At 65.2% G+C, this 57,433-nt stretch carries 52 protein-coding genes (2 of these 52 cut by a window edge); 15 read left to right on the top strand and 37 right to left on the bottom strand.

Going from position 1 to position 57,433, the window contains the following annotated elements:
- The 3 genes from JQ603_RS02175 to JQ603_RS02165 form a co-directional block, all read right to left on the bottom strand.
- Positions 1 to 1,528: the 5' portion of an SPOR domain-containing protein gene (locus JQ603_RS02175; protein WP_212338122.1), read on the bottom strand. 29 nt of this gene lie to the left of the window's left edge; the window shows 1,528 of its 1,557 coding nt (coding positions 1–1,528); it begins with the start codon at positions 1,526 to 1,528; its stop codon lies off the left edge, out of view.
- A gap of 140 nt (positions 1,529 to 1,668) precedes the next feature.
- Positions 1,669 to 3,459: an arginine--tRNA ligase gene (argS, locus tag JQ603_RS02170; protein ID WP_212336108.1), complete on the bottom strand. Its 1,791-nt coding sequence runs from the start codon at positions 3,457 to 3,459 to the stop codon at positions 1,669 to 1,671.
- A gap of 9 nt (positions 3,460 to 3,468) precedes the next feature.
- On the bottom strand, positions 3,469 to 4,677 hold the full coding sequence (locus JQ603_RS02165; protein WP_212336107.1) for a deoxyguanosinetriphosphate triphosphohydrolase: 1,209 nt from the start codon (positions 4,675 to 4,677) through the stop codon (positions 3,469 to 3,471).
- Positions 4,678 to 4,786: 109 nt separating this feature from the next.
- Between JQ603_RS02165 and erpA the strand changes: the two genes are divergently transcribed.
- Entirely contained in the window at positions 4,787 to 5,116 is a 330-nt protein-coding gene (gene erpA / locus JQ603_RS02160; protein ID WP_024342679.1) for an iron-sulfur cluster insertion protein ErpA, read from the top strand.
- A gap of 4 nt (positions 5,117 to 5,120) precedes the next feature.
- Here erpA and JQ603_RS02155 read toward each other — a convergent pair whose 3' ends face one another.
- On the bottom strand, positions 5,121 to 7,451 hold the full coding sequence (locus tag JQ603_RS02155) for a hybrid sensor histidine kinase/response regulator (protein WP_212336106.1): 2,331 nt from the start codon (positions 7,449 to 7,451) through the stop codon (positions 5,121 to 5,123).
- A gap of 137 nt (positions 7,452 to 7,588) precedes the next feature.
- Between JQ603_RS02155 and xth the strand changes: the two genes are divergently transcribed.
- Positions 7,589 to 8,386, top strand: a complete 798-nt coding sequence (xth, locus tag JQ603_RS02150) for an exodeoxyribonuclease III (protein WP_212336105.1) — start codon at positions 7,589 to 7,591, stop codon at positions 8,384 to 8,386.
- A gap of 60 nt (positions 8,387 to 8,446) precedes the next feature.
- Here xth and JQ603_RS02145 read toward each other — a convergent pair whose 3' ends face one another.
- The 7 genes from JQ603_RS02145 to JQ603_RS02115 form a co-directional block, all read right to left on the bottom strand.
- Positions 8,447 to 9,268 carry a tetratricopeptide repeat protein gene (locus tag JQ603_RS02145; RefSeq protein ID WP_212336104.1) on the bottom strand — a complete coding sequence of 274 codons (822 nt, stop codon included), beginning with the start codon at positions 9,266 to 9,268 and terminating at the stop codon, positions 8,447 to 8,449.
- Complete coding sequence (gene ilvD, locus JQ603_RS02140) at positions 9,255 to 10,979, bottom strand: dihydroxy-acid dehydratase (protein WP_212336103.1); 1,725 nt, start codon at positions 10,977 to 10,979, stop codon at positions 9,255 to 9,257. Before ilvD ends, JQ603_RS02145 begins: the two co-directional genes overlap by 14 nt.
- A 1,382-nt stretch (positions 10,980 to 12,361) precedes the next feature.
- A complete protein-coding gene (locus JQ603_RS02135; RefSeq protein ID WP_433996617.1) occupies positions 12,362 to 12,946 on the bottom strand; it encodes a hypothetical protein in 585 nt (194 codons plus the stop codon).
- Positions 12,947 to 13,025: 79 nt separating this feature from the next.
- A complete protein-coding gene (locus JQ603_RS02130; RefSeq protein ID WP_212336101.1) occupies positions 13,026 to 13,247 on the bottom strand; it encodes a hypothetical protein in 222 nt (73 codons plus the stop codon).
- Positions 13,248 to 13,747: 500 nt separating this feature from the next.
- Positions 13,748 to 13,960: a hypothetical protein gene (locus tag JQ603_RS02125; RefSeq protein WP_212336100.1), complete on the bottom strand. Its 213-nt coding sequence runs from the start codon at positions 13,958 to 13,960 to the stop codon at positions 13,748 to 13,750.
- Positions 13,961 to 14,212: 252 nt separating this feature from the next.
- Positions 14,213 to 14,389 (bottom strand): hypothetical protein, encoded by a 177-nt coding sequence (locus JQ603_RS02120; RefSeq protein ID WP_212336099.1) that lies wholly within the window; start codon positions 14,387 to 14,389, stop codon positions 14,213 to 14,215.
- 124 nt (positions 14,390 to 14,513) lie between these two features.
- Positions 14,514 to 16,250, bottom strand: a complete 1,737-nt coding sequence (locus tag JQ603_RS02115; protein WP_212336098.1) for an adenylate/guanylate cyclase domain-containing protein — start codon at positions 16,248 to 16,250, stop codon at positions 14,514 to 14,516.
- Positions 16,251 to 16,569: 319 nt separating this feature from the next.
- On the opposite strand from JQ603_RS02115, the gene JQ603_RS02110 reads away from it, so the two are divergent.
- Entirely contained in the window at positions 16,570 to 18,768 is a 2,199-nt protein-coding gene (locus tag JQ603_RS02110) for a lytic transglycosylase domain-containing protein (RefSeq protein WP_212336097.1), read from the top strand.
- A gap of 83 nt (positions 18,769 to 18,851) precedes the next feature.
- Here JQ603_RS02110 and JQ603_RS02105 read toward each other — a convergent pair whose 3' ends face one another.
- Genes JQ603_RS02105 through JQ603_RS02095 form a run of 3 tightly spaced genes read right to left on the bottom strand, consistent with a single transcriptional unit; the run spans position 18,852 to position 19,777 of the window.
- A complete protein-coding gene (locus JQ603_RS02105; RefSeq protein ID WP_245003350.1) occupies positions 18,852 to 19,163 on the bottom strand; it encodes a hypothetical protein in 312 nt (103 codons plus the stop codon).
- 58 nt (positions 19,164 to 19,221) lie between these two features.
- The gene (locus tag JQ603_RS02100; RefSeq protein ID WP_212338276.1) at positions 19,222 to 19,410 is read right to left on the bottom strand and encodes a hypothetical protein; all 189 of its coding nucleotides are present in this window, start codon (positions 19,408 to 19,410) and stop codon (positions 19,222 to 19,224) included.
- 37 nt (positions 19,411 to 19,447) lie between these two features.
- Positions 19,448 to 19,777, bottom strand: coding sequence for a hypothetical protein (locus tag JQ603_RS02095; RefSeq protein ID WP_245003349.1), 330 nt, complete (start codon positions 19,775 to 19,777; stop codon positions 19,448 to 19,450).
- Between the two features lie 735 nt (positions 19,778 to 20,512).
- Here JQ603_RS02095 and JQ603_RS02090 point away from each other — a divergent pair.
- From JQ603_RS02090 to JQ603_RS02080, 3 genes are all read left to right on the top strand, one after another.
- Positions 20,513 to 22,939 carry a PAS domain S-box protein gene (locus JQ603_RS02090; protein WP_212336096.1) on the top strand — a complete coding sequence of 809 codons (2,427 nt, stop codon included), beginning with the start codon at positions 20,513 to 20,515 and terminating at the stop codon, positions 22,937 to 22,939.
- Entirely contained in the window at positions 22,936 to 23,601 is a 666-nt protein-coding gene (locus tag JQ603_RS02085; protein ID WP_212336095.1) for a response regulator transcription factor, read from the top strand. The genes JQ603_RS02090 and JQ603_RS02085 overlap by 4 nt, the downstream gene beginning before the upstream one ends.
- Before the next feature lie 87 nt (positions 23,602 to 23,688).
- The gene (locus tag JQ603_RS02080; RefSeq protein ID WP_212336094.1) at positions 23,689 to 24,075 is read left to right on the top strand and encodes a response regulator transcription factor; all 387 of its coding nucleotides are present in this window, start codon (positions 23,689 to 23,691) and stop codon (positions 24,073 to 24,075) included.
- 66 nt (positions 24,076 to 24,141) lie between these two features.
- Here the strand turns inward: JQ603_RS02080 and JQ603_RS02075 are convergent, their stop codons facing one another.
- The 16 genes from JQ603_RS02075 to eno form a co-directional block, all read right to left on the bottom strand.
- On the bottom strand, positions 24,142 to 25,113 hold the full coding sequence (locus JQ603_RS02075) for a tripartite tricarboxylate transporter substrate binding protein BugD (protein WP_212336093.1): 972 nt from the start codon (positions 25,111 to 25,113) through the stop codon (positions 24,142 to 24,144).
- 127 nt (positions 25,114 to 25,240) lie between these two features.
- Positions 25,241 to 26,482 (bottom strand): threonine synthase, encoded by a 1,242-nt coding sequence (locus JQ603_RS02070; RefSeq protein WP_212336092.1) that lies wholly within the window; start codon positions 26,480 to 26,482, stop codon positions 25,241 to 25,243.
- Positions 26,483 to 26,711: 229 nt separating this feature from the next.
- Positions 26,712 to 28,133, bottom strand: coding sequence for a dihydrolipoyl dehydrogenase (lpdA, locus tag JQ603_RS02065; protein WP_212336091.1), 1,422 nt, complete (start codon positions 28,131 to 28,133; stop codon positions 26,712 to 26,714).
- A 17-nt stretch (positions 28,134 to 28,150) separates the two neighbouring features.
- Positions 28,151 to 28,384 carry a hypothetical protein gene (locus JQ603_RS02060; RefSeq protein WP_212336090.1) on the bottom strand — a complete coding sequence of 78 codons (234 nt, stop codon included), beginning with the start codon at positions 28,382 to 28,384 and terminating at the stop codon, positions 28,151 to 28,153.
- Positions 28,385 to 28,406: 22 nt separating this feature from the next.
- Positions 28,407 to 29,756, bottom strand: a complete 1,350-nt coding sequence (locus JQ603_RS02055) for a pyruvate dehydrogenase complex dihydrolipoamide acetyltransferase (protein ID WP_212336089.1) — start codon at positions 29,754 to 29,756, stop codon at positions 28,407 to 28,409.
- 62 nt (positions 29,757 to 29,818) lie between these two features.
- Entirely contained in the window at positions 29,819 to 30,271 is a 453-nt protein-coding gene (locus JQ603_RS02050) for a nucleoside deaminase (RefSeq protein WP_194393784.1), read from the bottom strand.
- Positions 30,272 to 30,273: 2 nt separating this feature from the next.
- Entirely contained in the window at positions 30,274 to 30,576 is a 303-nt protein-coding gene (locus tag JQ603_RS02045; RefSeq protein ID WP_008547332.1) for a DUF5076 domain-containing protein, read from the bottom strand.
- 3 nt (positions 30,577 to 30,579) lie between these two features.
- Complete coding sequence (locus JQ603_RS02040; protein ID WP_212336088.1) at positions 30,580 to 31,962, bottom strand: pyruvate dehydrogenase complex E1 component subunit beta; 1,383 nt, start codon at positions 31,960 to 31,962, stop codon at positions 30,580 to 30,582.
- Positions 31,963 to 31,991: 29 nt separating this feature from the next.
- Positions 31,992 to 33,014: a pyruvate dehydrogenase (acetyl-transferring) E1 component subunit alpha gene (pdhA, locus tag JQ603_RS02035; RefSeq protein WP_212336087.1), complete on the bottom strand. Its 1,023-nt coding sequence runs from the start codon at positions 33,012 to 33,014 to the stop codon at positions 31,992 to 31,994.
- Between the two features lie 279 nt (positions 33,015 to 33,293).
- The gene (adh, locus tag JQ603_RS02030) at positions 33,294 to 34,811 is read right to left on the bottom strand and encodes an aldehyde dehydrogenase (RefSeq protein ID WP_212336086.1); all 1,518 of its coding nucleotides are present in this window, start codon (positions 34,809 to 34,811) and stop codon (positions 33,294 to 33,296) included.
- Between the two features lie 278 nt (positions 34,812 to 35,089).
- Positions 35,090 to 36,061 (bottom strand): GAF domain-containing protein, encoded by a 972-nt coding sequence (locus tag JQ603_RS02025; RefSeq protein ID WP_212336085.1) that lies wholly within the window; start codon positions 36,059 to 36,061, stop codon positions 35,090 to 35,092.
- A 186-nt stretch (positions 36,062 to 36,247) separates the two neighbouring features.
- A complete protein-coding gene (locus tag JQ603_RS02020; RefSeq protein ID WP_212336084.1) occupies positions 36,248 to 36,565 on the bottom strand; it encodes an FtsB family cell division protein in 318 nt (105 codons plus the stop codon).
- Between the two features lie 104 nt (positions 36,566 to 36,669).
- Positions 36,670 to 37,221, bottom strand: coding sequence for an NADPH-dependent FMN reductase (locus tag JQ603_RS02015; RefSeq protein WP_212336083.1), 552 nt, complete (start codon positions 37,219 to 37,221; stop codon positions 36,670 to 36,672).
- Positions 37,222 to 37,417: 196 nt separating this feature from the next.
- The gene (locus JQ603_RS02010; RefSeq protein ID WP_212336082.1) at positions 37,418 to 38,416 is read right to left on the bottom strand and encodes an MBL fold metallo-hydrolase; all 999 of its coding nucleotides are present in this window, start codon (positions 38,414 to 38,416) and stop codon (positions 37,418 to 37,420) included.
- Between the two features lie 116 nt (positions 38,417 to 38,532).
- Positions 38,533 to 39,672, bottom strand: coding sequence for a zinc-binding dehydrogenase (locus tag JQ603_RS02005; protein ID WP_212336081.1), 1,140 nt, complete (start codon positions 39,670 to 39,672; stop codon positions 38,533 to 38,535).
- Between the two features lie 51 nt (positions 39,673 to 39,723).
- On the bottom strand, positions 39,724 to 41,007 hold the full coding sequence (gene eno, locus JQ603_RS02000) for a phosphopyruvate hydratase (protein WP_212336080.1): 1,284 nt from the start codon (positions 41,005 to 41,007) through the stop codon (positions 39,724 to 39,726).
- Between the two features lie 174 nt (positions 41,008 to 41,181).
- On the opposite strand from eno, the gene JQ603_RS01995 reads away from it, so the two are divergent.
- From JQ603_RS01995 to JQ603_RS01985, 3 genes are read left to right on the top strand one after another with little or no spacing between them, the layout of a single operon-like run.
- Positions 41,182 to 42,159 (top strand): Vgb family protein, encoded by a 978-nt coding sequence (locus tag JQ603_RS01995; RefSeq protein WP_212336079.1) that lies wholly within the window; start codon positions 41,182 to 41,184, stop codon positions 42,157 to 42,159.
- A gap of 51 nt (positions 42,160 to 42,210) precedes the next feature.
- Positions 42,211 to 42,663, top strand: a complete 453-nt coding sequence (gene queF / locus JQ603_RS01990) for a preQ(1) synthase (protein ID WP_212336078.1) — start codon at positions 42,211 to 42,213, stop codon at positions 42,661 to 42,663.
- Between the two features lie 16 nt (positions 42,664 to 42,679).
- Positions 42,680 to 43,477 (top strand): substrate-binding domain-containing protein, encoded by a 798-nt coding sequence (locus tag JQ603_RS01985; protein WP_212336077.1) that lies wholly within the window; start codon positions 42,680 to 42,682, stop codon positions 43,475 to 43,477.
- Positions 43,478 to 43,495: 18 nt separating this feature from the next.
- Here the strand turns inward: JQ603_RS01985 and glsA are convergent, their stop codons facing one another.
- The 4 genes from glsA to JQ603_RS01965 all read right to left on the bottom strand — a co-directional run bounded on the left by glsA (position 43,496) and on the right by JQ603_RS01965 (position 48,016).
- A complete protein-coding gene (gene glsA / locus JQ603_RS01980; RefSeq protein WP_212336076.1) occupies positions 43,496 to 45,370 on the bottom strand; it encodes a glutaminase A in 1,875 nt (624 codons plus the stop codon).
- A 109-nt stretch (positions 45,371 to 45,479) separates the two neighbouring features.
- The gene (locus JQ603_RS01975) at positions 45,480 to 46,688 is read right to left on the bottom strand and encodes an MFS transporter (RefSeq protein WP_212336075.1); all 1,209 of its coding nucleotides are present in this window, start codon (positions 46,686 to 46,688) and stop codon (positions 45,480 to 45,482) included.
- Positions 46,688 to 47,563, bottom strand: a complete 876-nt coding sequence (kdsA, locus tag JQ603_RS01970; RefSeq protein ID WP_212336074.1) for a 3-deoxy-8-phosphooctulonate synthase — start codon at positions 47,561 to 47,563, stop codon at positions 46,688 to 46,690. The genes JQ603_RS01975 and kdsA overlap by 1 nt, the downstream gene beginning before the upstream one ends.
- A 126-nt stretch (positions 47,564 to 47,689) precedes the next feature.
- Complete coding sequence (locus tag JQ603_RS01965; RefSeq protein WP_212336073.1) at positions 47,690 to 48,016, bottom strand: NIPSNAP family protein; 327 nt, start codon at positions 48,014 to 48,016, stop codon at positions 47,690 to 47,692.
- Positions 48,017 to 48,204: 188 nt separating this feature from the next.
- Between JQ603_RS01965 and JQ603_RS01960 the strand changes: the two genes are divergently transcribed.
- From JQ603_RS01960 to JQ603_RS01950, 3 genes are all read left to right on the top strand, one after another.
- A complete protein-coding gene (locus JQ603_RS01960) occupies positions 48,205 to 48,882 on the top strand; it encodes a response regulator (RefSeq protein WP_212336072.1) in 678 nt (225 codons plus the stop codon).
- Between the two features lie 9 nt (positions 48,883 to 48,891).
- Positions 48,892 to 50,268 (top strand): sensor histidine kinase, encoded by a 1,377-nt coding sequence (locus JQ603_RS01955; RefSeq protein ID WP_212336071.1) that lies wholly within the window; start codon positions 48,892 to 48,894, stop codon positions 50,266 to 50,268.
- A gap of 107 nt (positions 50,269 to 50,375) precedes the next feature.
- Entirely contained in the window at positions 50,376 to 51,038 is a 663-nt protein-coding gene (locus tag JQ603_RS01950) for a class I SAM-dependent methyltransferase (protein ID WP_212336070.1), read from the top strand.
- 4 nt (positions 51,039 to 51,042) lie between these two features.
- Here JQ603_RS01950 and JQ603_RS01945 read toward each other — a convergent pair whose 3' ends face one another.
- The 3 genes from JQ603_RS01945 to tpiA form a co-directional block, all read right to left on the bottom strand.
- Entirely contained in the window at positions 51,043 to 52,674 is a 1,632-nt protein-coding gene (locus JQ603_RS01945; protein ID WP_212336069.1) for a CTP synthase, read from the bottom strand.
- Positions 52,675 to 52,840: 166 nt separating this feature from the next.
- On the bottom strand, positions 52,841 to 53,227 hold the full coding sequence (secG, locus tag JQ603_RS01940; RefSeq protein WP_028136194.1) for a preprotein translocase subunit SecG: 387 nt from the start codon (positions 53,225 to 53,227) through the stop codon (positions 52,841 to 52,843).
- Positions 53,228 to 53,381: 154 nt separating this feature from the next.
- Entirely contained in the window at positions 53,382 to 54,137 is a 756-nt protein-coding gene (gene tpiA / locus JQ603_RS01935; protein WP_212336068.1) for a triose-phosphate isomerase, read from the bottom strand.
- Positions 54,138 to 54,394: 257 nt separating this feature from the next.
- Here tpiA and JQ603_RS01930 point away from each other — a divergent pair, with 257 nt between their 5' ends.
- The 3 genes in view from JQ603_RS01930 to trpC are tightly spaced (at most 14 nt apart) and all read left to right on the top strand, a layout consistent with a single transcriptional unit that may run on beyond the window.
- Complete coding sequence (locus JQ603_RS01930; RefSeq protein ID WP_212336067.1) at positions 54,395 to 56,293, top strand: SurA N-terminal domain-containing protein; 1,899 nt, start codon at positions 54,395 to 54,397, stop codon at positions 56,291 to 56,293.
- Between the two features lie 14 nt (positions 56,294 to 56,307).
- Complete coding sequence (trpD, locus tag JQ603_RS01925) at positions 56,308 to 57,321, top strand: anthranilate phosphoribosyltransferase (protein ID WP_212336066.1); 1,014 nt, start codon at positions 56,308 to 56,310, stop codon at positions 57,319 to 57,321.
- Between the two features lie 7 nt (positions 57,322 to 57,328).
- Positions 57,329 to 57,433, top strand: the 5' portion of a protein-coding gene (gene trpC / locus JQ603_RS01920) for an indole-3-glycerol phosphate synthase TrpC (protein ID WP_212336065.1). The gene runs 717 nt beyond the window's last position; the window shows 105 of its 822 coding nt (coding positions 1–105); it begins with the start codon at positions 57,329 to 57,331; its stop codon lies beyond the right edge, outside the window.

Below are 57,433 nucleotides of genomic sequence, written 5' to 3'. Positions count from 1 at the left end.
AGCCGGCAGCCTTCAGGCTGTTGCAGGCCTGCGTCGCTTCCTCGGCCGACGCATAGGGACCAGCGAACGCGCGGTAGACGATCCCCTTGCCCTTGTCGGAGAGATCGACCCGCTTGATCACCGGTGAGCGCGATCCAAGCACGCTGCCGTACTTGCTCTGAAGCACCCGGTAGGAGGCGTGTGCGCTGTCCTCGCTCTGCTGCGAGGAGACCTGCACGATGAACCCACTACCGCCACTGCTGGCGGGCGCGATCTGCGTCGGATTGGTCGCAGCCATCCGCTGCGGCGGCTCGGCCGCAGGCGTTGATTGCGGCGCGAGCGAGAGCGGCTGGTTGGCGCTGGCATTGGCCGAGGTCGGTGGATTGCGCGGCGCGGCCGGTGCAGCGGGCGCGGCAACAGGCTTTGGCGCAGCTGCTGCCGACTTGGCAGCGGCCGATTGCGGCAACCCGCTGTCGGTCTGATCGCCCTTCACGGCCACGGTCCTGATCGGGCGCGGTGAATTGTTCGGCATCGTGCCGTTGCTCGGGGTCGGCCCCGCGGTCGGCGGCGGCACCGCAGACGGCGACACGCTCGCCACCGATGGCGGATTCGCATTCTGATTCAGTGGGGGGAACACCACGCGGGGACCGCTTGCCCTGGCGTTGACGTCGACAGGCGCCTCCTCGCGCGGCACGATCTTCTCGGTGCCGTCACCGGTGACCATGCGATCGGGCACCTTGGCCGAGGAATCCGTCGGCGCCGGCACGATCTTGGTCGGGGTGTTGTCGGCCTTGATGATCGGCGGCTCGCCGCTGCGGGGCGAGCCCACATAGGTCTTGTAGGCGAAGGCCCCACCGGTGCCGACCACCGCAAGCGCAAGGATCGCCGCGACCGTCATCATGCCGCCGCGCTGCTTCTTCGGCTCGTCGAGGTCGGCCTCGGGATAGTCGCTCTGGAACGCGTAAGGATCGTCCGGATAAGCCGGATCGCGCTGAAAGTCCTGCTCACCCGTCTCCAGGCGGCCATAGAGCGCATCGTCGTAGCGCGACGGATCGGGTTGCTGATACGGCTCCTGGTAGGCCTGGTCCTGCTGATAGGCTTGAGCCTGATAGGCCTGATCCTGGTGCGCGTGATCCTGGTAGGCCTGCGGCTGATGAAAATCAGGCTCGGGCGCGGCCGGCTGGGCGGAATAGCGATGCAACGGATGAACCGGGCTGACAGACACGGGATAGTCGGGCTCCGGCGCGGGGGCCGGCTGCGGCTGCACATTGGCGCGGCGCATCCATGACGGCGGGCCGGACGGAGGCGGCGGGGCCGGCTCGGCATAATCCTGCTGATAATCGTCCTGACGGTAGTCGTCGTCCTGGTGGCTCTGCGCGGGTGCTGCCGGCTGGCGCGCGGCAGGCTGGCCCTGCGCGGCGAACGGATCGGTCTGTCCGATCAGGCGGGCGAGCTCGGCCAACGGATCGTTCTCCACTTTCCCATGCTGATCGGCGCCGCGACCATAGTCATCGGAAGGAAACGGTCTGTCGTGATATCGTTCGGCCATCGTGATGATGCGTCCCTTCGGGAAAGCCGCGCGCCCCTCGACCAAGGCACGGCTTCCGACCCACAAGGCTTTCAACCAAGTCTAAGCGATCCGGCTTCTGCCGGTTACCCCCGAATTCCCATTAAGTAGTTCGCCCCAAACTACCGCATCTCGTCCGGAGCATGGACGCCGAGGATGGCGAGGCCCGATGCCAGGACAGAGACGACGCCCTGGACCATGGCCAGTCGCGCCTTTGTAAGATCTGCATCATTATTGATAATGAAGCGTAAATAGGGCAAATCGCGCCCCTTCGTCCAAAGTGCGTGAAATTCGCTCGCTAAGTCATAGAGATAAAAGGCAATTCGGTGCGGCTCATGGGCCGCGGCGGCGGCTTCCAGCATGCGCGGATAAATTGCGAGGCGCTTAAGAAGATCGAGTTCCACGGGGTCCGACAGCCGTTCCACGGCCGACTCGCTGAGCCAGGCGATGCGCTCGCCGGCATCTTCGGGGAGATTCGGGAACACCTCGGCCCGGGCGTTGCGGAAGATTGAGTGGCCGCGGGCATGGCCATACTGGACGTAGAACACCGGGTTGTCGCGCGACTGCTCGATGACCTTGGCGAGGTCGAAGTCCAGCACCGCGTCGTTCTTGCGGTACAGCATCATGAAACGAACGGCGTCCTGGCCGACTTCATCCACCACATCACGAAGCGTGACAAAGTTGCCGGCTCGCTTGCCCATTTTCACGGGCTCGCCGCTACGCAACAACTTCACGAGCTGGACGATCTTGACGTCGAGCGACCCCTTGCCCGAGGTCGTCGCCTTCACCGCCGCCTGCATGCGCTTGATGTAGCCGCCGTGATCGGCGCCCCAGACGTCGATCATCTCCGCAAAACCACGGTCGAACTTGTTCTTGTGGTAGGCGATGTCGGAGGCGAAGTAGGTGTAGGAATTGTCCGACTTGATCAGCGGCCGATCGACGTCGTCGCCGTAGGCGGTCGCCTTGAACAGCAACTGCTCGCGGTCTTCCCAATCCTCGACCGGCGCGCCTTTCGGCGGCGGCAGGCGGCCTTCGTAGATGTCGCCCTTGGCCTTCAGGAAATCGATGGTCTCGGCGACCTTGTTGTTGCCGGTCTCGATCAGCGAGCGCTCCGAGAAGAACACGTCGTGGCGGATGTTGAGGGCGGCGAGATCGTCCCTGATCTCGTCCATCATCATCGCGATCGCCTTGGCTCGCACGGTCGGCAGCCATTCGGCTTCGCTCTTGGCGAGCAGCATGTCGCTATATTCTTTCGCCAGCGCCTGTCCGACCGGCTTCAGATAGTCACCGGGATAGAAGCCTTCCGGGATCGCACCGATGTCCTCGCCGAGCGCCTCGCGATACCGCAGGAAGGCGGAGCGCGCGAGCACGTCGACCTGGGCGCCGGCATCGTTGATGTAATATTCGCGGGTGACGTCGTGGCCTGCAAACTGGAGCAGGCTCGCCAGCGCGTCGCCGAACACGGCGCCGCGGCAATGGCCGACATGCATCGGCCCGGTCGGATTGGCCGAGACGTATTCGACATTGACCTTGGAGCCGCCGTGGACGCGGCCGTAATCGGCGCCCTCGCGCAGCACGGTGCGCAGCGCCTCGGCCCAGGCGGCCGGCTTCAGCGTCAGGTTGATGAAGCCGGGACCGGCGACATCGACCTTGGCGATCAGCGCGTCAGCACGCAACCGCTCGGCGATCTGCTCGGCGAGATCGCGTGGCTTTGCCTTTGCCTCTTTCGCAAGCACCATCGCGGCGTTGGTCGCCATGTCGCCATGGGTGGCGTCGCGGGGCGGCTCGACCACCACGCGGGAGAAATCGATACCCTCGGGCCAGTTGGCTTCCGTCGCAAGCGTACGGCAGGCGGCGTGCACGCGTGCGAGCACATCGGCGAACAGATGCAGGGATGAGGATGTCTGGGGCATGGGCGCCGCCTAACGCAAATCCGGGGTCGAGTCAAAAAGCCGCTGGTGCTCGGTCAGGGCGAAACGGTCGGTCATTCCGGCAATGAAATTGCCGATCCGGCGGGCCCGGTCGCCCTCGTCGTCCGCCTCCGCCCCGACCAGCCATTCCGGCGGCAGCTCCGCCGGCGATTTCAGGTATTTGGCGAACAGGTCGAACAGGATCTGCTCGGCCTCCCCCATCACCCGCATCACCCGCTTGTGGCGGTACATGTGCTGGTACAGGAAGCCCTTGATGGCGGCCTCCTCCTCGGCGACCTCCGCGGGGAACGCGATCAGCGCCCGGCTCTGCTGACGGACGTCCTGGGCCGATTGCGGCTTGGTGGCCGCGAGATTCTTCTGCGCCTCGGCAAACACCGCGCCGATCAGGTGCGAGATCAGCTCGCGCACGAGCTCGGCGCCGCGCCTGACGTCTTCGAGATCGGGATAGTGGGCGGCGATGCCGGCGATGATCTCCGCAGTCAGCGGCATGACCTTGAGATCGTCGAGATCGAACAGGCCGGCGCGCAGGCCGTCGTCGATGTCGTGGGCGTCATAGGCGATGTCGTCGGCGATCGCGGCGACCTGGGCCTCGAGCGAAGCAAAACTCCACAATTCGAGATCATAGACCTTGATGTAGTCGGCGATCCCGACGGGAATGCCGTGCTCGCGATAGCGCCCGACCGGCGCGCCGCTGCGATCGGTCAGCGGGCCGTTGTGCTTGACGATGCCCTCCAGCGACTCCCAGGTCAGGTTGAGCCCATCGAACTCAGGGTAACGGTGCTCCAGCGAGCCGACAACGCGCAAGGCCTGGGCATTATGGTCGAAGCCGGCGAACTCCTTCAGGCAGGCGTCCAGTGCCCGCTCGCCGGCATGGCCGAACGGCGGATGGCCGAGGTCATGGGCGAGCGCCAGGGTTTCGGTGAGGTCCTCGTCCAGTCCGAGCTGACGGGCCAGGGCGCGGGCGATCTGCGCCACCTCCAGCGAATGGGTCAGCCGGGTGCGGTAATGGTCGCCCTCATGGAACACGAACACCTGGGTCTTGTACTTGAGGCGGCGGAACGCTGTGGAATGGATCACCCGGTCGCAATCCCGCCGGAACGGGCTGCGGGTCCGGCTCGGGGGCTCGACGACCAGCCGGCCACGGCTGCGATCGGGGTCGCAGGCATAGGGCGCGCGGGGGGCTGCCATTCCGACGGACACGGCGAATTTAGTCCCTATCCATTTGATTCTGCGTATGGTGGCACTTAACTATGTCAGGCGCGGGATACCAAATGAATTGGGTATGACGCGGGACTATCGGAGACCAGCAATGACGACTGCCGTGACCATCAGTGACCGGGCCGCACGCCGGATTGGGGAGATCCTCAAGGGCGAAGGATCGGGCGCGATGCTGCGCATCTCGGTCGAGGGCGGCGGCTGCTCCGGCTTCCAGTACAAGTTCGACATCGATCGCGCACGCACCGACGACGATCTCGTGATCGAGCAGGACAACGCGGTGGTGCTGGTCGATTCCGCCTCCCAGCCATTCCTTGCGGGTTCGCAGGTCGATTTCGTCGACGATCTGATCGGCGCCTCGTTCCGCGTCAACAATCCGAACGCGACGGCGTCCTGCGGCTGCGGCACCAGCTTCTCGGTCTGACCGGTCAGACGCCGGTCATCTGCCTTTCCTCGTCCGTCCACTCGACGTCGCCCGGCAATAGCGCGGGTTGAAGCGGTGCGTCCTCCGACACCATGTGGCCGTCCAGCGCACGCAGCAAGGCTGCGACCAGCGCCGGCTTGCGCAGCGGCTTGGCCAGGAAATCCGACATCCCGGCCTCGCGGCAGATCCTGACGTCTTCGGGGAAGGCGTTGGCCGTGAGCGCAGTGATCGGCAGGACCTCGAAGCGGCCGCCCTGCGCACGGATCGCGCGGGTCGCGGCCAGGCCGTCCATGTCGGGCATGCGCACGTCCATCAGCACCACGTCGTAGTCGGCTTCGGAGACTGCCGCGACGGCTTCGACGCCGTCGGTGACGACGCGCAATTCGACCTCGAAGGCCCCCAGCATCTTGCTCACGACCATACGGTTGACGGCGTCGTCCTCCGCGACCAGCACCTTGAGCGGCCGATCGAGGCCGGCGATACGGGCTTTCAGCTCCTCTGCCTCATCGCGCTCGGCCGTCGCATCGGAAGCCTGTGCCTGGCTCCAGGGCAGCACCAGCGTGAAGCGGAAGGTCGAGCCCTCGCCCGGCGCCGAGGTGACTCCGATGGTTCCACCCATCTGCTCGATGATGCGCCGGGAGATCGCAAGGCCGAGGCCCGTGCCGCCGAAGCGGCGGCTGATCGAGGCGTCGGCCTGGGCGAAGTCGCTGAACAGCAGGCCGAGCTTCTCGGGCGCGATACCGATGCCGCTATCGGTGACGGTCCACTCCACGGTCGCCAGCAGATCGCGGCGCGACTGGCAGGTCGCCGATATCGTCACCTCGCCTTCGTCGGTGAACTTCACCGCGTTGGAGGCGAGATTGAGCAGCACCTGGCGGATGCGGGCGACGTCGCCGCGCAGCGTTGGCGGCAGGTTCGGATCGAGCTCGACCTTGACTGTGAGCCCCTTGCTCTTGGCGCTCACGCGCACCACCGTCGCAACCGTGTCGACCAGTGCCTGCGGCGCGAAGTCGATCGCCTCGAACTGGAAGCGACCGGCCTCCAGCTTGGACAGGTCGAGAATGTCGTTGAGGATGCGCTGGAGATTGTCGCCGGACTCGCGGATCGTGGTGACGGCCTCGCGCTGCTCCGGATCGAGCTTCGTTTCCAGCAGCATGCTGGCAAGCCCCAGCACGCCGTTCATGGGCGTGCGGATCTCGTGGCTCATCACGGCGAGGAAGTCGGACTTGGCGCGGCTCTCGGCCTCGGCCTTTTCGGCGCGCCAGCGCTCGGTGACGTCGCGACCGAAGCCGCGATAGCCCAAAAATTGCCCGTCGCGGTCATAGGCCGGTTTCGCCGTCAGCGACCACAGCCGCGCCTCGCCGCCGGCGACGACCTTGAGGTTCATCTCGTGCAGCGGTTCGGCATGCTCCATCAGGCCGACGACGTTGTAGGCCGCCGCCTTGTCCTCGGGGCAGAGCATGTCGAGCACGTCGGCGAAATGCGAGCCCTTCAGCAGCGGAAGCGGCAACTGCGCGACATCGGCGAAGCGCTGAGGCACGTCGACCAGATGCCCCTCGGCATCGGTCTGCCAAAGCCAGTCGCTGGCGTTCTCCTGGAAATCCTTCAGCAGCAGCGAGATGATCTCGGTCTGCCGCTCGAGCTCGAGCTGGGCCTTGAGATTGCCGAGGAACAGATTGCCCTGCGAGACGATGTTGCGCGCCATGAAGAATGCGAACAGCAGCAGGAACACCGCGGTCACCAGATATGGCCCGGTGCCGCACAGCAGCAGTGCGCCGGCGCAGCCGACCGTCATGGTGGCGAGATAGACGAGCCCGGCACGCGGGAAGGTCGACAGCGTGAAGGCGCCGCCCGACATCATTCCGACCATCAGGCAGGCCAGGAGGAGCTGGCTGGTCGGCTCGATGCGGCTGAACAGCGCCAGCGGCAGCGTGGCCCAGATCGCGGCGAGGAAGAACGCCTGCCGCATCATCTGCCGCGCGGCGCGGGGCGAGGCTTCCTGCGGTGGATTCTGATGCGACCGGCGCCAGGCCCGCACCGCAAGCGAAGCGGTCACGGCAAGGGTCATGCCCCAGATCGCGAGGAAGTCGTTCCAGCCCCGTCCCCAGAACAGGATCAGCACGATGGCGACGTTGAGCATGGTGACGGCCATCGTCACCGGGATCAGCCGTGTCACCGCGTCGATCTGCTTGGCGCGGATGCGGCGCATCTGCCGTTCGCTGAGATCGGCGGTCAGGCCGTCCTCGATCTCGAAGCCGCCGAGCCAATACAGGAACGCGCCGACGAGGCCGTCGCGCGGCTCAGTGCGTTGTGAAGTCTTGACCGGCCATCCCATTCCAGCGGAACCTTTTCCGTATCAATGGCCTGCGGCGCGCTTAAGCCGGGTTAATTTTGTGGGAGATTTTGCGGCGTCCTTGACGGGCACGTTTGCATTTTGTTCTAACCAAGGCCCCTGCCTGGAGCCCTCCCCCAATGCCCATCAGAGTTGCCACCTGGAACGTGAATTCGGTCCGGCAGCGGATCGATCTCCTCCTGACCTGGCTCAGGGAGTGCCAACCGGACATCGTCTGCCTCCAGGAGATCAAATGCATCGACGAGGCCTTCCCGCGGCTGGAGATCGAGGCGCTGGGCTACAACGTCGTCACGCATGGACAGAAGACGTTCAACGGCGTCGCCCTGCTCTCGAAGCTGCGCTTCGACGAGACCAAGTCGGGGCTCGCCGGCGACGATGAGGATGCCCATGCCCGTTTCCTCGAAGGCGTGGTGACGCTCAAGTCCGGCGTGATGCGGATCGCCTGCCTCTATCTGCCCAACGGCAATCCGGTCGGGACCGACAAATATCCCTACAAGCTCAAATGGATGTCCCGGCTTCTCGAGTATTCGAAGGAGCGCCTCAAGACCGAGGAGCCGCTGATCCTCGCAGGCGACTTCAACGTCATCCCGCATGCCCGCGACGTCTCCAATCCTGCCGCCTGGACCGAGGACGCCCTGTTCAAGGCCGAGACGCGCGAGAGTTTCCAGTCCCTGCTCGGCCTCGGCCTCACCGATGCCCTGCGGGCGGTGACCGACGAGCCGGGGCTCTACACCTTCTGGGATTACCAGGCCGGCGCCTGGCAGAAGAATCAGGGCCTGCGCATCGATCATCTGCTGCTGTCGCCGCAGGCCAGCGACAAGCTCGCCAATGTCGGAATCGACAGCTATGTGCGCGGCTGGGAGAAGCCGTCGGACCACGTGCCGGTGTGGGCGGATCTGGATCTCGAGGCGGCGTAAGCGCCGATCAGGTGGTGGGCACGGCGCCAAGGCGCCTTTGCCCACCCTACGGGACCTAGCCTACTCGCGGCGGCCCTGCACCCATTGTTCCAGCATTTGCAGGCACATGGCGCGGTCGTCGTCGGAGGCCTTGGCGAAGGCGCGGTTGTAGCTTTCCTTGATCCAGGTCTCGTCGCTACCTGCGCTGTCGCGCGCCAGCGTCAGCCACATCAGGCCGCGTGCGGCCTGCCGCGGCAGGCGGTCGCCGTTGAACAGCATCTGACCGAGCAGCGCCTGGGCCTCGTGCTGGCCCTTCTGCGCGGCAAGGCCGAGCCAGCGGGCGCCATAGCGGAAGTCCTCGCGCGAGGCGTCCGGCGTCTTCAGGTACAGCCGGGCGAGATCGTACTGGGCATCCGCGTTGCCGAAATAGGAGGCCGCATAGGAGAACATCTCCCGCGCCCGCTCCGGATCCGCCTTGATCTTCGAGTTCGGGATGCCGCTGAGGTAGTAGCGGCCGAGCGCGACGAAGGCGTTGGCCACGACCTGCGCCTGCGGCGCCGAGGGGCTGTCCTCGGCGTGTGCGTTCGCGATCCGGCTGAAATATTCGAAGGCCCGCATGTCGTCCTGGGCGACGCCGTCGCCATTGGCGTACATGCGGCCGAGCTTCCACTGCGCGATGGGATGACCGCCCTCGGCGGCATATTGCAGGGCGCTGAGCGAGGTTTCCTGGGTCGCCGGCGGCACCTTGCCGCGCACCGCGCCCGCGGCGCCCGGCAGCGTGGTCACGACGGGGATGGTCGCGTCCTTCTGGTTGACCGGCGCGCCGTCAAAGGCGAGCGCGGGCGCGACCAGCGCACTGGCCCCCAACACAAACGCAACTATGGCACGCCTAGATGTCCGCATAGCACTGTTTCTCGTGCGCGCCGCCCGGATGGGTCACAGCCCCCCCGACCGCTGGTCCAACCTGCTGAGCATATTTCCAGAGCGCGCCCGTCGTGTGGTTAGTCGCGCGAGCGGTCCATTTGGTCTTGCGCTGGGCAAGCTCCTGGTCGCTCAATTTTACGTTAAGGGTACCGGCGTCCGCATCGATCTCGATGATGTCGCCGTCCTCGAGCAGCCCGATCGGGCCGCCGACGGCGGCCTCGGGCCCGACATGGCCGATGCAGAAGCCGCGGGTGGCGCCGGAGAAGCGGCCGTCGGTGATGAGCGCGATCTTGCCGCCCATGCCCTGGCCGGTCAGCGCCGCGGTGGTCTGGAGCATTTCCCGCATGCCGGGGCCGCCCTTGGGGCCCTCGTAGCGGATGACGATGACTTCGCCTTCCTTGTAGGTGCGGTTCTGGACCGCCTCGAACGCGTCCTCCTCCCGGTCAAAGCACCTGGCCGGACCGGTAAACTTGAGGTTGGACATTCCCGCGACTTTCACGATCGCACCTTCTGGCGCCAAATTGCCCTTCAGACCGACCACACCGCCCGTGACGGTGATGGGTTTGTCTGCCGGGTGCACCACGTCCTGGTGCGGATTCCACTTCACGCTTTTGAGGTTTTCGGCGATCGTTCGACCGGTGACCGTAATGCAGTCGCCGTGGAGAAATCCGTTGTCGAGCAGCGTCTTCATCAGAAGCGGTATGCCACCTACTTCAAACATGTCTTTGGCGACATAACGGCCGCCCGGCTTCAAATCCGCGACATACGGTGTCTTTTTGAAGATTTCGGCGACGTCGAATAAGTCAAACTTAATGCCCGCCTCATGGGCGATCGCCGGCAGGTGCAGCGCAGCATTGGTCGAACCGCCGGAGGCCGCGACGACGGCGGCGGCATTCTCCAGCGCCTTGCGGGTGACGATGTCGCGTGGCCGGAGGTTTTGGGCGATCAGGTCCATCACCTTCTCGCCCGCGGTCATGCAGAAAGCGTCGCGGATCTCATAGGGTGCCGGAGCACCGGCCGAGTACGGCAGCGCGAGGCCGATCGCCTCGGAGACGGTCGCCATGGTGTTGGCGGTGAACTGCGCGCCGCAGGCGCCCGCGGAGGGGCACGCCACGCGCTCGATCTCGTCGAGGTCCTCGTCCGACATGGCGCCGACCGAGTGCTTGCCGACGGCCTCGAACATGTCCTGCACGGTGACCTGCTGCCCGCGGAAATTGCCGGGCAGGATCGAGCCGCCGTAGATGAAGATCGAGGGCACGTTGAGGCGGACCATCGCCATCATCATGCCGGGCAGCGATTTGTCGCAGCCGGCAAGGCCCACCAGCGCGTCGTAGGCGTGGCCGCGCACGGTCAGCTCGACGGAGTCGGCGATGCATTCGCGCGACGGCAGCGAGGAGCGCATGCCGTCATGGCCCATGGCGATGCCGTCGGTCACGGTGATGGTGCAGAACTCGCGCGGCGTGCCGCCGGCGGACGCGACGCCCTTCTTCACCGCCTGTGCCTGCCGCATCAGGGCGATGTTGCAGGGAGCGGCTTCATTCCAGCAAGAGGCGACGCCGACGAAGGGCTGGTGGATCTGCTCTGTGGTCAGACCCATGGCGTAGAAGTAGGACCGGTGCGGCGCGCGCGCAGGGCCTTCCGTCACGTGACGGCTCGGCAGCCTCTGCTTGATGTTAGTCTTCGCGTCCATCGCAACCAGTTTCCCCGGTCAACCCTTTCAGACCCGAAAAATCAGAGCCAAGATTTGAATCGACCTTGGGATTTCCCGTCGCCTTCGCGGACCGCCGCTCCCGCTGAAAAACTTAGAGCGATTTTATTCATGTTCGGGTGTGGCCAAAAAGCGGCGGTGATGCGAACTACTGGCGATGAGGGCTTAATCCGGAATGGGTGTTGCGCAGACAGCACAATCGTTACCGGGAAGACACGGAGACAGCTACTCCGGTACCACCGCGAAGATGACAGTCCACAGCTTGAGATTTTGCGACAAAGACAACGCACGCGGTTTGGTCCGACGGGCGGGCACACCCACGGAGTGAGTCGCGGGCCGCCCCTCGCGGAACGAGCGGCATCGCTCGCGTCCCCGGCTCGGCAGCACACCGTCGAAGGGACGCCGCGCTGCGTCCGGGGCACGAGTGCGGAGTGTGGCGCACGCTCTCTCCAAGTCGTCATTGCGAGCGCAGCGAAGCAATCCAGTGGCTTTCCGCGGAGGGATTCTGGATTGCTTCGCTGCGCTCGCAATGACGGAGCATGGGGCAGCAGCGTCGCTCGTTCGGCTTGCATTTCGACTTGCAGACATGCCTTCGCATCCTCGCGGCTGATTTCGCCCGAGCTTTGTTTCGTCACTCCACCCTCTTATCCAAGAGGGCGCAGGGAAGGACGGGTGCCGGCGGCACCCGCGGTCCGCTGCGCGAAGATGTAGCGCAAAGAGACCGCACAGCAGCATACAGGTGAAGCCCAACACACGGCCTTCCCTGCGCGATGGTCGGACGGCTTATGCCGTGCTCTCCCGGGAGCCGAATTCCCTCTGGCCTCCCTCACCTCGCGAATTGACGATGCCGTCTGCCCGGTTGGGCTCGCGCGCATCTTCGCGAAAGGCTTGACCGTAGCAACGACGGCCAGGACCACACGGTTTTGCCGTACGCGCGTTCGTTGACGCCACAGGGTTCGACGGCCTTGTGCACGTTGCCATCGAAATGTTGGCGCGACGAACTCACCGCGCCGCTCATCCGCACGCGGTTACGAGCTCACAGGGACTACCCGCCCTGCCCGCCACCTGTTCGTGCCGACGCTGCCGCGTCCACCGCAAGCCCGGCTCACGTATCGTGACGACAACATGATCGCCCCTCAAGGATGAACCGGGATGGGCGATTCATACGATAAATCCGAATTTCGGTAAAGTGGAATATTTTCATGAAAAGGCGTTGACAGCCGGCGACACAGCCCGGTCCCGGAGCCCGGATGAGCCCACGGGTCGGCGCGAAGCGCCGCCCGATGACAGGCTCCGCGACATCCGGGATCTCCACGAGTGACTTCCCGGGTATCGCGGCGCTCATCCGAGCTATGAGTGGCCGCTCAGGCCGACATCGCTCCCTTGCGCCCGAACGGAGCAACCAGGCGGGCGATCTCGCAGACAGCGACGAGGCCGGCGAGCCAGACGGCGCCGAGAAGCCCAAGCCGCGTCACGATGGCGGCGGAGAAGGCGCCCTCTCCGCCCAAAAACGGCGTCGCGGCGAGCAACACGAATTCATAGGTCGCGTAGGCCGCGACAAGCGTGACGGCCAGGATCAGTGGCGTGCGCCCCTGCGGTAGCGCACGAAGCAGCGCGGACGACGCCGCGGTCGCCATCAGCGCAGCGGCACCGATCACAAAGCCCCAGGCGAGCGTGCTGCCATCGACCGGATAACGCAGCACGCCGAACCCGATGCTCTGGTTCACCAGCCAGGCCCCGGTGACGACGAGCAGCGCGGAGCGCAGCGGCAGCATCGCGGCTGCGACGACGGCGAAGGCTGCGAACGGTGTTGCGCAGGCGAGCGCGAGGCTTGCCAGCGCGCATGACGCGGTCAGCAAGGCAAGACAGAACATCGGCGCAAAGCGCGATGCGACGGGGTGAAGGCGGAAACGATGGGCGTCGGGCGAAAGCATCTCGGCAGGCATCATGGATCTCCGTCGGCGATCCTAGCACATGTGCCGAGGGGCCTCGATAGGGCACGAACGCGAGCCGCGGCCGCAGCCGGACCTAGGCGGGCTCTTTCTCCGGAGGCGTCCGGATCACCGCCCGCTCGCCGGCGTCGACGAGCTGACTGATGCCGGTCCGGCCTGCGAGCGCACAGCGGATGATGTTTTCGGCGACCGATCTGCGGAAGCCGTGGTCCTCGCCGCGCGGACGACTGCGGCAGACCCGATCCAGCGCCAGCTTCATGTTGATCCGGGTGCGGGTGTCGAAATGCTCGCTGATCATTCCCAGAACCTCGATCGCGTTGATGTCGGTGGCGGAAACGCTTCAGCGATCGGCCGGGTTCCAAAAACGGAAACGAGCCGTGCCCAGCCCGCTACGTCCGGCCTCTCGGACGCTGGGCCTGCGCCCACGCCACGGCAACGTCGCGCGGCGGAACATCAATACGCCGGATCGGGGTCAATTCGCCAGAAGCGGAGATGATCGCGGTTTCCTCGCGGCGGCAGCGCGGGCACACGAAGCGAACCTCATGCGGGGACGCCGACCAGCTCGATCGCTTCACATTGGCCGCCATCGGCCAAGTCTTGCATTTCGAGCACGACACCAGAAACCGGCCGGGATCAAGCATACCCATTCCATCGGACTCCGAGTCCTGCCCGCCCCTTCAATGATTAACCCATGTGAATCGTTCCGGTGCCTTGGCACCGTCAGCCTTTGGCGGCGGCTCACCGGGACGATGGCCACAAGAGATGACGCCGTTGCGACCCTTGCAAACCGCCGGCCGGTCAGTGCGCGCCCTTGAGGGTGCAGGAGGTCGAGCAGGTGACCGTATTGCCGCGGTCGCACGCCTTGCAGGCGGCCACGCACTGGTTCATGTCGCGGGGGTTATAGGAGCTGTAGTTGCGCATCGGGCAGATCGAGGTCGAGCCCGTGATGTCCTGCTCCTGGTTGCAGGCCGTCATTGTGAACGCGAGGACAAGTAACGCAAGAACACGCATGGGATCGCCTGCAGAAGGACCATCAAAGCGACGACCACGAGGCACACTGCGCCGCAACGGGCCCCGGCACTCCCATTGCGAGGAAGCCGCACGGCATCCCTTCGCATCAGCATCAAGCATGCGCGAGAAACGTTAAGAACGGCTTTCAGCCGCGGACCCGCGGTGTCGCGAGAGTTCCGCACATCAAGCGCGGCGCGAAGGTCCGCGCCTTGCCGCAAGCCCTTGCCTCAAGCTTGTGCCCCAACCGTCGCCTCAGGCCGCAGCCCTGGTCGCGACCGCACGGCGCGTCTCGTTCGCGAGCTGGTAATAGTGCTCGGCGAGCTTGAGATAGAATTCGCGCTTGGTGCTGTCGGTGGCGAGCTTGGCGATCAGCTCGCATTCGGCGGTGAGCGTCTCGAACCGTTCCAGCCTGTCCTCAAGTTCTGTCATCGGCGTGTCCCCATCAAACGCCTCAAGGACAATCAATCTAAGCCCGGGAAATAGGTCACGGCGAACATCGTTATGGGGTAGCATCAATTTTCGTCGGCGCAGGCTGCGACGACGCTGCGGCGGCTCATTTCTGCTCCAGCCGCCAGGCGCCGTCCCAGCCCGCCTCCGGCGGACTGGCCTCGAACTGCGCGATGCGATCGAGCAGCACGCGCGAGGGACCATCGCCAGGGACGGCTTCGAGCGCCGCGTTGAAGGCGGCACGAGCTTCGGTGAAGCGGCAGGCGCGATAGGCGGCGAGACCTTCGGCATAATGCCGTCGCAGGCTCGCTTGCGCTTCGGTCAGCGCGCCTGCCCTGCCCAACACCTCGAAGATCGGCTGCGGCGCGCTCTGGCCGGCGACCGCGAGACGATCGATCTCACGCAGCTCAAGCTGCGGGCCGATCGCATCAGCAGTCGCCTGCGAGATCAGGATGCGGGTGCCGTAGACCTTGTTGACGGCCTCGAGTCGCGAGGCGAGGTTCACGGCATCGCCCATCACAGTGAAGCTCATCATCAGCTCGGAGCCGATGCTGCCGGTCAGGACCTCGCCGGTGGCAATGCCGATCCGCAGGTCGCAGGGACCCGGCATGGCGCGGATGCCGAGCAGATCTGGCAGCTGCTTCTGCAGCGCGGGCACCTGGTCGGCCATCTCGATGGCGGCGAGGCCGGCGAGCAGCGCCGGCTCGTCCTCCTCGATGAAGGGCGGGCCCCAATAGGCCATGATGGCGTCGCCGATATATTTGTCGATGACGCCGCGATTGCTCCTGATCGGGCCTGACATGACCGTGAAGTAGTGGTTCATCACCTTGACGAGGCCGCGCGGGGTCATGCCCTCGCTCATCGAGGTGAAGCCGCTCATGTCGCAGAACATGATCGTCATCACCCGACGCTGACCGTCGATGGCGACCTCCGGCCGGTCGATCAGGCCCTGCACCACCTTGGGATCGATGTAGCGGCCGAAGGTCTCGCGGATGCGCTCGTTGTGCCTGAGCTGCTCGATCATGCGGTTGAAGGCGGCGGCGAGCTCGCCGATCTCGTCCTGCGTCGAGACCGTGATGGGCTTGTCGAACCGACCCGCCTCGACCTCGCGGGTGCCGGCGAGCAGGAGCCGCACCGGACGCGTGATGCCGCTGGAGACCAGCAACGCAAAGACAAAGCCCACAATGGCGGCGAGGGCGGTGACGAGGCCAGAGATGATCATCGCCTGATGCTGATGACCGATCACCGTCGCCGTGGAGGCAAACACCTGCTTCAGCATGTCGGCGCGAATGGCGTCGATCTTCTGGTTGAACTGGTCGCGTAACAGGTCGATGTGCTCGAGCGTGTTGCGGGCCTCCACCATCTGCTTGGCATCGATCTGCTTGAGCAGCTTTGCGTGATCCTCGTCCTGGTCGCGCCGCAGCTCGCTGACGGCGGTCTCGATGCGGATATCGATCCGCGCCAGGGCGGCATTGTCGGACGGCGTCCTGGTATCGTTGATGATCGCGTTGATCAGCTTGCGCGCGCTTTCGGCCTCTTCCTCGATCTTGCGGTCCGCTGCCTCGAACTCGCGCAGGCGCGCTGCATAGGCCTCCTCGTCCGTCGGCGACTGCATCCTCATCATGACCATGCGCCGCAGCGCCACCGCCCGCTCCAGCGAGCGGATATTGGCGCGCGCCAGATCGCCATAGGCCGGGATGTAGCGGTTCGTCAGCTCGTCCAGCAGGACTCCGACCTGGCTCGACATCACCATCGACAGGATCGAGGTGACCAGCATCAGGACGATCAATCCGAGGGCGATGCCGACGATCTTGCGCCGGATCGACTGGTTGAAAATCGGCATAGGTGCGGGGCAAAGGCTAAAGGACGGATTGAGGAACTCAATATACCGGATTTCGGCTGGGGAACACGCGCAATCTGGCTGCTGCGACGCTGCAGACCGCGCACAACCGGCGCGCGAGCCCAAATCGTTAACAAAGGTTAAAGCGCCTGCCCTTTTCTCATTTGCGGAAGTTCCCTTGCGTCATCCGTATTTTGCCGCATTGTTGCGACAGCGTGACAAATGCGAGACGATGCCGTGGCACCGTTCTCGGTGTCTTGATTCTCAAGCCGCATACGATCGCGGACCTTGGTTTGTAGTGGTTTCGCAGGGGGACCATCCAATGAACCAGTGCCTACGCTCGCTCGCGTGTGTCGTTGCCGTGGCCGCTTTGGCCCTCCTTCCGTCGGAGCTGGCAGCGAAGAGCAGTCATAAATCGTCTGCGTCGAAGAAGACGCATGAGGCGAAAGCCACTGGCAAGGCCGGCAAGCCGCGCCATGCCGCGGCGAAATCCCGTCACGGCAAGCATGCCGAGGCCAAACGCAAGTCGAAGCAGCAGGACGACGCGCCCGCGGACAAGCCCGCCGCGCCGCCGCTCACCGGCGATCTCGCCGCGCTGAAGGACGCGATCGATCTTACGCGCAAGGGCAAGACCGACGACGCGAGCGCGGCGCGGGACCGCATCGCCGATCCCGCCGGGCAGAAGCTCGCCGACTGGTTCATGCTGCGCCATTCCGAGAGCACCGCGAATTTCAAGCGCTACGCCGGCTTCCTCGCCGCCAACCCGGACTGGCCGAGCAGCGCGCTGTTGCGCCGCCGCGCCGAGGCGCGGCTGTGGCAGGAGAAGGCCGACGCCGCCACCGTGCACAAATTCACGATGGACCGGCCGACCAGCGCCAAGGGCAAGTTCGCGCTTGCCCGCGTGCTGCTCACCGAAGGCGAGAGCGACAGGGCCGCGCGGCTGGTGCGCGAGGCCTGGCGTACGGACGAATTGTCCGAGCGCAGCGAGGAAGACTCCTACGAGACGTTCCGCGATCTGCTGAACGCCGACGATCATCGCGCCCGCATGGACAAGCGGCTCGGCGCCAAGGACTATGCCGGCGCAAGACGCGCGGCCAAACGGCTCGGCGAGGATGAGCTCGCGATCGTCAAGGCGTGCGCCGCGGTCACGAGCAAGGCGAACAAGGCCAAGGACTATCTCGACGATATCGCGAGCGATGCGCGCCGCGATCTCGGCTATGTGCTGTGCCGCGCGCAATGGCATCTGCAGAAGGACCGTATCGACGATGCGGCCGAGGTGATCCTCGCCGCCGCGCCCGACACGATGGCCGCGCAGGACACCGATGCCTGGTGGCGCGAGCGCCGCCTGCTGGCGCGCAAGCTGCTCGACCAGGGCAAGTTCAAGACCGCCTACGACGTGGTGCGCATGGCGGCGGTTCCCGAGAAGGAAGTCTACCGCGTAGACTATCATTTCATGTGCGGCTGGATCGCGCTGCGCTACCTCGATGACCCCAGGACGGCGATGGTGCATTTCGCCGCGATCGACGAAGGCTCGGCCAATCCGATCGCGCTGTCGCGCGCACATTACTGGCGCGGCCGCACGGCGGAAGCCATGGGTGCGACCGCCGATGCGCGCATGAGCTACAAGGCGGCGGCGCGCTATTCGACCGCCTATTACGGGCAGCTCGCCCGCGCCAAGCTCGGGCTCGACCGCATCGAGCTGCGTGCGCCCTCGCCCGTTCTCGCCTCCGCCGACACACCTCCTGCCGACGAGCGCGTGCGCGCCGCCGACATGCTCTACGGGATCGGCGAGCGTGACATGGTGTTCTACTACGCCGAGGATTTCGCCAAGGAGAGCACCGACGTCGCAGCGCTCGAAGCGCTCGGCGAGCTCGCCGGCCGGCGCAACGATGCGCGCGTCATGCTGGAGGTCGGCAAGACGGCGCTGGCGCGCGGGCTCGCGCTCGACCATTACGCCTTCCCGACCATCGGCATCCCCGAGCACAAGCAGCTCGCCCCGCCGATCGAGACCAGCATGATCTATTCGGTGGCGCGCACCGAGAGCTCGTTCGACCAGCGCGACAAGTCGCCCGCCAATGCGGTCGGACTGATGCAGGTGACGCCGGAAGCCGGCCGCGACACTGCAAAGCGCTTCGGCCTGACCTATGACTGGGACAGGATGGTCTCCGATCCCGTCTACAACACGCAGATGGGCGCAGCCGAGCTGAGCGCGCTGCTGTCGGAATATCGCGGCAACCAGATCATGACCTTCGCCGGCTACAATGCCGGCCGTGGCCGGGTGCGCGAATGGGTGCAGGCGCGCGGCGACCCCAGGGATCCGAATGTCGATCCGGTCGACTGGGTCGAGCGCATCCCGCTGTCGGAGACGCGCAATTACGTGCAGCGCGTGATGGAGAACGTGCTGGTCTACCGCGCCCGGTTCGAGAGCAGCGGCATGGTCGCGTCGAAATCCGAGCACCGCGTCACGACGCAGGAAGTGAGCGCGGAGCCAACGGCATCGGCCGCAGCCCCATCGCCCTAGCCTCGCGACCGCCGGGGCTGGACGCGGCGCGGGCTGGACGAGGTGACTGCGGCCGACTTCTCTGCGCGGCCGGCATCGAGCAGCTAGCGGTCACCTCCTTCCGGGGTCAGAAGGTCGTAGTCGCGCAGATAGGCTTCGGCCAGTGAGCGCGACAGCGCGCCCATCTGAAATACCCAGCTCCAGCCCGCAACTGCGGTCAGCACCGCGATCGCCTCGAACGGGCCGCGGCGGGGCCACAGCATGTCGATGACCGTCTGCTGGCTGTAGCAATCGTAGTCGCAATACCGCTCTTGCTTGGACACGTGCCGGACGTAACTCGAACCCAGCGGCCGGTCGCATGCGCTGCAGACCGTGCCGTGGCAGGGATGTTCCTGATTGACGAGCATGAATCTCAATGCCGTGTCCTTTCCTGCCGATGGAATATCCGCCGATACGTCCCGCCGGCCTCTCTGCTCAGGATGCCGCGCGCGCACGCCCCTCGATCAACGGCGCCTTCTCCTGGTGAATCGCGTAGCATTCGTAGCCGCAGTAGCGCAGCAGCGTCCTGGCGTCGCGCAGATAGCCAGCCTCGATCTCCTCGCAGCACCACAAGCACGAGGTCTTGCGAAACGGGGTCCTGCCGTTCACCAGTATGAATCTCACGTGGCACCTCCCAGCGCGAAGCAGTAGACCGTGTCGATCAGAGAGGCGGACGGCGGCGGCGCGCAGATATGGTTGCGGCCGTCGGGTTGTCGCGGTTGCGCTCCACCTTCTGGGACGGAATCAGGATGTATTTCCCGTCCTCCCGGCGCCGCGCGTAGATCCTGCCGTCGACGTAGCGTATCTCGGTCGGGTAGCAATCCGCATTGTTGCAGCAACTCAGAACCGGGTTGTCCGGCATGCGCCAGCCCGAATAGAATTTCTCGTGCAGCAGCTGATCCTGAGGCGGATGGTGACGATGCGAACCATCCCGTACGATTTCCTCGGCCTTCACGCCCGTCACCAGCGGAAGCGGCAGCGCGATCGCCAACAGGAGCTTGCAGCCACGGTTCAACTCACAGCCTCCGGACGAAGAAATGGCCTGACGGGCTAGGTGCGGCAGCCGATCTTCATGCCGCCTGACATCGGAACAGCCACAGGCGGTCGCGCTCGCGACGCGCCCTGAACCGGTCGAGACATTTCCGCGAGCAGAGCGGCGTACGCCAGGAGTAGTATCGGATCAGGCCGAACTTGCCGGCACAGACGGCACAGCCTTTGGAATCGAAACGGCGCTCTGAGTACTCGGGGCTATCGCACATCGTCCTCTCCTCTTGACCTCTTTGGGTCCTGGCTTCCTCGTGCGCAAATGCAGGAGGCGCCATGGTCGTCACGGAAAATGCGGCTTCTCAATCGTGACCGCCTGATTCATCCGGCAAGTCAGGGCGGCGGACGCAGAGCCAGGCTCTTTGGAGGCAACACGCCGAGCTTTTCGGCAATTTGTGCTCCGCAATCGTCTTCTCGATTGGCCGCAAGACTAGGCTCCCTGCAACGCACCGCTCAATTGTACGGAGGTAAATGCGCGCTAGAACTAGGATTGTGCGAGCTATACGTAGGTTTGTGCCGTAGTATTCCGGACACCGTCCACCCGCAACGAGACGGCGCAACGCGCGCAAGCTGCACGGCAATCGGGAATTCTGCCGCGAATCCGACTTTAGTCGGAGGGAATTGCCCCTGTTATTGCAAAGTGCTCTACTCGCCTTGACGCTGGCGAGCCGGGACGCTTGCGATGATGCCTGGCCAGATCATGAAAATCGGGAATTCGGCTGCACAATTCCTGCTCGGCGGCCTCGCGGCGCTTCGATCATTCGGCAACGGCGAGAAGGACGGGCCTGCGGTCGCAGACGCCGCACGGCAGAACACCGATCTGCGTGACGCCATGAAGCAATGGCGCGAGGTGTTCGAGCACAATCCGGTCATGTACTTCATGGTCGATCCGGCCGGAACGGTGCTCAACGTCAATACGTTCGGTGCCGCACAATTGGGCTACGCGACGGACGAGCTGATCGGCCAATCCGTGCTGAACGTCTTCTTCGAGGAGGACCACGACTTCGTTCGTCAATGCGTCGATTTGTGCCTCACGACCTTGGACCAGTCGCACACCTGGGAGATTCGCAAGTTCCGCAAGGACGGGTCGGTGCTCTGGGTCCGCGAAAACGCCAAGGCGATGCTGCGCAGCGACGGCACGCCGATCCTGCTGATCGCCTGTGAGAACATCACCGAGCGCAAGGAGACGGAGGATGCGCTGCGGCAGAGCGAGGCCTATCTCGCCCAGGCTCAGGAATTGAGCCACACCGGCAGCTTCGGCTTGAACCTTGTGACCGGCGAGGCGGTCTGGTCGAGGGAGACCTTCCGCATCTTCCAATGTGATCCGGCGACGAAGCCGACCCTGAGCTTCGTCTTTCAGCGCATCCATCCGGAGGATCGCGATACGGTCCGCGGCACCCTTGATCGGGCCTACCGCCTGGCGGAGAATTACGACCACGAATACCGCCTGCTGATGCCGGACGGATCGATAAAATATCTCCATTCCGTGGCACGCGCGGTGCGACACACATCCGGCCGCATCGAGTTTGCCGGAGCGGTGACCGATGTCACGAGCGCCAAGGAAGCGGAACAGAGGCTGCGCCGCAGTGAAGCCTATCTGGCTGAAGCCCAGCGCCTCAGCCAGACGAGCAGCTGGGCCTGGGACGTCCATCGTCAGGAGTTCGCCTACCGATCGACTGAACTCTATCGTCTGTTTGGGTTTGAGCCGGACCAGATCGATGTCCCGGCCAAGGCTTTCCAGCAACGTATCCTGCCGGAGGACTTTCAGCGGATCATCGAGATGGAGCGCGAAGCTATCAGGCAGAAGCAGCCCTTCCAGATCGACTTCCGGATTGTGCGCCCCGACGGTTCGATCAGACGCGTTCACAGCGAAGGGCATCCCGTGATAGGCCGCGACGGCGAGGTGATGGAAATCATCGGCACGCATGTCGACGTCACCGAGCAGTACGCGGCCAAGGATGCCCTGCATAAGGCGTTCGACGAGCTCAAGGCGTCCGAGCAGCGCTTCCGCGACTATGCCGAAACCGCATCGGACTGGTTCTGGGAGACCGGGCCTGACCACCGCATCACGCGGATATCCGAACATGCCGATACCTCCACCGCGCCGCCGACGGGCTTGATCGGCCTGACCCGCTGGGACATCCCACCCGACGCCGAGCTCGAGCCGGACAAATGGGAGCAGCATCGCGCGGCGCTCGATGCCCACGTTCCGTTCCGCGATCTGATCTACCGCAGCAGGGATCGTAACGGCTCGCCGATCTACGTGCGCACCAGCGGCAAGCCCTTCCATGATGCGCAAGGCAATTTTCTCGGCTATCGCGGCGTCAGCAGCGACGTCACGGCGGCGATCCGCGTCGAGCAGGCGGAAGAGGCGCTGCGCAAGGCGCAAAGCGAACTCGCCCATGTCACGCGCGTCACGACGCTCGGCGAGCTGACCACCTCGATTGCGCACGAAATCACCCAGCCTCTTGCCGCAGTGATCTCCAATGCGGACGCCTGCATCGCCTGGCTCGACCGCGAACCGGCCGATCTGAAGGCCGCGCGCCGTTCGGCCGAATGGATCGTCGAGGACGCCAATCGGGCAACCGAGGTGATCCGCCGGATCAGGGCGCTCGCGAAGAAGACCGAGATCGAGGTCGTTCCACTCGACGTCAACCAGGTCGTCAGGGAGGCTGTGGCGCTCGTTCGGCGCGAGCTCGCGACCCACGCGGTATCGGTGCGCATGGAGCTGGCGTCCGAGCTGCCCCGGATCTGCGGCGACCGGATCCAGCTCCAGCAGGTGCTGATCAACCTGGTGATGAACGGCATCGAAGCCATGCAGGGCAATGTGGACCTCCCGCGCGAACTGGCGATCCGCTCGCGCCGGGCCGACGATGACGACCGCCTCCTCCTCACCGTGACGGACCGCGGTGTCGGCCTCGGCAAAGACGTCAAGGAGCGCATCTTCACTCCCTTCTTCACGACGAAATCGAGCGGTCTGGGAATGGGACTGTCGATCTGCCGATCGATCATCGAGGCTCACGCGGGCCGGCTTTCGGCCTTTCAAAATGAGGGGCGCGGTGCAACATTCCAGATCGCCCTGCCCTTGCCGCACAAGGACTCGTCGTGACTGACCATGAAAAGCAGCCCCAGGCGAGCGCCGGTGATCCGGTCGTCCTGATCGTCGATGATGATCCGTCGATGCGCCGCGCGCTGACCAATCTCTTTCAATCGGTCGGTCTCAAGGTCGAAGCCTTCAGTTCGGCGGCTGAGATCATGGAGGCCAAACCGCCCGCGGTCCCCAGTTGCCTCGTGCTCGACATCCGCCTGCCTGGCTTGAGCGGCCTCGACCTCCAGGCCGACCTCGCCAAGGCCAATATTCACACGCCCATTATCTTCATCACCGGTCACGGCGATATCCCCATGACGGTGAGAGCCATGAAGAGCGGTGCCGTCGATTTTCTGACCAAGCCGGTGCGCGACCAGGACATGCTGGACGCGGTGCAAGCGGCGATCGAACGAGATCGCAAGCGGCGCGATGCCGAGAAGTCGATCTCGGGCGTGCGATCCCGTTTCGAGGGGCTGACACCACGCGAGCGCGACGTCCTCTCCCTGGTTGCATCCGGCCTGATGAACAAGCAGGTCGCCGCCGAGCTCGGATTAGCCGAAATCACCGTGAAGATCTATCGCGGGCAGATCATGCGGAAAATGGGGGCGAAGTCGTTGGCCGATCTCGTCAGGATGACCGACGCGCTCGGAATCCCGCGCAATAGGGGTCACCTGCAAACCTAAGTATGCTTTCCAAGCGCGCTCCGGTGGCCCACTTTCCCTGAAGCGGCTGAACCGCGGCCGGCGGCTCCCCGTTCAGGAGCGATCATCTTGTCAGTGCCTTCGATCATTTCCGTCATTGATGATGATGCCTCGGTTCGCCTTGCGACCAACAACCTCCTGACGTCGCGCGGATACACGGTCTACACCTTTGGCTCCGCTCACGAATTTCTCCAATCCGCCGAACTGGAGGCGACCTCCTGCGTGATCGCGGATGTGCAGATGGCGGCCATGAGCGGCGTCGAGTTGTTGACGCATATGCGCGGCCTCGGGCGCATCACCCCCTTCATTTTCATGACGGCCTTTCCGGACGAGGCCGTGCGCGACCGCGCGCTGAAGGCCGGCGCGATCGGCTTTCTCGCCAAGCCGTTTTCAACACGAGCCCTGATCGAGTGCCTGGAGACGGCACTTTCGGACGCCGGTGGCGCCACGATGTGATGCGGCGGCGCCGCGCCCCGCCGGTCCTCAGGGCAAGCCCTGCGCGCTGCGGCCAAAGCGAAGCGCTCAATCCACCTTGATGTTGGCGGCCTTGATGATCGGCCACCACTTTGCGATCTCGGCCTTTTGCCGCGCACCAAGCGCCTGCGGGGTGAGTTGATCCTGCGGCGTCATCTCCAGGCCCTGGTTTTCGAGCTGCTTCTTCACGGCGGGATCGTTCAGCGCCTCCACGGCCGCGGCATTGAGTTTGATCACGATCTCCTTCGGCGTGCCCTTCGGCACCCACATTCCCGACCACAGCGTCATGTTGAAGCCTTTCAGGCCGGCCTCCTCCGCGGTCGGGATATCCGGCGCGGACGCGAGGCGCTTGCTGTCGGTGATGGCATAGGCGCGGATGGTGCCGGCGCGGACCTGGTTGATGGAATTGGAGGTCTGGTCGACGATGATATCGATCTGGCCGGCGATCAGATCGTTCAGCGCAGGCGCGGTGCCGCGGTACGGAACGTATTGCAGCTTGATGCCGGAAACGCTCTCGAAATAGACGCCGGCGATGTGGCTGCCGGAGCCTGCACCGGCGGTGCCGGCGGTCGGCGGCGACGGCCGCGCCTTCAGCCATTCGATCAGTTCTTTCAACGAGGTCGCGGGCACCGCGTTCTTGCTGACCACGATCATCGGATTGCTCGGCAGCAGCACCACGGGTTCGAGGTCGGTGACGAGATCGTAGCTGAGCTTGTAGACGGCGCCGTTGGCGACGTGAGTGCCGAGATGACCGAAGGAGATGGTGTAGCCATCCGGCGGCGATTGTGCGGCGCGCCCGACGCCGATCGAGCCGCCCGCGCCGGTGACGTTCTCGATCACCAGGGGCTGGCCGAGCGAGGCCCGCATCCGCTCCGCGAGCACGCGCGCCATCGCGTCCGAGGGACCGCCGGCTGCGAAGGGAACGATGATCGTGATAGGGCGCGAAGGATAGTCGTCGGCGCGCGCTGCGCCTGCAAGAGCGAGAATACCGATCAGCCCGGCCCAGACGGCCTTCTTCATTGTCTTCTCCCCAGCGATGTCTTTGTTCTTTTTTGTCCCTTCCCGCGTACGGGAAGAGGGATCGGTCGTGAAGAGACGAAATGACGCGCCGGAGCGCGATGATCGCGCTCCGGCGGTCTGGTCGTACTTAGAACTGCGAGTAGTCGATCGGCTTGTGGCGGTCGAGCGTGCGGGTGACCGGCGGCAGCGGATATTTCAGGCCGGTCGCGCAGTTGAACAGCATCACGCGATCGGTCTTGCTGACGCGGCCGTCGGCAAGGCTCTCCTTGTAGGCGGCGTAGGTGGCCGCGCCCTCCGGGCACAGCAGCAGCCCCTCCTCGCGCGCGACCTCGTTCAGGGCCGACGAGATCTTGTCGTCGTCGACCGCGATGGCAAAGCCCTTGCTCTCCCGCACGGCGCGTAGGATGAGAAAATCGCCGATCGCCTGCGGCACGCGGATCCCTGACGCAATGGTGTGGGCGTCCTCCCAGCGCGTCGCATGCTCGGTGCCGGCCTCGTAAGCGCGCACCATCGGCGCGCAGCCCGAGGCCTGCACTGCGACCATGCGCGGGCGCTTGCTTCCGATGAAGCCGATCTTCTCGAGCTCGTCGAACGCCTTCCACATGCCGATCAGGCCGGTGCCGCCGCCGGTCGGATAGAAGATCACGTCGGGCACGTCCCAGCCGAGCTGCTCGGCGAGCTCGAGGCCCATCGTCTTCTTGCCTTCGATGCGGTAGGGCTCCTTCAGCGTCGAGGTGTCGAACCAGCCGACTTTCGCTTTCCCCTCGCCGACGATCTTGCCGCAATCGTCGATATAGCCGTTGACGCGGTAGACGGTCGCGCCCTGGAGCTCGATCTCGCTGACATTCACCTCGGGCGTATCGGCCGGGCAGAAGATCGTGGTCTTGATGCCGCAGGACGTCGCATAGGCCGCCAGCGCCGCGCCGGCATTGCCGTTGGTCGGCATCGCCATGTGCTTGATGCCGAGCGCCTTGCCCATCGACACCGCCATGACGAGGCCGCGCGCCTTGAACGAGCCGGTCGGCAGGCGTCCCTCGTCCTTGACGATGATCTCGCCGCCGCCGAGCTTCTTGCCGAGCTTCGGCAGCCGGATCAGCGGCGTCGTGACCTCGCCGAGCGAGACGATGTCCTTGCATTTGCGCACCGGCAGCAGCTCGCGGTAGCGCCACATGTCGCCGGGCCGGTTGCTGAGCGCGTCCTTGGTCAGCGCCTTCTTCACGCCGGCGAGGTCGTAGCGCACCAGAAGCGGCTTGCCGGCCTTGGAGAGATTGTGGACCTGGTCGGCCGCGTAGTGGTCGCCCTCCATCGCGCATTCGAGATGGGTGACAAAGGTCGGGCGCTCGATGGTGAGGTTGTCGTTGTCGTGCATGGGTTCATTCCCTCGCTCTTGTTCTGCTTGATTGCTACTGAACTCGTCACCCTGAGGCGCTCTTCATGCGGCGCAACGCGCCGTATGAAGAGCCTCGAAGGGCGACGAGCCCTACTGCTGCGTCTCGGCCGTGCATCCTTCGAGGCTCGGCCAACGGTGCCTTGCACCGCTGACCTCGCACCTCAGGATGACGGAATTGGCAGCGGCGCGCGGCGCAGCCGCCCGATCATCAAATATTCAACACCCGTCCATACGCATCCAGCACGGCTTCCTTCATCATCTCCGACAGGGTCGGATGCGGGAACACCGTGTGCATCAGCTCTTCTTCCGTGGTCTCCAAATTCATGGCGACGACGTAGCCCTGGATCAGCTCGGTCACTTCCGCGCCGACCATGTGGGCGCCAAGCAGCTGACCGGTCTTCTTGTCGAAGATGACCTTGACGAGACCCTGGTCCTCGCCGAGGGCGATCGCCTTGCCGTTGCCGACGAAGGGAAAGCGCCCAACGCGGATCTCGCGGCCGCTCTCTTTCGCCTTCGCTTCGGTGAGGCCCACGGAGGCGACCTGCGGATGGCAGTAAGTGCAGCCCGGGATCATGTTCTTGTCCATGGGATGCGGATGCAGGCCCTTGATCGCCTCGACGCAGATCACGCCCTCATGCTCGGCCTTGTGCGCGAGCATCGGGGGACCAGAGACGTCGCCGATGGCGTAGATGCCGGGGACATTGGTCTTGCCGTAGCCGTCGACCACGATGATGCCGCGGTCGGTCTTCACGCCGAGCTTCTCCAGGCCGAGATTCTCGATGTTGCCGACGACACCGACCGCCGAGATCACGCGTTCGAACTCGGTGGTCACTGGCTTGCCCTTGCCGTCGTCGATGGTGGCGACGACGCTATCGGTCTTCTTCTCCAGCTTGGTCACCTTGGTCGAGGACATGATCTTGATGCCCATCTTCTCGAAGCGCTTGCGCGCGAGACCCGCGATCTCGGCGTCCTCGACGGGCAGGATCTGCGGCAGCACCTCGACCACGGTGACGTCGCTTCCCATGGTGTGGAAGAAGGAGGCGAACTCGATGCCGATTGCGCCGGAGCCGACCACCAGCAGCGATTTCGGCATCCGCTCCGGCACCATCGCCTCGAAATAGGTCCAGATCAGCTTCTTGTCGGGCTCGAGCCCGGGCAGCACGCGCGGCCGCGCGCCGGTCGCGACGATGATGTGCTTGGCCTGGTAGGTCCCCTCGCCCAGCGCGCCCTTCGGGCCCTCGACATCGGACTTCTTCACGGTGATCTTGCCGGGCGCGTCGATGGAAGCCGCGCCCCAGATCACGCTGACCTTGTTCTTCTTCATCAGGAAGCCGACGCCGTCGTTCAGCCGCTTCGAGACGCCGCGCGAGCGCTGCACCACAGCCTTCGGATCGAACGAGACCTTCTCGGCCGACAGGCCGTAATCCTTGGCGTGCTGCATGTAGTGGTAGATCTCGGCCGAACGCAGCAGCGCCTTGGTCGGGATGCAGCCCCAGTTCAGGCAGATGCCGCCAAGATAGGACTTTTCGACGATCGCCGTCTTCAAGCCGAGCTGCGCGGCGCGGATCGCGGTGACATAGCCGCCGGGACCGGAGCCGATGATGATGACGTCGAAGGATGTATCGGCCATGGCGGCTCCCGTTCAACTCAAGAGGCGCCGCGGGCGCGGCGCTTGACCAGAAAAGACCTCACCAGCCATTCGAGCAGCACCGCCAGGACCATGATGGCCAACGCGGTGAGAACGATGGGCTGAGCGATGTTCCGTGCCAGCTGCTCGCCGGCAAAGAACGCAGAGTGAAGAAATTCGAGCCCAACCGGGTTGAGCGCGACGACGGCTCCAAGCAGCAGCGATATCCATGGCCAGCGGGTACGGACATGCAACGTTGCGCCCTCTGCCGCCGCGTCAGACCATCATCATGACGGGGTTTTCGATCAGCTGCTTGAACGCGCCGATCAGCTCGGCGCCGAGCGCGCCGTCGATGGCACGGTGATCGCAGGACAGGGTCACGCTCATCATGTGCGCGATCTCGATCTTGCCGCCGCGCACGACGGGACGCTCTTCGCTGGTGCCGACCGCGAGAATGGTCGCATGCGGCGGGTTGATCACGGCGGTGAAGTGGCTGATGCCGTACATGCCGAGGTTGGAGACGGCGGTGGTGCCGCCCTGGTATTCCTCGGGCTTCAGCTTGCGCGAGCGGGCGCGCGCGGCAAAATCCTTCATCTCGTTGGAGATGGTCGAGAGCGTCTTGGTCTCGGCCTTGCGGATGATCGGCGTGATCAGACCGCCGGGCATCGCCACGGCAACGCCGACGTCGGAATGGTGGTGCTTGACCATGCCGCTTTCGGTCCAGCTGACGTTGCAGTTCGGGATCTTCTGCAGCGCCACCGCCATCGCCTTGATGACGAAGTCGTTGACCGAGATCTTGTAGAGCGGCTTCTTCTCCTTGTCCTTCGGTGCGGCGGCGTTGATCTCCTCGCGCGCGGCGAGCAGCTTGCCGATGTCGCAGTCGATGGTGAGATAGAAATGCGGGACGTTCTGGATCGACGCGGTCAGGCGCTGCGCGATGGTACGGCGCATGCCGTCATGCGGGACGATGTCGTAGGAGCCCGGCTCGAACAGCGACAGGATCTGCTTGTCCGACATGGTCGGCGCGATCGCGGGCGCACCTGACGGCGCCGCAGCGGGCGCCTTGAGGCCCTTGCCGGACTTGGCCTGCTCGACGTCGCGCGCGACCACGCGGCCGTGCGGACCGGTGCCGGTGACCATCGCAACATCGATGCCGGCGTCCTTGGCGAGGCGGCGAGCCAGCGGCGAGGAGAACACGCGGCCGCCATGGCCGTTGCTTTGCGCAGCCGGTGCGGCGGCCTGCGGCGCAGCTGCGGCGGCAGGCGGCGGTGCGACCTTGGGCGCAGCAGGCGCGGGCGCCGGAACAGCGGCGGGAGCTTCGGCAGCCTTCGGCGGCGCGGCCGAAGCGCTGGGCTTGGCGCTACCCGCGGCCTTCACGTCCTCGCCTTCTCCGGCGAGCACCGCGATCACGTCGTTGACCGGGACATCCTGCGTGCCCTCGGGCACCAGGATCTTGGCGATCGTGCCCTCGTCGATCGCCTCGACCTCCATGGTCGCCTTGTCGGTCTCGATCTCGGCAATGACGTCGCCGGATTTGACCTTGTCGCCTTCCTTCTTCAGCCACTTGGCGAGGTTGCCCTTCTCCATCGTCGGCGAGAGAGCGGGCATCAGGATGTTGATGGGCATGCTGACCTCAAGAAGAACTTTGCAAAACGTCGTCCCCGACAGCGGAGACGAACAGACCAGGTTTAGTTGCCGATGTCGCCCTGCCACAGGCGCTCATTGGCAGGGATGGAACGCCAATTCTTCATCATGGTGATGGAGCGGTCGTCGGCAAGATCGATCCAGGGGATGCCGAACTTGTCGAGAATGTCCTTGGATCCCTCGAAGGTGACGGATTCCCCGATCACCACCAGCTTCACCTTGAACAGCCCGAGCGCGCCCGCGCACATCGAGCATGGCGACAACGTCGTGTACATGACGGTATCGTGGAACGAGATCGCGCCAGCCTCGCGCAGGCAGCTCATCTCGCCATGAAGGATCGGATTGTTTTCTTGGACGCGGTTGTTGTGGCCGCGGGCAATGATCTTGTTGTCGCGCGTCAGCACCGCGCCGATCGGCAGGCCGCCCTGCGCGATCGAGGCTTCCGCCTCGCGGATCGCCTCCAGCATGAAGTCGAAGTGATAGGATTCGATCGCCACTTTCAGTGCCCCTTCCCGCGCGGCGTCGTGGTGCCGGTGTCCGTGGGACGCTCGATCTCGGCCTGGAACATGTCGAGGATCCGGTTCAGCGCGTCCTCCTCGGTATATTCGCTCTCGCGCGCATAGGCGCGCGCGGCGTGGCGGGCGAGATCGACGAGCAGCAGGCCCCACATGTCGGGCTCCTCGAAGGCACGCTGGAACGCCATCGACAGCCCGCCGTCCAGCACGAACACGCGCAGGATCTCGACCGCGTCGTCGCGGGTCATGACGTCGGGCGGTAGTGGCTGCTCCTTCGGGCCCGCCATGGTCTACCTGTAGCAGACGGCTTTGGCGGCCTCGACGACTTCCGCCGCCGAGGGCAGTGCGAGCTTCTCCAGGTTCGAGGCATAGGGCATCGGCACGTCCTTGCCGGAGACGCGCGCGACCGGCGCATCGAGATAGTCGAAGGCGTTCTCCATGATGCGCGCGGCGATCTCGGCGCCGACGCCGCTCTGGGCCCAGCCCTCTTCCACCGTGACGGCACGGCCGGTCTTCTTGACCGAGTTGATGATGGTCTCGGTGTCCATCGGGCGCAGCGTGCGCAGGTCGATCACCTCGGCCTCGATGCCGTCCTTGGCGAGCTCGTCGGCGGCCTTGAGCGCATAGGTCATGCCGTTCGACCAGGAGATGATGGTGACGTGGCTGCCGGAGCGGACGATGCGCGCCTTGCCGATCGGAACGATGAAGTCGTCGAGCTTCGGCACTTCGCCGGTATGGCCGTAGAGCACCTCGTTCTCGAGGAAGATCACCGGATTGGGATCGCGGATCGCCGCCTTGAGCAGGCCTTTGTAATCGGCGGCCGAGAACGGCGCGACGACCTTGAGACCCGGAATGTTCGAGTACCAGGCCGAATAGTCCTGGCTGTGCTGGGCGGCGACGCGCGCGGCGGCACCGTTCGGCCCGCGGAACACGATCGAGCAGCCCATCTGGCCGCCGGACATGTAGAGCGTCTTGGCCGCGGAGTTGATGATCTGGTCGATCGCCTGCATGGCGAAGTTGAAGGTCATGAACTCGACGATCGGCTTCAAGCCGGTCATGGCGGCGCCGACGCCGACACCGGCAAAGCCGTGCTCGGTAATCGGGGTGTCGATGACGCGCTTGGCGCCGAATTCCTGGAGCAGGCCCTGGGTGACCTTGTAGGCGCCCTGATATTCGGCGACCTCTTCACCCATCACGAAGACGTCGGCGTCGCGGCGCATCTCTTCGGCCATCGCATCGCGCAGCGCTTCGCGGATGGTCTGCGTCACCATCTCGGTGCCGGCGGGCACTTCGGGATCGGGTTCGGCGACGGCCTGCGGGGCGGGCGCAGCCTTTGGCGCAGGCGCCTCGGCCTTAGCAGCGGCGGGCGGCGCGGACTCGGCAGCCTTCGCGGCCGGTGCGGGTGCTTTCGCAAGATCAGCCGCGCTCTCACCATCGGCGAGAATCGTCGCGATCGGCGTGTTCACTGCGACATCGGCGGTGCCCTCGGGGATCAGGATTTTGCCGAGCGTCCCCTCGTCGGTCGCCTCGACCTCCATGGTCGCCTTGTCGGTCTCGATCTCGGCGATCACGTCACCCGACTTGATCGTCTCGCCCTCTTTTTTCAGCCACTTGGCGAGGTTGCCCTTCTCCATGGTGGGCGACAACGCGGGCATCAGCACTTGAATTGGCATATCGACTCCAAAAGAAAGCTTGCGCGCGTTCAGCGGTAAACGTCGGTCCAGAGCTCGGCGGCATCCGGCTCGGGATCATGCTGGGCAAAGTCGGCGGACGCATTGACGATGTCGCGCACCTCGGCGTCGATCGCCTTCAGATCGGCCTCGCTCACCTTGGCCGCCAGCAGGCGATTGCGCACCTGCTCGATCGGATCCTGGTCGTGGCGGACCTTCTCGACCTCCTCGCGGGTGCGATATTTTGCAGGGTCGGACATCGAGTGGCCGCGATAGCGGTAGGTCTGCATCTCCAGGATGAAGGGGCCCTTGCCGGCGCGGCACCAGGCCGCCGCCTCCTCGCCCGCGGCCTTGACGGCGCGGACGTCCATGCCGTCGACCTGCTTGCCGGGGATATTGAAGGACACGCCGCGCTTGGAGAAATCCTGCTGGGCGGAGGCGCGCGAGACCGCGGTGCCCATGGCGTAGCGGTTGTTCTCGATGACGTAGATCACCGGCAGCTTCCAGAGCTCCGCCATGTTGAAGCTCTCATAGACCTGGCCCTGGTTGGCCGCACCGTCGCCGAAATAGGTGACGCTGACATTGCCGTTGCCGCGATAGTGGTTGGCGAAGGCGAGACCCGTGCCAAGCGAAACCTGCGCGCCGACGATGCCGTGGCCGCCGTAGAAGTGCTTCTCCTTGCTGAACATGTGCATGGAGCCGCCCTTGCCCTTGGAATAGCCGCCGCGGCGTCCCGTGAGCTCGGCCATGACGCCGTTGGCATCCATGCCGGTCGCAAGCATGTGACCGTGGTCGCGATAGCCGGTGATGACCTGATCGCCCTCTTTCAGGGCCATCTGCATGCCGACCACCACGGCCTCCTGGCCGATGTAGAGATGACAGAAGCCGCCGATGGCGCCCATGCCGTAGAGCTGGCCGGCTTTTTCCTCGAACCGCCGGATCAGGAGCATCTCGCGGAGCGCCTTGAGCTCCTGCTCCCTCGTGAATTCCGGGGGCGAACCGCCGTCGGTTTTGTCCTGTGCAGCGCCTGCGGCGGCTTTCTTGGGTGCGGCCATGGGAATTCCGGGTCAGAGAAAACTTTCGCCCTCTCTAACCCAAGTCAAACGCCCTTGGAAAGCACCGCGGCGGCATGGCACGACTTTCATTATGCCGCACTGCAACGTGATCGTAATATTGCAAAATGTTTGGCGCCGATCGGGCAACAAATCTCTGCCCGGGGACAGCACGCGCAGATTCGTGGCCGCGTCAAGAAACTCGGGGTCAACCAAGTCCCGACATTTGGAACGGGCGACGCCGAAACGGCGCCGCCCTCTCCTCCGATCAGATCTTGCCGATCAGAAGAACCCGAGCTTCTTCGGGCTGTAGCTGACCAGGAGATTCTTGGTCTGCTGGTAGTGATCGAGCATCATCTTGTGGGTCTCGCGACCGACGCCCGACTGCTTGTAGCCGCCGAAGGCCGCATGCGCGGGATAGGCATGGTAGCAATTGGTCCAGACCCGGCCGGCCTGGATGGCCCGGCCGAAGCGGTAGCAGCGGTTGGCATCGCGGCTCCAGACGCCGGCCCCGAGGCCATAGAGCGTGTCGTTGGCGATCGCGAGCGCCTCGTCATCGGTCTTGAAGGTCGTGACCGAGACGACCGGGCCGAAGATCTCCTCCTGGAAGATGCGCATCTTGTTGTGGCCCTCGAACACCGTCGGCTGGACGTAGAAGCCGCTGGCGAGGTCGCCGCCGAGCTCGGCACGACCGCCGCCGGCCAGCACCTTGGCCCCCTCCTGCTTGCCGATGTCGATATAGGAGAGGATCTTTGCGAGCTGCTCGCTCGAGGCCTGCGCGCCGATCATGGTGTCGGCCACGCGCGGGTCGCCCTGCTTGATCGCGGCGACGCGCTTCAGCGCCCGCTCCATGAAGCGGTCGTAGATGTCGGCGTGGACCAGCGCCCGGCTCGGACAGGTGCAAACCTCGCCCTGGTTCAGCGCGAACATGACGAAGCCCTCGATCGCCTTGTCGAAGAAGTCGTCGTCCTCGGCGGTGACGTCCTTGAAGAAGATGTTGGGCGACTTGCCGCCGAGCTCGAGCGTAACCGGGATGAGGTTCTGGCTGGCATATTGCATGATCAGCCGGCCCGTCGAGGTCTCGCCGGTGAAGGCGATCTTGGCGATGCGCGGGCTGGACGCCAGCGGCTTGCCCGCCTCGAGGCCAAAACCGTTGACGATGTTGAGCACGCCTGCGGGCAGCAGGTCGGCGATGATCTCGGCCCAGACCATGATCGAGGCCGGGGTCTGCTCGGCGGGCTTGAGCACCACGCAATTGCCGGCGGCCAGCGCAGGCGCAAGCTTCCAGCAGGCCATCAGCAGCGGGAAGTTCCAGGGAATGATCTGGCCGACCACGCCGAGCGGCTCGTGGAAATGATAGGCGATGGTGTCGTGGTCGATCTCGCCGATCGAGCCTTCCTGGGCGCGCACCACGCCGGCGAAATAGCGGAAATGATCGATCGCGAGCGGCAGGTCGGCGGCACGCGTCTCGCGGATCGGCTTGCCGTTGTCCCAGGTCTCGGCGACCGCGAGGCGCTCGAGGTTCTCTTCCATGCGGTCGGCGATCTTGTTCAGGATCGCGGCGCGCTCGGCGACGCTGGCGCGGCCCCAGGCGCCCTTGGCGGCATGCGCAGCGTCGAGGGCGGCCTCGACGTCCTGCGCGTCGGAGCGCGCGATCTTGCAGACGATCTGGCCGTTCACCGGCGAGGCATTGTCGAAATACTTGCCGGCAGCCGGCGGGACGAACTTGCCGCCGATGAAATTGTCATAGCGTTCGGCGAAGGGATGCTGGGTGACGCCCAGGAATTCCACCTTGTTCATTGATCACTCCCGATGTTGCTGTTTGCGCTTGTCGTCGCGTGTTCGCGACTTGCGCAGACGATGATGCGGGAGGCGTTTTCTGTCAGCCCGGGGGCGAGCGATGGCGGAGCGGACCTGTCGCAGTTCTGCGACAGTCATATGGCTGCACCAGCGTGCTCATTCCTCATCGCTGAGGAGCGCGCCCTTGCGCGCGTCTTGAAGGATGGCTGCAGATGCAGTGGGGGCTTGCATGGTTCGAGACGACCGCGTCGCGGTCTCCTCACCATCAGGGATAGAGCTCAGTGATTCAGCTCGAACCGCTTGAGCTTCCGGTGCAGCGTGGCGCGGCTGACGCCGAGGGCCTTGGCGGCGGCGGAGACATTGCCGCCCGCGCGGAGCAGCGCCCGCTGCAGCACCGCGCGCTGACCGCCGGCAAGGTGGTCATGTGCGACATCGCCGCCGAGCAGATCGGCCGCGGGCACCGGCCGCAACGGGCGGCCGGGCGCGATCCCAAGCCCAATGCCAAGTCCGACCCGGGCGGAGCGGGTCGCGCCGATCACGAGATCGTCGGCATCGACCGCGACGAGGCCGCCGCACTGGCCGTCCGCGGCCGGCGTCAGCACGATGCGGGCATGGGCGAAGGCACGGCGGAACAGGTCGGCCTCGATGCGTTTGGCCGCCTCGCCCGCCGCCAGCGCGATCAGGCTGGAAAACGCGTCGGTCCGGTCGGCGCGGCAGGAGGAGACGTCGAGCACACCGGCAAAGGCCGCCTCGTGGTCGTAGATCGGAACCGCGGTGCAACTCAGGAGCGTGTTGCGGGTGAAGAAATGCTGGTCGCGATCGATCGTCAGCGGCCGCTGCTCGACGACGCAGGTGCCGATGCCGTTGGTGCCCTCGTACTCCTCGCTCCAGAGCGCGCCGGTCCAAAGGCCCCAGGACTGGAACGTCGCATCGTCCGCGGTCGTGCCGCGACGGTCGACCGGCACCCCCTCGCCGTCGGCGAGCAGCACGCAGCAACCGGCCGCGCCCACCGCCTGATAGAGCCGGTCCATGGCGCCTTGGGCAGCGGCCAGCAGCGGCGCGATGCGCTCGCGCGCCGCGCGGAGTTCCACCTCCGTCAGCCGCTTCGGCAGGCCGCGGCCGGACGGGTCGAGATGATGCAATCGGGAGGAACGACGCCAGGAGGCCACGAGCGCGGAACGAGCCGCCTGGCCTGATGCAATGGCGGCCTCGACACGGGCCGCGTGATGCTGGGGGGCTTGCCCATTCATCACCGTTTCCTCCGGGTGGCATTCTTAAGACGTGACGTCGCGGCCGGATTGATCTTCGTCAATTTTGGGGGCAGCGCGCCGCACAAGCCATGCCCCCGCCGGCGCAGCCCCGTCAAGGCGGCAAAGCGGCCGTCGCTTGCGACCTTCGAGTGATTTCGATGCCGGTTTCGAAACGCGCGGAAAGCGCTACTTCTGCGGGATCATCCGAACGAGGTCATGCGGATTGACGTAGTCGAGCTGGAACCGCGCCCGCTCGTCCAGCATGTCGGGATCGATCCTCGAGGTGCGCAGCAGCGAGACGCGCTGCTCGCTTCTGGCACGCTCGCGCTTGAGCTGCGCCAGCTCGCTCGTCAGCGCGATGATCTCCTGATCGAGCTCCTGGCGCGCGTTGAGGCCGTATTTGCCGGTATAGGCGTTGACGCCGAAATAGCCGACGATGGCGACCGCCATCGCATAGAGGGCAAGACCGGTCAGGATCGATTTCAGGCGCGCGCGGGAGACCATCCCGGGAAGATGGGGCAGCTTGGTTAAGGGAGCGCTAACGCGCCCGACCCTACCCGTGTCGTAGTCATGGCCGGGTCAAGCCCGGCCATGACGAGAGCGCTTGCTCAGCCGTGATGCTTCGCCACGTGGGCGGCGAAGGCATCGATGTAGGCCTGCAGCACACCCTTGAGCGAGTCCTTGGCGAGGTTGCCCTCCGCATCGAAGGCATCGCCGACGGCGTTCAGGTAGGTCTCGGGCTGCTGCATGATCGGGCCGGCAATGCCGGGCAGGATGTTCTGCAGCGTCTTGGCGGCGCTGACGCCGCCGAGCGGGCCCGGCGAGTTCGAGATGATGCCGACCGGCTTGCCGTTGAACGAGCTCTTGCCGTAGGGCCGCGAGGCGACGTCGATGGCGTTCTTCAGGGCGCCCGGAATGGCGCGGTTGTATTCGGGGGTGACGAAGATCACGCCGTCGGACTTCTGCAGCTTGTCGCGGAACGCCAGCCAGTCGGCGGGCGGTGCGGCCTCGAGGTCCTGATTGAAGAAGGAGATGCCCGCCGGCGTGATAACCTCAAGCTTGAGCGAGCTAGGCGCGAGCTTGGCGAGCGCATTGGCGATCTTCAGCGAAAAGCTGTCCTTGCGCAGGCTGCCGGCGAGAACGACGATGTTGTAGGCCATGGATTGTCCTTGAAACCTTGAGGGGGAAGTGCCGCGCGGCACTTAAGCGATCCGGATCGATGGATGCAAGTGCATGAACCGGTCCGATTTGGAAACGCTGCGTTTCGTGAAAGCAGATGTTGAAGCCCGGCTACAATCAAAACAATCAGGCCGCCGAACGGCGGCCTGATCTTTCGTGCAAATCTGCAAAACCCGATCAGATCGTCGGATTCCACGCCGACGGGATCAGGCGATACTTGGCGCCGTCCTTCTCGACGTGGCCGACCGAGGGGAAGGTGAAGTGGAAGCCGATCACCTTGGCCTTCTCCGCCACCGCCATGTCGTAGAACTTGTGGCGCGTCGCCTGCGCCATCGCAGCGTCGGTGTCGAACATGACGTGCCAGTCCGGGTTGCGCAGGAAGAATTCCGGAATGTTGGTGACGTCGGACTGGATCAGCACCTTCGCATCGCCCGAGGCGACCGCGAACGAGGTGTGGCCCGGCGTATGGCCCGGCGTCGCGATCGAGGTGATGCCGGGCGCGACCTCCTTGCCCCACCCGTACTTGGTGACCTTGGACTCGAGCCCGGCGAAGGTCTTCTTCACGTTGGCGAAGTAGTTCTTCATCATCGGATTGGACTCGGCCTTGGCGGCATTGTCCTCGCTGGTCCAGAACTCCCAGTCCTTGCCCGGCACCATGATCTCGGCGTTCGGGAACGCGAGCGCGCCGTCGGCGAGACGGATGCCGTTGGTGTGGTCGGGATGCAGATGCGACAGCAGCACGACGTCGATGTTCTTCGGGTCGACGCCAGCGGCGGCAAGGTTTTGCAGGGTGCGGCCGACGGCGCCCTTGCTCGGCTCGAGATTGGCGACGCCGTTGCCGGTATCGATCAGCACGAGCTTGGAGCCGGTGTTGATGAGCTGCGGATTGAACGGCACCGTGACCATACCCTTGGGCATGTAGGCGGCTTCGCCGGCGGCCGCAGCTTCCTCCTTCGGCACATTGACGACGAACTTGTCGGGCATCGGAAAGGTGCGCGCGCCGTCGTTGATCGAGGTGCACTCGTAGCTGCCGACCTTGTAGCGATAGAAGCCCGGCGCCTGGGTCCCGGCTTGCGGCAATGAGGCATTGGCAACGGTCGGGCGAAGTCCGGTGGCGACAGCCGCGCCGACGGCGGCGACGCCTGCGAGCAGGTGACGACGATTGAGATCAGCCATGGAATGAAGTCCCCTTCTGAGCGCCTTTGCGGTTTTTCCGCTTTCAACGGCGGCGGGAATAATCCCCCGCTTCGCTCAGAAGGCAAGACCTTCTTTCGGTGATCCGCCGTCGCGCATCACGATAATTTATTTGGGTTGATGAGGAATTTTTCGCCGGTGGCCCGTTTGGCGTAGGCCGCGATGTTGGCGGGATCGAGCGCCTCGGGAAGCGACACCACCTTGGTGTAATGGCTGACGAAGGTGGTCTTCAGTTCGTTCACGACGCGCTGGCGCAGCCGTCCGATATCGGCCGGACCGATCTTCTGGAGGAACGGGGTCAAGAGCCAGCCGCCGACGCCCCAGGCCATGCCGAAGCCGCGCGGCAGCTCGATCGGACGGATGTCGAGCGCGCCGTAGACATAGACCTGCTTGTGCACGCTGGAGCCGTAGCGGCTGTATTCCTTGGCGGTCTTGTTGATCGCGACTTCCATGCAGTTGAGGATGTCGCCGGCAAGCTTGCCGCCACCGATGGCGTCGAAGGCGATGGTGGCGCCGGTCTCGACCAGCGCGGCCGTAAGATCGTCGAGAAAGCTAGGCACGCTGGAATCGACAACATACTTGGCGCCGATCTTCTTCAGGATCTCCGCCTGCTCCTTGCTGCGCACGATGTTGACCAGCGGAATGCCGTCGGCGAGGCAGATCTTGTTCAGCATCTGGCCGAGATTGGAAGCCGCCGCGGTATGCACCAGGGCCTTGTGGCCCTCGCGCCGCATGGTCTCGGTCATGCCAAGCGCAGTGAGCGGATTGACGAACCAGGACGCGCCCTCCGCCGCCGTGGTGCCCTCGGGCAGCGGCTGGCAATCCCTGACCTTCATCGTCCGGTACTGCGAATACATGGCGCCGCCGATCATCGCGACCGTCTTGCCCATCAGGGCCTTCGCAGCGTCCGACGAGCCCGTCTTGATGACGACGCCGGCACCTTCATTGCCGACCGGCAGGGACTGGTCGAGGCGCGCCCCCATCGCGCGCATCGCGCCTTGCGGGACAGTTGCGGTGATGACCGGCGCCTGCTTCGTGCCCGAGGCCCTGGCCGTGCTCATGTCGGCGGCGCCGACGAGCAGGCCGAGGTCGGACGGGTTGATCGGCGCCGCCTCGACGCGGACGACGACTTCGTCGTCCGCAGGCTCGGGGGTCGGCACGTCGATCAGCGAGATCTCGAGCTCACCGCTCTTCTTGATCAGCGAACGCAGTTGCAGTCCGGTCTTGCCGTCGCTCATGTCGATCCTCCCCTGTCCCTGTTTTTCGTGCTTTCGCGCGGTGACGCTGGCTTATGCCAGCGCCTTCAGTGCCGCCTTGCCGCCGTAGAGCGCCTGCTTGCCGAGCTGCTGCTCGATGCGCAGAAGCTGGTTGTATTTGGCCGTGCGATCGGAACGCGCAAGGGAGCCGGTCTTGATCTGACCGCAATTGGTGGCGACCGCGAGGTCGGCGATGGTGGAATCCTCGGTCTCGCCGGAGCGGTGCGACATCACCGAGGTGTAGCCCGACTTGTGCGCCATCTCGACGGCGGCGAGCGTCTCGGTCAGCGTGCCGATCTGGTTGACCTTGATCAGGATCGAGTTGGCGCGGCCGGCCTTGATGCCTTCGGCGAGGCGCTTGACGTTGGTGACGAAGAGGTCGTCGCCGACGAGCTGGCACTTCTTGCCGATGAGGTCGGTGAGCTCCTTCCAGCCATCCATGTCGTCTTCCGACATGCCGTCCTCGATGGTCACGATCGGATAGCGCGAGACGAGATCGCCGAGATACTTGGCCTGCTCGGAGATCGAGCGGGTCTTGCCCTCGCCTTCATAGACGTACTTGCCGTCCTTGAAGAACTCGGTCGAGGCGCAGTCGAGGCCGAGCACGATGTCGTTGCCCGCCTTGAAGCCGGCCTTGCCGATCGCGTTCATGACGAACTCGAGCGCGGCATCCGCCGACGGCAGGTTCGGGGCGAAGCCGCCTTCGTCGCCGACATTGGTGTTGTGGCCGGCTTTCTTGAGCTCCGACTTCAGCGTGTGGAACACCTCCGCGCCGTAGCGCAGGCCTTCGGCGAAAGAGGACGCGCCGACCGGAAGGATCATGAATTCCTGGAAGTCGATCGGGTTGTCGGCATGCACGCCGCCATTGATGATGTTCATCATCGGCACCGGCAGCAGCCGCGCCGAGGTGCCGCCGACGTAGCGGTAGAGCGGCATGTCGAGCGAGTTCGCGGCCGCCTTGGCGCAGGCCAGCGAGACGCCGAGGATGGCATTGGCGCCGAGCCGGCTCTTGTTCGGCGTACCGTCGAGCTCGATCATGATCTGGTCGATCTGGGCCTGCTGCTCGACGTCGAGGCCGCTCAGGGCCTCGAAGATCTCGCCGTTGACAGCGCCGACCGCCTTGGTGACGCCCTTGCCGAGATAGCGGGCCTTGTCGCCATCGCGCAGTTCCACCGCCTCATGGGCACCCGTCGAGGCGCCAGAGGGCACGGCGGCGCGGCCGAGCGCGCCATCTTCCAGCACGACGTCGACCTCGACGGTGGGATTGCCCCGGCTATCGAGAATTTCGCGGCCGATGATGTCGATGATGGCGGTCATGATGTGCACTTCCGTTCGTTAGGGCTGATCGGTGCCGCGGGTCTTACACGGGCCGCAAGCAAATGTGAACGCTTGGGCGCCCGGCTTCGGCTGACGCGTGAAGCACCCAGGACTAAACTTGAGAACGCCGGGTCTGCGCGTCCATCCTCAATTCCAAGAAGCCGAGGTAACGCCATGAATCGCCGCCAGTTTCTTGCTTCGAGCGCCGCCGTCCTTGCCGCCCGCCCAAGTCTTGCGCAGGAGCCCCCGTTCCGGACGAAATATTTCCCGATCAGCACCGGCATTGGCTTGCACGATCTCACGCCCGCCCCTGACGGCACGATCTGGTTCACGGCCCAAGGCAAGGGCCTGCTCGGCAGGCTCGATCCCCGGGATGGCAGTTTCAAGACGGCCGGCCTCGGCCAGGGCGCCGCCCCGCACGGCGTGACGATCGGCCCCGACGGCGCTCCCTGGATCACCGAAGGCGGCCAGAATGCGATCGCGCGGGTCGACCCCGGTGATCTCAAGGTCACGCTGTTCCGCCTGCCGGAAAAGTTCGCCTCCGCCAATCTCAACACCGGCGTGTTCGACAAGACTGGTATCTACTGGTTCACGGGCTTGTCTGGATATTACGGCCGCCTCGCACCGAAGTCGGGCGAGATGGACGTGTTCAGGGCACCGAAGGGCATCGGACCCTACGGCATCACCGTGACGCCCAAGGGCGATGTCTGGTATGCCTCGCTCGCCGGCAGCCATATCGCCAGGATCGACCTTGCGACGGGCAACGCCCATGTCGTCGAGCCGCCGACACCGAACCAGGGTGCGCGGCGGGTCTGGTCGGATTCGAAGGGCCGGATCTGGGTCAGCGAGTGGAACAGCGGCCACGTCTCCGTGCACGATCCCGCTGACGGATCCTGGAAGACATGGAAGCTGCCGGGCGAGCGTCCCCGCACCTACGCGGTCTATGTCGACGACAGGGACAAGGTGTGGCTCACGGATTTTTCGGCCAATGCCATCGTGCGTTTCGATCCCGCCACTGAAAAGTTCAACGTCTTCGCCAGCGACAAGGCCAACGCCAATGTCCGTCAGCTCGACGGCCGCCCGGGCGAGCTGTGGGGCTGCGAGTCCGGTAACGACCGGATCGTCATGATCCAGACGATCGCCTCGGGTTGACGACGGCCGCGATTGCGTCCATCCCGACATCCGTAAAAGGATGTGACGACGATGGCGAAAAAATCCCTCCAGCTCGGCCGTGCGGTCGAATGGCCGCACACGCCGGAAGAAGCCCAGCTCGACCGCGTGCCCAATCCGCAAAAGGACACGGACTATCTGGTGCGCTTCACCGCGCCGGAATTCACCTCGCTCTGCCCGGTCACGGGCCAGCCGGATTTCGCGCATCTGATGATCGACTACGCGCCGGGCCAATGGCTGCTGGAGTCGAAGTCGCTGAAACTCTACATCGCGAGCTTTCGCAACCACGGCGCCTTCCACGAGGATTGCACCGTGATGATCGGAAAGCGCATCGCGAGCGAGATCAAGCCGAAATGGCTCCGCATCGGCGGCTACTGGTACCCGCGCGGCGGCATCCCGATCGACGTGTTCTGGCAGACCGGCCGCGTGCCGAAGGGCCTGTGGGTGCCCGAGCAAGGCGTCGCGCCCTATCGCGGGCGGGGCTAACAGGAGAAGAACAACAATGAAAACGATGTCAGCAACAGTCCGCAACGTCGCCCTGGGCGTTCTGGGCGCCCTGTGGCTTACCGGCGCCTCCGATGCTGCCGAAGTCCGGGTGATGATCTCGGGTGGATTGACGGCGGCCTACAAGGCGCTCGTGCCGGAGTTCGAGAAAGCCACCGGCAACAAGGTGCTGACGGAATATGGGCCGTCGATGGGGACCACCACCAACGCGATTCCCGTGCGGCTCGAGCGCGGCGAACCGGCCGACGTCCTGATCATGGTGGGCTATGCCCTCAACGACCTCGCGAGCAAGGGCAAGGTCGTTGCCGGCAGCCAGGTCGATCTCACCAAATCGCCGATCGGGATCGCCGTCAAATCGGGCGCGCCGAGGCCGGACATCAGCTCGGTCGAGGCGGTCAAGCGCGCGCTGCTGGCGGCGAAGACGATCGCCTATTCCGACAGCGCCAGCGGCGTCTACGTCTCGACCGAGATGTTCGACAAGCTCGGCATCGCCGAAATCATGAAGGACAAGGCGCGCAAGATTCCGGCAACGCCCGTCGGCGAGATCGTCGCGCACGGCGAGGCCGAACTCGGCTTTCAGCAGATCAGCGAACTGAAGCCCGTGAAGGGCATCGATATCGTAGGTCCCCTGCCGAACGAATTGCAGAAGATCACGATCTTTTCGGCCGGGATTGCGACCGGATCGAAGGAGCCCGAGGCTGGCCGCGCCTTGATAAACTTCCTCGCCTCCCCCGCCGCGCGCGAAGCGATCGTCGCGAGCGGGATGGAGCCGATCCCGGCTGTTGGAACGAAATAGCGCAGCTCTCGGTGCGCCCTAATATGCGCTGAGCAGATCGACCTTCGCATTAGCCGCAACCAGCCGCCGCGCCAGGATCGCGGCGAGGTTGCGCATGATCTTCAGCGACGTCTCCGGGTGCAGGCGGCGGTAGTCGGCAAAGCTGTCGAGCGGCAGTTCGAGGCAGGTGACGGGCGTATCGGCGAGAACGTCGGCGCTGCGGCTTTGCTCCAGGATCGCCATCTCGCCGAACTCCATGCCGGGGCCGAGCGAGGCGAGCCGCACGCCGCTCGGCAGCTTCACGCTGACCATGCCGCTCTGGAGAAAGAACAGCGAATTGGCAGGCTCGCCGCTGGCGATGATGCGCTGGCCGGCCGCGTAGTGCCGCGTGGTCGAGAGCTTGACGATCTCGGAGATCTCCTCCGCGTCGAGTTCGGCGAGCAGCGCCTGCTCGCCGAGATGCGCGCTCTCCTTGACGTCGGTGAAGCCGCCGAAGCGATAGATCACCTGGTCCTCGGCCCACTCGACGGCATCATCGAGCAGCGCGAAGTGGCGCAGCCGGCGCGGCTCGGCCGTGCGCGCGGCGATCGCACTCCACACCGCGGAGCTCTCCTCGAAGCCGGACAGAATGGCGGTGACGCCGGCATTGCCGAGCGCAGTCAGTGTCTCGCCGAGCAGCTCCGCGCCGGCCGCGGTGATGTCGGGGACGCGGCGGAAATCGATGATCAGCAGCGGCGCGTTCGGCGGCTCGCTGGTGAGCCTTCGTGTGACGTAGTCGATCGTGCCGAAATTCATCGCACCGACGAGCTCGAGCACGCGGATGTCGCTGTGGCGCTCATCGAGGATCTGCTGCTCGTGCGGCTGGCGGCTGCGGCGGGAAGAGATGCCGTAGACGTCGTAGTCCGCCATGATGCTGGTGCGCACGTCCGCGTTGCGGTTGAGCATGTGCAGGTCGAACCGCGCCGACAGCGCCTCGCAGACCTTCAGGCCGCGCACGCTGTTGAAATGATTGTCGAGCAGCGGCGAGAAGGTGCCGAGCCCGAGCTGCGAGGGCAGCGCAGCGACGATGCCGCCGCCGACGCCGCTCTTGGCGGGGATGCCGACACGATAGGTCCACTCGCCGGCATAATCGTACATGCCCGAGCTCGTCATCACCGACAGCGTGCGCGCGACGATGTTCGGCGTGATGACCTGGACGCCCGTGACCGGATTGATGCCGCGATTGGCGAGCGTTGCCGCCATCACCGCGAGGTCGCGCGCGGTGACCAGGATCGCGCATTGGCGGAAGTAGACGTCGAGCACGGCATCGACGTCGTCGGGCAGCACCGCATAGTTCCGCAGCAGCCAGGCAATCGCGCGGTTGCGGTTGCCGGTCGCGGTCTCCGAGGCATGCACGGCCTCGTCGACGCCGAGCTCGCGGCCGGCGAACTGGCTGAGCTTGGCGCGGACGCGCTCGAAAGCGCCTTTCCCGTCCACCTCATAGATCAGGCCCGAGCAGGCGATCGCGCCGGCATTGACCATGGGATTGAAAGGACGGTTGTCGTTGGTGAGCCGGATCGAGTTGAAGGCTTCACCGCTCGGCTCGACGCCGATGGTGGCCGCGACGCGCTCCTCACCGACCATCTCCAGCGCCAGCGCGAAGACGAAGGCTTTGGACACCGACTGGATCGTGAACGGAACGTCGCTGTCGCCGACCTCGTAGACATGGCCGTCGATGGTGACGAGCGCGATGCCGAAATGATCGGGATTGGCGCGCTTCAGCTCGGGGATGTAGTCGGCGAGCTCGCCGGAATTGTCAGTCCGGAATTCGGCGTGGCAATCGGTCAGGAAACGCCGCAGCGGTGGCTTGGTGAGATACCCGGTCAAGCGGGGCGAGCTGGCTGCGCTGGCGGAACGGCTGGTTTGGGCGTCCACGATCTCACACCTCGATTTGCCCAAAATCAAAGCAATTCGCGTGCCATGCATACGCTGGCAGTGGTGTCATGATGAGGGACGTCGCCCCGCTTAGGTCACCGAATGGACTTCAGCGCGCGTCGGTGGGCGCCCGCTGCTTGAGCAGCCGCGCGCAGGCGAGGCCCAGCACCACCATGATCGCGGCGCTGGCGAGCAGGGTCGGCTCCTTGCCGGCATGGTGGAGGCCGAAGCCGTAGGCGAGCGGCCCGACCGTCTGCCCCATGAAGAAGAAGAACGAATGCAGCGACATGGCGGTCGCCCGCGCGCCGATCGACAGCTCGCTGGCGAACACCTGCAGGCAGCCATGGATCATGTAGAAGCCCCAGCCCATCAGCAGCATGCTGACGAATTGCAGTTTCCAGCCGAAACCAAAAGCGAGCGCACAGAGCTGCAGCCCCACGATGCTCGCCCCCGCGATCATCATGCCCTTGACGCCGAGCCGCGGCAGCATGCGCGATACGGTGAGGGTGTAAAGCAACCCGCCGACCGCAAACCCCGCAATCACGATACCCGCGATTGAGAGCGATTTCTCGCCGAGATCGAACAGGAACGCGGCGATGAAGGGAAACAGGCCGAGCACGCAGCAGCCCTCGATGAACACGGCCGAGTAGCAGAAGCGCGTGTTCGGATTGGCAAAGATGGTGCGGTAGCCCTGCCGCAAGGTCTTCAGGTTGGTCTTCGGAGGCGCCGTCAACGGAACACCGCGAAAGCCTGCCGCAACCGCCACGGCCGCAATCAGGCCAAGCACACCGAGGATCACGAGCACGCCGCGCCAGCCGATGAAATCGCCAATGATTCCGCTGGCGGATGAGCCGAGCAGATTGCCGGTCATCGAGCCCGCCATCGTGCGTCCGATCGCAACCTGCCGCTTGGCGGGCGCAACGAGGTCGGAGGTGAGGCCGAGCGCGACCGGAAACACGCCGCCCGCGGCGATGCCGGCGAGGATGCGGCTTGCGAACAACCCGGTGAAAGAGGTGGCGAGCGCGCCCAGGATGCAGGCGACGCCGAGCAGCGCCAGGCACGCTGTCATCAATCGCGCCTTACCGAACAGATCGGCAGCCGCTCCGATCGCCGGCTGAACCAGCGCGTAGATCAGGGCGAAACCGGCCGCGATGCTCGCAGCCGTCGTGATGCTGATCGCGAAATCATCCGCGACATGCGGCAGGACGGGATCGAGCGCACGCGTCGACAGTGCGGCCGAGAAACCGGCGAGCGCAATGATGTTGATCGCGGGCGGAAATTTCTGGTCGGACGACGGCCTGGTCACAGGCTGGTGCATCAGCGCGTGGTGCCCTTTGACGTACTCTTTGACGTACTCTTGGCCAGCGCGTCGAACGCCATCAGCCGGGCGACCAGTCCCTCGAACTCGCGCAGCGGCACCATGTTGGGACCGTCGGAGGGCGCGCGATCGGGATCGGGATGGGTCTCGATGAAGACGCCGGCAACGCCGACCGCGACCGCCGCGCGCGCCAGCACCGGCACGAATTCGCGCTCGCCGCCGGAGGACGTGCCCTTCCCGCCCGGCTGCTGCACCGAATGGGTGGCGTCGAAGATCACGGGCGCGCCAGTGGTGCGCGCCAGGATCGGCAGCGCGCGCATGTCGGAGACCAGCGTGTTGTAGCCGAAGGACGCACCGCGCTCGGTGACGAGCACGTCGGGATTGTTGGCGCTGGTGATCTTCGCGACCACGTTCGCCATATCCCACGGCGCCAGGAACTGTCCCTTCTTGACGTTGACCACCTTGCCGGTCGCGGCCGCCGCCAGCAGCAGATCGGTCTGCCGGCACAGGAAGGCCGGGATCTGCAGGATGTCCACCGCCTGCGCCACCTCGGCGCATTGCGTGGCCTCGTGCACGTCGGTCAGAACAGGCAGGCCGAGCGAGGATCGAATTTCGGCGAAGATCGGCAGCGACTGCGCTAGGCCCAGCCCGCGCGCCGCCGAGGCGCTGGTACGGTTGGCCTTGTCGAACGAGGTCTTGTAGACGAGGCCGATGTTCAGCCGCGCCGCGATCTCCTTCAGCGCGGAGGCCACCTCCAGCGCATGCTGGCGGCTTTCGAGCTGACAGGGTCCCGCAATGATCGCAATCGGCAGATCATTACCAAACTTGACCCGGCCAATGGTCACGACCGGCGCAGCAGAATTCGAAGAGCTCAAGGCAAATCCCTCGTTTCGGCGCGACCATAGCCGCCACGAGGGTCGGATCAACCCTATTCGGCCCGGGCCGTCCGAATATCAGGGTTGCGCCGGGGTTCCCGGCGCCGCCCTTGCAGCGGCAGGTTCCTACTTCACCGCCGAGAAGGCCGTCGGCGTCAGGAGCTGGCTGACGATATTGCCGACGATCTGGCCATCCGCTTCGCTCTCGGCGCGTGCTTTCATCCAGTCCGGATCGGTCATGAACTTGGCCCACTTCGTCTCGCGCTCGGCAAGCGAATCCCAGGCCAGAAAATAGGTCAGCTCCTGGTTGGATTCGCCGATCAGCGTGGTGAAGAACCCGGCCTGCTTGATGCCGTGCTTCTCCCACAGCTTCAGCGTCACCGTCTCAAACCGCTTCAAGAGCGCCGGCAGGCGGCCGGGTACGCAGCGATAGACGCGCATTTCGTAGATCATTCATGTTCCTCCCTGAACAGGCCCGGCGGTTATAGCGGCTGGCCCCCACGGCGTCTTGAGCCCCGCCCGGCTGCCCCGGTGGCGTTCTGCGCATGGCTTGAGCTCCCGGCGCTGCGCCAGACTCCCGCAATGCTGCCGCAATGATCGGGCCGCTAGAAAGGCTCAGTTGCGGTTCAGGTGCCTGTCACATGCGGATTTTGCTGGTCGAAGATGAAGCGGAAATGGCCTGCGCGCTGGCCTCGGCGCTGAAGCGCTACGACATGGTGGTGGACCATGCGCCGACGCTGGCCGAGGCGGAGGAGGCCATTTCGGCCGACGTCCATGCCGCCGTCCTGCTCGACCGCCAGCTTCCTGACGGCGATGGCCTCGCTCTGATCCCAAAGCTCCGCGCGCGCGCCGACGGCGTGCCGATCATCGTCCTGACTGCGCGCGGCGAGCTCGCCGACCGCATCGCCGGGCTCGACGGCGGCGCCGATGACTATCTGGCAAAACCGTTTGCGGTCGAGGAGCTGCTGGCGCGGCTGCGCGCCGTGCTGCGGCGGCCCGCGGGCCTCTCCCCCGAAATCATCCGTGCCGGCCGCCTCGCCTTCGACCTCGGTCATCGCGAAGCCAGCATCGACGGCGCGCCGTTCGAGCTGCCGCGCCGCGAGCTGCTGGTGCTCGAGGCGTTGGTCCGCCGCATGGGCCGGACCGTGTTGCGCTCGGCTCTGGAAGAGGCCGTCTACAATTTCGACGACGAGATCCAGTCCAACGCGCTCGACACGCATGTCTCGCGGCTCAGGCGAAAGCTCGCGGAAGCCGACGCGGGCATCGAGATCCACGGCATTCGCGGCGTCGGCTATCTCCTCAAGAAACTGCCAGCCTGAAGAAGCTAAATGAGCAAACACGACGATCCCTATTGCCTGCGCTCGCGCTTGAGCTGGCGCCTGCTCTCGCTCCAGGCCGCGATCCTGGTCGCGCTGGTTGCGGTCGTCCTGGCCGGGCTGTGCGCCTCCGGCTTCGTGCTGGCCGAGCGCGACGAGGACCGCGTCATCGATGTCGTCCAGCGCGCGCTCGCGCGCGAGGCGCAAGGCGGACTGATCTTGCGACCGACCGCCGAGCTGCAGCAATTGCGCAACGAGACACCCGACCTCTGGTTCCTGGTCCGCGACAAGCAGGGACATTCGCTCAGCGAAGGCAACGTGCCGGCAGAATTCGCCGCGATCGGCAGCGGCCTCGACCAGATCAGCCAGGCGCGGCTCGGCTGGCAACTGTTCGAGGACGATCCGCGCAAGCCGGCGGCGCGGCTGAAGCGAGTCGACACCGATGCGGGCAATGTGCAGATCATCACGGCGACGCAGGGACGTCTGACCGGCGCCAAGGCCCTGTTCACGACATCCCTTGCGTTCCTCGGCATCGCCCTGCCCGGCCTGCTCCTGATGGGAACGGCAACGTTCATCGCGACGCCGATGATCGTGCAGCGCGCGTTCAGGGGGCTCGATACCGCGGCGAACGAGGCGCGACGCATCGATATCCACCAGCGCGGCGCGCGGCTCCCGGTCGAGCGCATCCCGCTGGAGGTCGTGCCGCTGGTGACCGCGATCAACGATGCGCTGGCGCGGCTCGACCAGGGCTATGCCCGCCACAAGCGCTTCGTCGCGGACGCCGCACATGAGCTGCGCACGCCGATCGCGATCCTGAACACGCGGCTGGAGTCGCTTAGCCCCGGTCCGGACAAGACCCGCCTGCTGGAGGATGCCGCGCGGCTTGCGACGCTTGCCGAGCAATTGCTCGATATCCAGCGGCTCGATCGCTGCGGCCATCCCTTCACGCGCGTCAATCTCGCCGCCGTTGCGCAAAGCGTCGCCGCGGACCTCGCGCCGCTGGCAATCGCCGCCGGTTACGAGCTGGCGCTCGATGCACCGGCGACACCGGTCGAGACGATCGGCGATGCGGCGGCGCTGGAGCGCGCGCTGACCAATCTCGTGCAGAATGCGATCCAGCATGGCCCGCGCCGCGGCACGATCGGGATTCGCGTCAGCGGCCCTGCGAGCATCGAGGTCACCGATGAAGGCGCCGGCATTCCCGCCGATCAGCGCGAGCAGATCTTCGAGCCGTTCTATCGGCTGACCCCGCTCGATCGCGGTGCCGGCCTCGGCCTCAACATGGTGCGCGAGATCGTGCAGCTGCATGGCGGCCACGTCTCGGTGGCGGACGGGCCGGAAGGCGGTGCCTGTTTCCGGATGACGCTGCCGGAAGTGCGGCAGAGCTGATTCAATTCGCATTCGCGCCCCATAGCGCAATGCTGTCGCAATGCGCTCCCGCGACACTGCATCCGTCGCACCTCCTTTGAGGTGCAAACCAAGATGCCGGAGTGCGCATGCCCAACGATTTCCTTTCGTTCTTCCTGTCCTGGATGTCGTCCCCGCGTCGGGTCGGCGCGATCGCACCATCGGGTGCGGCGCTCGCCGACCTCATCACGCGCGAGATCAGTGCAACGACGGGGCCAATTCTCGAGCTCGGTCCCGGCACCGGCGCATTCACCTACAAGCTGCTCAAACGAGGGGTCCGGCCGCAGGATCTCACGCTGATCGAATACGGCTCCGACTTCATGAAGCTCCTGCAGATGCGCTTTCCCGGGTCGCGCGTGCTGTGGATGGACGCGGCGCGGCTCGCGGCCGAGCGCCTCTATGACGGTGCTCCCGTGGGCGCGGTCGTAAGCGGCCTGCCGCTGCTCAACATGTCCAGGCGCAAGGTCATCTCGATCCTCAGCGGCGCGTTCAGCTATGTCCGTCCCGGTGGCGCCTTCTACCAGTTCACCTATGGCATGAACTGCCCGGTGCCGCGGCCCATGCTCGATCGGCTCGGCCTGCGCGCAAAGCTGGTGGATCGCGCCTTGCTGAACGTGCCGCCAGCGGCCGTCTACAGGCTGACGCGACGGCCGCAGATGAAGCTGATCACGGGATCGTTTGCGCCTGAACCGTCAGCGCGGGTCGCGTTTGCGCCGATGCACCACGCGCGCGACTACTCGGCCGCGCGCTGAACCATCAGACGAGCCGGCTCTGCACCATCGCCGCCTGAATGAACGAGGCGAACAGCGGGTGCGGCTCGAAGGGGCGCGACTTCAGCTCGGGGTGGAACTGGACGCCGATGAACCAGGGGTGATCCTCGTACTCGACGATCTCAGGCAGCACGCCATCGGGCGACAGACCGGAGAATTTCAGGCCATGCTGCTCGAGGCGGTCCTTGTAGGCGGTGTTGACCTCGTAACGATGGCGGTGGCGCTCTGAAATCTCGGTCGCGCCGCCATAGACCTGCGAGACGCGGCTGCCGCGATTGAGCGCGGCGGGATAGGCGCCAAGCCGCATCGTGCCGCCGAGATCGCCGGCCTGCGAGCGCTTCTCGAGCTCGTTGCCGCGCAGCCACTCCGTCATCAGGCCGACCAGCGGCTCCTTGGTCGGGCCGAACTCGGTGGAGTTGGCATCCTCGATGCCGACGAGGTTTCGCGCGGCCTCGATCACCGCCATCTGCATGCCGAAGCAGATGCCGAAATACGGCACGTCGCGCTCGCGTGCGAACTGCGCCGCCTTGATCTTGCCCTCCGCACCGCGCTGGCCGAATCCGCCCGGCACCAGGATGCCGTTGACGTGCTCGAGGAACGGCGCGGGATCTTCCTTCTCGAAGATCTCGCTCTCGATCCAGTCGAGATTGACCTTCACCTTGTTGGCGATGCCGCCATGCGAGAGCGCCTCGATCAGCGACTTATACGCATCCTTCATGCCGGTGTACTTGCCGACGATGGCGATGGTGACGTTGCCTTCGGGATTGCGGATGCGCTCGTTGATCTGCTGCCAGCTCTTGAGCACCGGCGGGATCCGCGATCCGATGCCGAAGGCGGCAAGCACTTCGTCGTCGAGGCCTGCGTTGTGATAGGCCTCAGGGACAGCGTAGATGCTGTCGGCGTCGCGCGCTTCGATCACGGCGCTTTCGCGCACGTTGCAGAACAGGCCGAGCTTGCGCCGCTCCTCCTTCGGGATCTCGCGATCGGTACGGCAGAGCAGGATGTCCGGCTGGATGCCGATCGAGCGCAGCTCCTTCACGGAGTGCTGCGTCGGCTTGGTCTTCAATTCGCCGGCGCTCGGAATGTACGGCAGCAGCGTCAGGTGGATATAGACGGCGTGATCGCGCGGCAGCTCGTTCTTGAGCTGGCGGATCGCCTCGAAGAACGGCAGGCCTTCGATGTCGCCGACGGTGCCGCCGATCTCGACCAGCACGAAATCGTAATCGTCATTGCCGTCGAGGACGAATTCCTTGATGGCGTTGGTGACATGCGGAACCACCTGGATGGTCGCGCCGAGATAATCGCCACGGCGCTCCTTGGTGATGATGTCCTGGTAGATGCGCCCCGTCGTGATGTTGTCGGCCTTGGTCGCCGGCCGGCCGGTGAAGCGCTCGTAGTGACCGAGATCGAGATCGGTCTCCGCGCCGTCATCGGTCACGAACACTTCGCCGTGCTGATACGGCGACATCGTCCCGGGATCGAGGTTGAGATAGGGATCGAGCTTGCGGAGGCGGACCTTGTAGCCCCGGGCCTGCAGCAGGGCACCGAGTGCCGCTGAAGCCAGACCCTTGCCGAGCGAAGAAACCACGCCGCCGGTGATGAATATGTACCGCGCCATGGGACTTAACCTCTAATCCCTCGAATTCGATTCGCCAAAGCGATTCGTCTTCCGCCCCAAAGATTTTGCGGGCCTGTGGGTGAGCCAGAACTAAGAGTGGTGACAGTGCCTTGATGGGGATTGTTGATGCAGGACGGTAGCCACCGCCCTGCATGGCCCCCCTGCTTTATTGCGAGCGCGGTACCTGCGGGCCGGTCGGAGCCGGCGCCTGCTGCTGCTCGTCGGCCTTCTTCAGCGAATCCAGGATGCCGCCCGAGGTCGGCGGCGCGATCGGCGATCCGCCGGCCGGCTGGCCCTGCGACGCCGGCGTGCCGATGATCGACGACGGCGCGCGGCTGTAGCCCGCGTGCCAGGACAGGAACATGCTGGTCAGGAAGAAGCCCGCAGCCAGAATCGCGGTGGTCCGCGTCAGGAGGTTCGCGGTGCCGCGGCTGGACATGAAGCCCGCGCCGCCGCCCATGCCGAGGCCGCCGCCTTCCGACTTCTGGAGCAGGACGGCGCCGATCATGACGGCGACGATCATGAGGTGAATGACGATGACAACGGTCTGCATAGTGTCCTTCCGTCACAAGCGGGCGGCGCCTGACGGCGGCCGATCGCGCTTCGCGGGTTTTCCTGAAGTTGCGCGGTGTTACACGATCGGAGGGGGTATTGCCACCCCCGATCGGTCCAAGACTTAGCTTAGGACTGCCAAAGCTTTGGGTTAGCTAGGGGCAGCCCTTGGCAATGGCAAGGAAATCGGCCGCTTTCAGGCTGGCGCCGCCGACCAGCGCGCCGTTCACGTTCTTCACGGCCATCAGCTCGGCCGCGTTCGAGGGCTTGACCGAGCCACCGTAGAGGATCCGCATCCTGGCGCCATCAGCCTTGAACCGGGAGGTCAGGAGTTCCCGGATAAACCCATGAATCTGCTCGACATCCTGGGCCGTAGGGGTCAGGCCGGTGCCAATCGCCCAGACCGGCTCATAGGCCACGACCAGATTGGCGGCGGTCGAGGCATCCGGGAGCGAGCCCTGGAGCTGACCGCGGAGGATGTCCAGGGTCTGGCCGGCGTCGCGCTGGCCTTGCGTCTCGCCGATACAGACGATCGCCGTGACCCCCGCCCGCCAGGCCGCTTCGGCCTTCTGCCTGACGAGGGCGTCCCCCTCGCCGTGATCGGCGCGACGCTCGGAATGGCCGACGATAATGGCGGTCGCGCCCGCATCCACCAGCATTTCGGCGGCGATGTCGCCGGTATGGGCACCGGATGCCTTCGGATGGCAGTCCTGCGCCCCCACCGCAACTTTCTTGCCGCGTGCCTTCTCGGCGAAGGCGGCAACCAGGGTCGCCGGCGGGCAGACCAGCAGGTCGGCCTTGGCGACCACATCTGCCGCGCCATTGAGCATGGCGTCGAATTCGGCAGCTTGGGCCTTCAGGCCGTTCATTTTCCAATTGCCGGCGATCAGCGGTCGGATGGCGTCGGTCATGTCAATTTCCAGCGATATGAGGGTTTGTTCATGCGCTAGCAGAGGACCTGCCGCAGTTCCAGATTCTTGTTCTGACGCGTTTTCCTGACAGAAAACGCTTTGGGGCTTTTAACCGCAGCTTCTCGCCGTCGCATGACCTGAGGTTGCGGGGGGAAAGCCGCCACTTTATGATGATCTATCAATTTGGTGACGCGCTTTTGCGGAATCTGCATTAAGACGCGCTCCCGTTCCCCTCCTGACCAAACAAGTTGGACCAAATGCTTCGAGGAATGCGCAAGGCCTCATCGAACTGGCTCGGCAAGACCATTATGGCCGTGGTGATGGGCGTGTTGATCGTCAGTTTCGGCATTTGGGGCATCGCCGACATCTTCAAGGGCTTCGGCCAGTCCACCGTGGCCAAGATCGGCCGCACCGAGATTTCGCTGAACGAGTTCCGGCAGATCTACACCGACCGCCTGCAGCAGATCAGCCGCCAGTTCGGCCGTCCGCTAACGCCCGACCAGGCCCGTGCCTTCGGCCTCGACCGGCAGGTGCTGCAGCAGACCATTGCTGAAGCCGCCCTCGACGAAGAGGCGCGCCGTCTCGGGCTCGGCCAGTCCGACGAGCAGATCCGCCAGGTCATCATGAACGACCCCAACTTCAAGGGCGTCGGCGGCAACTTCGATGCAAACCGCTTCCAGGCCATGATCCGCAACTTCGGCTACACCGAGCAGCGCTACGTCGCCGAGCAGCGCAAGGTGTCGCTGCGCCGGCAGATCACCGGCACGATCGGCGCCGGCCTCGAGCCGCCGAAGGCCATGATCGACGTCCTGACGCGCTTCCAGAACGAGCAGCGCTCGATCGAGTTCGTCAGGCTCGACGCGGCCCAGGCAGGTACCATCGACGCGCCCTCGCCCGAGGCGCTCGCCGCCTATTTCGAGGACCACAAGGTCCAGTTCCGCGCGCCCGAATTTCGCAAGATCGCCTTCGTCGTGATCTCGCCGGAGGAGATCGGCAAATGGACCGAGGTCTCCGACGAGGACGCCAAGAAGCTGTTCGAGCAGCGCAAGGACCGGCTCGGCACGCCTGAGAAGCGCCGGATCCACCAGATCGTGTTTCCCAATGAAGCTGAGGCAAAGACCGCGCGCGAGCGGCTCGCCGGCGGCATGTCGTTCGAGGATCTCGGCAAGGAGCGCGGGCTGAGCACCTCCGACGTCGATCTTGGACTGGTGACCAAGTCGGCGCTCGACCCTGCGGTCGGCAATGCTGCATTCGCGCTTCCAGCCGGTGAGATCAGCCAGCCGGTCCAGGGCGCTCTTGGCACCTCCATCGTCAAGGTCGACAAGATCGAGCCGGGCAATGAGGCCGACTATGCGAAGCTTGCCGGCGACATCAAGCGCGAGATCGCGGCCGACCGCGCGCGCGTCAAGGTCGCCGAACTCCGCGACAAGATGGAAGACGAGCGCGGCGGCGGCTCCAGCGTGATCGACGCGGCGCAGAAGCTCGGCCTCACCGCCGTGACCATCGACGCCGTCGACCGCTCCGGCCGCGCCCCGAATGGCCAGCCGGTGGCCAACATTCCGCAGGGCCTCGACGTGGTGTCGCAGGCCTTCAACACCGACGTCGGCGTCGACAACGACGCGATCTCGTTCAAGGGCGGTTATGTCTGGTTCGACGTGCTCGCGATCACGCCGTCGCGCGACCGCAACCTCGATGAGGTCCGCGACCAGGTCGAGGCGCGCTGGCGCCAGGACCAGATCGCGACCAAGCTGAAGGCCAAGGCAACCGAGATGGTGCAGAAGCTCGAAGCGGGCGGCAAGCTCGCGGATGAGGCGGCCGCGATCGGCGCCAAGGTCGAGACCGCGACCGGCTTCAAGCGCGACGACTCGCCCGCCAGCGTGCCCGGCACCGTCGTGGCGGCCGCATTCCGCACCGTCAAGGACGGCGTCGGACAGACGCCCGTGAGCGGCGGCAGCGAGGTGATCGTGTTCCGCGTCACCGACATCATCGATCCCGCGGTCGATGCCGCCTCCGACGCGGTCAAGAAGCTGAAGGACAGCCTCGACCGTGCCCAGATCGAGGAGCAGGTCGCCGCCTACGTCAACAAGCTTGAAACCGACATCGGGACCACCATTAATCAGGCCGCCTTCGCGCAGGTGACCGGCGCGAACCAGTGAGTTGAAAGCACGCGATGGACGACCTGAAATCGATCATTGGAAAAGTGGCGACCGGCGCCAGCCTGTCGCGTGACGAAGCCGCTTCCGCCTTCGACGCCATGATGTCGGGCGAGGCTACGCCCTCGCAGATGGGCGGCCTGTTGATGGCGCTGCGGGTGCGCGGCGAGACCGTGGACGAGATCACCGGCGCGGTCGCGGCGATGCGCTCCAAGATGCTGACCGTGACGGCGCCGCCCGACGCCGTCGACATCGTCGGCACCGGCGGCGACGGCTCCGGCTCGGTCAACGTCTCGACCTGCGCCTCCTTCATCGTTGCAGGCGCCGGCGTGCCGGTGGCCAAGCACGGCAACCGCGCGCTGTCGTCGCGCTCGGGCGCTGCCGACGTGCTGGCTTCGCTCGGGGTGAAGATCGACCTCAAGCCGGAGCAAGTCGGGCGCTGCGTACGTGAATGCGGCATCGGCTTCATGTTCGCTCCCGCCCACCATCCCGCCATGAAGAACGTCGGCCCGACCCGGGTCGAGCTGGCGACCCGCACCATCTTCAACCTGCTCGGCCCTCTGTCCAACCCGGCCGGCGTGAAGCGGCAGATGGTCGGCGTGTTCTCCAGGCAATGGGTGCAACCGCTGGCGCAGGTGCTCAAGAACCTCGGCTCCGAATCCGCCTGGGTGGTGCACGGCTCCGACGGTCTCGACGAGATCACCCTCACCGGCCCGACCTTCGTGTCCGCGCTCCACAATGGCGAGATCAGGAATTTCGAAGTGACACCGGAGGAAGCCGGGCTCTCGCGCTGCGAGACCGGTGCGCTCAAGGGCGGCGACGCCGACGCCAATGCGATCGCGCTGCAAAGCGTGCTCAACGGCAAGCCGAGCCCCTACCGCGACGTGGCGCTGATGAACGCCGCCGCCGCACTGGTCGTGGCCGGCCGTGCCAAGGACCTCAAGGAGGGCGTTGCGATCGGCGCAAAATCGCTCGACAGCGGCGCGGCGAACGCGCGGCTGAAGCACCTGATCGCGGTCTCCAACGGCTGAGCCTGACATGTCGGACATCCTGACCAAGATCGAGGCGTACAAGCGCGAGGAGATCGCCGCCGCCAAGCGCGCGCAGCCGCTGTCGGCGGTGGAGGCGAAGGCCAAGACGCAG

It is taken from the genome of Bradyrhizobium liaoningense (genome assembly GCF_018130825.1).
Taxonomy (GTDB): domain Bacteria; phylum Pseudomonadota; class Alphaproteobacteria; order Rhizobiales; family Xanthobacteraceae; genus Bradyrhizobium; species Bradyrhizobium liaoningense_B.
This window is presented reverse-complemented; position numbering and strand designations above follow the sequence as displayed.

Coding starts and splice junctions, on each gene's coding strand:
- argS (WP_212336108.1), bottom strand. CDS start 3,459: ATGCCCCAGACATCCTCATCCCTGCATCTGTTCGCCGATGTGCTCGCA.
- erpA (WP_024342679.1), top strand. CDS start 4,787: ATGACGACTGCCGTGACCATCAGTGACCGGGCCGCACGCCGGATTGGG.
- JQ603_RS02155 (WP_212336106.1), bottom strand. CDS start 7,451: ATGGGATGGCCGGTCAAGACTTCACAACGCACTGAGCCGCGCGACGGC.
- xth (WP_212336105.1), top strand. CDS start 7,589: ATGCCCATCAGAGTTGCCACCTGGAACGTGAATTCGGTCCGGCAGCGG.
- JQ603_RS02145 (WP_212336104.1), bottom strand. CDS start 9,268: ATGCGGACATCTAGGCGTGCCATAGTTGCGTTTGTGTTGGGGGCCAGT.
- ilvD (WP_212336103.1), bottom strand. CDS start 10,979: ATGGACGCGAAGACTAACATCAAGCAGAGGCTGCCGAGCCGTCACGTG.
- JQ603_RS02135 (WP_433996617.1), bottom strand. CDS start 12,946: ATGATGCCTGCCGAGATGCTTTCGCCCGACGCCCATCGTTTCCGCCTT.
- JQ603_RS02130 (WP_212336101.1), bottom strand. CDS start 13,247: ATGATCAGCGAGCATTTCGACACCCGCACCCGGATCAACATGAAGCTG.
- JQ603_RS02125 (WP_212336100.1), bottom strand. CDS start 13,960: ATGCGTGTTCTTGCGTTACTTGTCCTCGCGTTCACAATGACGGCCTGC.
- JQ603_RS02120 (WP_212336099.1), bottom strand. CDS start 14,389: ATGACAGAACTTGAGGACAGGCTGGAACGGTTCGAGACGCTCACCGCC.
- JQ603_RS02115 (WP_212336098.1), bottom strand. CDS start 16,250: ATGCCGATTTTCAACCAGTCGATCCGGCGCAAGATCGTCGGCATCGCC.
- JQ603_RS02110 (WP_212336097.1), top strand. CDS start 16,570: ATGAACCAGTGCCTACGCTCGCTCGCGTGTGTCGTTGCCGTGGCCGCT.
- JQ603_RS02090 (WP_212336096.1), top strand. CDS start 20,513: ATGATGCCTGGCCAGATCATGAAAATCGGGAATTCGGCTGCACAATTC.
- JQ603_RS02075 (WP_212336093.1), bottom strand. CDS start 25,113: ATGAAGAAGGCCGTCTGGGCCGGGCTGATCGGTATTCTCGCTCTTGCA.
- JQ603_RS02070 (WP_212336092.1), bottom strand. CDS start 26,482: ATGCACGACAACGACAACCTCACCATCGAGCGCCCGACCTTTGTCACC.
- lpdA (WP_212336091.1), bottom strand. CDS start 28,133: ATGGCCGATACATCCTTCGACGTCATCATCATCGGCTCCGGTCCCGGC.
- JQ603_RS02055 (WP_212336089.1), bottom strand. CDS start 29,756: ATGCCCATCAACATCCTGATGCCCGCTCTCTCGCCGACGATGGAGAAG.
- JQ603_RS02045 (WP_008547332.1), bottom strand. CDS start 30,576: ATGGCGGGCCCGAAGGAGCAGCCACTACCGCCCGACGTCATGACCCGC.
- JQ603_RS02040 (WP_212336088.1), bottom strand. CDS start 31,962: ATGCCAATTCAAGTGCTGATGCCCGCGTTGTCGCCCACCATGGAGAAG.
- pdhA (WP_212336087.1), bottom strand. CDS start 33,014: ATGGCCGCACCCAAGAAAGCCGCCGCAGGCGCTGCACAGGACAAAACC.
- adh (WP_212336086.1), bottom strand. CDS start 34,811: ATGAACAAGGTGGAATTCCTGGGCGTCACCCAGCATCCCTTCGCCGAA.
- JQ603_RS02025 (WP_212336085.1), bottom strand. CDS start 36,061: ATGAATGGGCAAGCCCCCCAGCATCACGCGGCCCGTGTCGAGGCCGCC.
- JQ603_RS02020 (WP_212336084.1), bottom strand. CDS start 36,565: ATGGTCTCCCGCGCGCGCCTGAAATCGATCCTGACCGGTCTTGCCCTC.
- JQ603_RS02015 (WP_212336083.1), bottom strand. CDS start 37,221: ATGGCCTACAACATCGTCGTTCTCGCCGGCAGCCTGCGCAAGGACAGC.
- JQ603_RS02010 (WP_212336082.1), bottom strand. CDS start 38,416: ATGGCTGATCTCAATCGTCGTCACCTGCTCGCAGGCGTCGCCGCCGTC.
- JQ603_RS02005 (WP_212336081.1), bottom strand. CDS start 39,672: ATGAGCGACGGCAAGACCGGACTGCAACTGCGTTCGCTGATCAAGAAG.
- eno (WP_212336080.1), bottom strand. CDS start 41,007: ATGACCGCCATCATCGACATCATCGGCCGCGAAATTCTCGATAGCCGG.
- JQ603_RS01995 (WP_212336079.1), top strand. CDS start 41,182: ATGAATCGCCGCCAGTTTCTTGCTTCGAGCGCCGCCGTCCTTGCCGCC.
- queF (WP_212336078.1), top strand. CDS start 42,211: ATGGCGAAAAAATCCCTCCAGCTCGGCCGTGCGGTCGAATGGCCGCAC.
- JQ603_RS01985 (WP_212336077.1), top strand. CDS start 42,680: ATGAAAACGATGTCAGCAACAGTCCGCAACGTCGCCCTGGGCGTTCTG.
- JQ603_RS01975 (WP_212336075.1), bottom strand. CDS start 46,688: ATGCACCAGCCTGTGACCAGGCCGTCGTCCGACCAGAAATTTCCGCCC.
- JQ603_RS01965 (WP_212336073.1), bottom strand. CDS start 48,016: ATGATCTACGAAATGCGCGTCTATCGCTGCGTACCCGGCCGCCTGCCG.
- JQ603_RS01960 (WP_212336072.1), top strand. CDS start 48,205: ATGCGGATTTTGCTGGTCGAAGATGAAGCGGAAATGGCCTGCGCGCTG.
- JQ603_RS01955 (WP_212336071.1), top strand. CDS start 48,892: ATGAGCAAACACGACGATCCCTATTGCCTGCGCTCGCGCTTGAGCTGG.
- JQ603_RS01950 (WP_212336070.1), top strand. CDS start 50,376: ATGCCCAACGATTTCCTTTCGTTCTTCCTGTCCTGGATGTCGTCCCCG.
- JQ603_RS01945 (WP_212336069.1), bottom strand. CDS start 52,674: ATGGCGCGGTACATATTCATCACCGGCGGCGTGGTTTCTTCGCTCGGC.
- secG (WP_028136194.1), bottom strand. CDS start 53,227: ATGCAGACCGTTGTCATCGTCATTCACCTCATGATCGTCGCCGTCATG.
- tpiA (WP_212336068.1), bottom strand. CDS start 54,137: ATGACCGACGCCATCCGACCGCTGATCGCCGGCAATTGGAAAATGAAC.
- JQ603_RS01930 (WP_212336067.1), top strand. CDS start 54,395: ATGCTTCGAGGAATGCGCAAGGCCTCATCGAACTGGCTCGGCAAGACC.
- trpD (WP_212336066.1), top strand. CDS start 56,308: ATGGACGACCTGAAATCGATCATTGGAAAAGTGGCGACCGGCGCCAGC.